Source organism: Streptomyces sp. NPDC048197, assembly GCF_043202395.1.
GTDB classification, from domain to species: Bacteria; Actinomycetota; Actinomycetes; order Streptomycetales; family Streptomycetaceae; genus Streptomyces; species Streptomyces siderophoricus.
Genome location: NZ_JBIDAJ010000049.1, coordinates 1 through 48,157, shown reverse-complemented (window position 1 = coordinate 48,157; position 48,157 = coordinate 1). Strand labels below are relative to the sequence as shown.

At 71.6% G+C, this 48,157-nt stretch carries 39 protein-coding genes; 30 read left to right on the top strand and 9 right to left on the bottom strand.

All coding sequences use genetic code 11. From position 1 onward, the window contains the following. The first annotated feature begins 245 nt into the window (after nt 1–245). The 5 genes from ACGF4C_RS36260 (at nt 246) to folE (ending at nt 6,231) form a co-directional block, all read left to right on the top strand. The gene (locus tag ACGF4C_RS36260) at nt 246–1,391 is read left to right on the top strand and encodes a zinc-dependent metalloprotease (protein ID WP_030414977.1); all 1,146 of its coding nucleotides are present in this window, start codon (nt 246–248) and stop codon (nt 1,389–1,391) included. Nucleotides 1,392–1,582: 191 nt separating this feature from the next. Further along, the gene (gene tilS / locus ACGF4C_RS36255; RefSeq protein ID WP_393572413.1) at nt 1,583–2,590 is read left to right on the top strand and encodes a tRNA lysidine(34) synthetase TilS; all 1,008 of its coding nucleotides are present in this window, start codon (nt 1,583–1,585) and stop codon (nt 2,588–2,590) included. 86 nt (nt 2,591–2,676) lie between these two features. Continuing rightward, nucleotides 2,677–3,216, top strand: coding sequence for a hypoxanthine phosphoribosyltransferase (gene hpt, locus ACGF4C_RS36250; protein ID WP_030414979.1), 540 nt, complete (start codon nt 2,677–2,679; stop codon nt 3,214–3,216). A 280-nt stretch (nt 3,217–3,496) separates the two neighbouring features. Continuing rightward, nucleotides 3,497–5,509, top strand: a complete 2,013-nt coding sequence (gene ftsH, locus ACGF4C_RS36245) for an ATP-dependent zinc metalloprotease FtsH (RefSeq protein ID WP_362146577.1) — start codon at nt 3,497–3,499, stop codon at nt 5,507–5,509. A 116-nt stretch (nt 5,510–5,625) separates the two neighbouring features. Further along, nucleotides 5,626–6,231 carry a GTP cyclohydrolase I FolE gene (gene folE, locus ACGF4C_RS36240; RefSeq protein WP_393572411.1) on the top strand — a complete coding sequence of 202 codons (606 nt, stop codon included), beginning with the start codon at nt 5,626–5,628 and terminating at the stop codon, nt 6,229–6,231. Between the two features lie 79 nt (nt 6,232–6,310). On the opposite strand, the gene ACGF4C_RS36235 is transcribed toward folE, so the two are convergent. Further along, a complete protein-coding gene (locus ACGF4C_RS36235; RefSeq protein WP_362146573.1) occupies nt 6,311–7,426 on the bottom strand; it encodes an alpha/beta hydrolase-fold protein in 1,116 nt (371 codons plus the stop codon). A 140-nt stretch (nt 7,427–7,566) separates the two neighbouring features. Here ACGF4C_RS36235 and ACGF4C_RS36230 point away from each other — a divergent pair, with 140 nt between their 5' ends. The 10 genes from ACGF4C_RS36230 to ACGF4C_RS36185 all read left to right on the top strand — a co-directional run bounded on the left by ACGF4C_RS36230 (nt 7,567) and on the right by ACGF4C_RS36185 (nt 17,212). After that, on the top strand, nt 7,567–9,414 hold the full coding sequence (locus ACGF4C_RS36230) for a phosphatidylglycerol lysyltransferase domain-containing protein (protein ID WP_393572408.1): 1,848 nt from the start codon (nt 7,567–7,569) through the stop codon (nt 9,412–9,414). A gap of 87 nt (nt 9,415–9,501) precedes the next feature. Beyond that, nucleotides 9,502–10,425, top strand: coding sequence for a dihydropteroate synthase (gene folP / locus ACGF4C_RS36225; protein ID WP_393572406.1), 924 nt, complete (start codon nt 9,502–9,504; stop codon nt 10,423–10,425). A gap of 5 nt (nt 10,426–10,430) precedes the next feature. Further along, complete coding sequence (locus ACGF4C_RS36220) at nt 10,431–10,901, top strand: nuclear transport factor 2 family protein (protein WP_037809296.1); 471 nt, start codon at nt 10,431–10,433, stop codon at nt 10,899–10,901. Between the two features lie 414 nt (nt 10,902–11,315). Continuing rightward, on the top strand, nt 11,316–11,690 hold the full coding sequence (folB, locus tag ACGF4C_RS36215) for a dihydroneopterin aldolase (protein WP_030414985.1): 375 nt from the start codon (nt 11,316–11,318) through the stop codon (nt 11,688–11,690). Then, nucleotides 11,674–12,270, top strand: a complete 597-nt coding sequence (gene folK, locus ACGF4C_RS36210) for a 2-amino-4-hydroxy-6-hydroxymethyldihydropteridine diphosphokinase (RefSeq protein ID WP_393572404.1) — start codon at nt 11,674–11,676, stop codon at nt 12,268–12,270. The genes folB and folK overlap by 17 nt, the downstream gene beginning before the upstream one ends. A 117-nt stretch (nt 12,271–12,387) precedes the next feature. Then, the gene (locus ACGF4C_RS36205; RefSeq protein WP_393572402.1) at nt 12,388–12,873 is read left to right on the top strand and encodes a DUF3180 domain-containing protein; all 486 of its coding nucleotides are present in this window, start codon (nt 12,388–12,390) and stop codon (nt 12,871–12,873) included. Nucleotides 12,874–13,164: 291 nt separating this feature from the next. Then, nucleotides 13,165–13,917 (top strand): ABC transporter permease, encoded by a 753-nt coding sequence (locus tag ACGF4C_RS36200; RefSeq protein ID WP_393572400.1) that lies wholly within the window; start codon nt 13,165–13,167, stop codon nt 13,915–13,917. 3 nt (nt 13,918–13,920) lie between these two features. Continuing rightward, the gene (locus tag ACGF4C_RS36195) at nt 13,921–14,661 is read left to right on the top strand and encodes an ABC transporter permease (RefSeq protein WP_393572398.1); all 741 of its coding nucleotides are present in this window, start codon (nt 13,921–13,923) and stop codon (nt 14,659–14,661) included. A 165-nt stretch (nt 14,662–14,826) separates the two neighbouring features. After that, nucleotides 14,827–15,747, top strand: coding sequence for an ABC transporter substrate-binding protein (locus ACGF4C_RS36190; protein ID WP_393572424.1), 921 nt, complete (start codon nt 14,827–14,829; stop codon nt 15,745–15,747). A gap of 190 nt (nt 15,748–15,937) precedes the next feature. After that, nucleotides 15,938–17,212 carry a coiled-coil domain-containing protein gene (locus ACGF4C_RS36185; protein WP_393572422.1) on the top strand — a complete coding sequence of 425 codons (1,275 nt, stop codon included), beginning with the start codon at nt 15,938–15,940 and terminating at the stop codon, nt 17,210–17,212. Between the two features lie 266 nt (nt 17,213–17,478). On the opposite strand, the gene ACGF4C_RS36180 is transcribed toward ACGF4C_RS36185, so the two are convergent. Together ACGF4C_RS36180 and ACGF4C_RS36175 are read right to left on the bottom strand one after the other, a co-directional pair. Beyond that, nucleotides 17,479–18,621 carry an NADH-quinone oxidoreductase subunit D gene (locus ACGF4C_RS36180; RefSeq protein WP_393572396.1) on the bottom strand — a complete coding sequence of 381 codons (1,143 nt, stop codon included), beginning with the start codon at nt 18,619–18,621 and terminating at the stop codon, nt 17,479–17,481. Between the two features lie 208 nt (nt 18,622–18,829). Continuing rightward, nucleotides 18,830–19,891, bottom strand: a complete 1,062-nt coding sequence (locus ACGF4C_RS36175) for an SAM-dependent methyltransferase (RefSeq protein ID WP_393572394.1) — start codon at nt 19,889–19,891, stop codon at nt 18,830–18,832. Between the two features lie 173 nt (nt 19,892–20,064). Between ACGF4C_RS36175 and ACGF4C_RS36170 the strand changes: the two genes are divergently transcribed. Then, nucleotides 20,065–21,270 carry a sensor histidine kinase gene (locus tag ACGF4C_RS36170; RefSeq protein ID WP_393572392.1) on the top strand — a complete coding sequence of 402 codons (1,206 nt, stop codon included), beginning with the start codon at nt 20,065–20,067 and terminating at the stop codon, nt 21,268–21,270. 262 nt (nt 21,271–21,532) lie between these two features. Next, on the top strand, nt 21,533–22,216 hold the full coding sequence (locus ACGF4C_RS36165; RefSeq protein ID WP_310728355.1) for a response regulator transcription factor: 684 nt from the start codon (nt 21,533–21,535) through the stop codon (nt 22,214–22,216). Nucleotides 22,217–22,439: 223 nt separating this feature from the next. Here the strand turns inward: ACGF4C_RS36165 and ACGF4C_RS36160 are convergent, their stop codons facing one another. Together ACGF4C_RS36160 and ACGF4C_RS36155 are read right to left on the bottom strand one after the other, a co-directional pair. Continuing rightward, the gene (locus ACGF4C_RS36160; RefSeq protein WP_030414996.1) at nt 22,440–23,549 is read right to left on the bottom strand and encodes a DUF5937 family protein; all 1,110 of its coding nucleotides are present in this window, start codon (nt 23,547–23,549) and stop codon (nt 22,440–22,442) included. Between the two features lie 442 nt (nt 23,550–23,991). Further along, nucleotides 23,992–25,221, bottom strand: coding sequence for a threonine aldolase family protein (locus tag ACGF4C_RS36155; RefSeq protein WP_393572389.1), 1,230 nt, complete (start codon nt 25,219–25,221; stop codon nt 23,992–23,994). Between the two features lie 478 nt (nt 25,222–25,699). On the opposite strand from ACGF4C_RS36155, the gene ACGF4C_RS36150 reads away from it, so the two are divergent. The 10 genes from ACGF4C_RS36150 (at nt 25,700) to ACGF4C_RS36105 (ending at nt 34,370) form a co-directional block, all read left to right on the top strand. Further along, nucleotides 25,700–26,722, top strand: coding sequence for a Rossmann-like and DUF2520 domain-containing protein (locus ACGF4C_RS36150; RefSeq protein ID WP_393572387.1), 1,023 nt, complete (start codon nt 25,700–25,702; stop codon nt 26,720–26,722). Continuing rightward, on the top strand, nt 26,719–27,870 hold the full coding sequence (gene panC / locus ACGF4C_RS36145) for a pantoate--beta-alanine ligase (protein ID WP_393572385.1): 1,152 nt from the start codon (nt 26,719–26,721) through the stop codon (nt 27,868–27,870). The genes ACGF4C_RS36150 and panC overlap by 4 nt, the downstream gene beginning before the upstream one ends. Next, nucleotides 27,867–29,642 (top strand): L-aspartate oxidase, encoded by a 1,776-nt coding sequence (locus ACGF4C_RS36140; RefSeq protein WP_393572383.1) that lies wholly within the window; start codon nt 27,867–27,869, stop codon nt 29,640–29,642. Before panC ends, ACGF4C_RS36140 begins: the two co-directional genes overlap by 4 nt. Nucleotides 29,643–29,712: 70 nt before the next feature. Further along, nucleotides 29,713–30,795, top strand: a complete 1,083-nt coding sequence (nadC, locus tag ACGF4C_RS36135; protein WP_393572381.1) for a carboxylating nicotinate-nucleotide diphosphorylase — start codon at nt 29,713–29,715, stop codon at nt 30,793–30,795. Between the two features lie 5 nt (nt 30,796–30,800). Beyond that, complete coding sequence (locus ACGF4C_RS36130; RefSeq protein ID WP_030416769.1) at nt 30,801–31,598, top strand: type III pantothenate kinase; 798 nt, start codon at nt 30,801–30,803, stop codon at nt 31,596–31,598. Nucleotides 31,599–31,761: 163 nt separating this feature from the next. Next, nucleotides 31,762–32,379: a hypothetical protein gene (locus ACGF4C_RS36125; RefSeq protein ID WP_393572420.1), complete on the top strand. Its 618-nt coding sequence runs from the start codon at nt 31,762–31,764 to the stop codon at nt 32,377–32,379. Nucleotides 32,380–32,440: 61 nt separating this feature from the next. After that, on the top strand, nt 32,441–32,656 hold the full coding sequence (locus tag ACGF4C_RS36120) for a hypothetical protein (RefSeq protein ID WP_393572379.1): 216 nt from the start codon (nt 32,441–32,443) through the stop codon (nt 32,654–32,656). Between the two features lie 178 nt (nt 32,657–32,834). Next, on the top strand, nt 32,835–33,350 hold the full coding sequence (locus tag ACGF4C_RS36115; RefSeq protein WP_393572418.1) for a BlaI/MecI/CopY family transcriptional regulator: 516 nt from the start codon (nt 32,835–32,837) through the stop codon (nt 33,348–33,350). A 9-nt stretch (nt 33,351–33,359) separates the two neighbouring features. Further along, a complete protein-coding gene (locus ACGF4C_RS36110) occupies nt 33,360–33,878 on the top strand; it encodes an amino-acid N-acetyltransferase (RefSeq protein WP_030801698.1) in 519 nt (172 codons plus the stop codon). 156 nt (nt 33,879–34,034) lie between these two features. Further along, entirely contained in the window at nt 34,035–34,370 is a 336-nt protein-coding gene (locus ACGF4C_RS36105; RefSeq protein WP_030416764.1) for an Lsr2 family protein, read from the top strand. Here ACGF4C_RS36105 and ACGF4C_RS36100 read toward each other — a convergent pair. Continuing rightward, nucleotides 34,301–34,915 carry an SCO3374 family protein gene (locus ACGF4C_RS36100; protein WP_393572416.1) on the bottom strand — a complete coding sequence of 205 codons (615 nt, stop codon included), beginning with the start codon at nt 34,913–34,915 and terminating at the stop codon, nt 34,301–34,303. The two genes, ACGF4C_RS36105 and ACGF4C_RS36100, sit on opposite strands and share 70 nt — an antisense overlap. Before the next feature lie 608 nt (nt 34,916–35,523). On the opposite strand from ACGF4C_RS36100, the gene ACGF4C_RS36095 reads away from it, so the two are divergent. Next, entirely contained in the window at nt 35,524–38,049 is a 2,526-nt protein-coding gene (locus ACGF4C_RS36095) for an ATP-dependent Clp protease ATP-binding subunit (RefSeq protein ID WP_030416763.1), read from the top strand. Between the two features lie 306 nt (nt 38,050–38,355). On the opposite strand, the gene ACGF4C_RS36090 is transcribed toward ACGF4C_RS36095, so the two are convergent. Beyond that, nucleotides 38,356–40,938: an NACHT domain-containing protein gene (locus ACGF4C_RS36090; RefSeq protein WP_393572377.1), complete on the bottom strand. Its 2,583-nt coding sequence runs from the start codon at nt 40,936–40,938 to the stop codon at nt 38,356–38,358. 63 nt (nt 40,939–41,001) lie between these two features. Next, entirely contained in the window at nt 41,002–44,175 is a 3,174-nt protein-coding gene (locus ACGF4C_RS36085) for an NACHT domain-containing protein (protein ID WP_393572375.1), read from the bottom strand. Nucleotides 44,176–44,877: 702 nt separating this feature from the next. Between ACGF4C_RS36085 and ACGF4C_RS36080 the strand changes: the two genes are divergently transcribed. Continuing rightward, complete coding sequence (locus tag ACGF4C_RS36080; RefSeq protein WP_393572373.1) at nt 44,878–45,576, top strand: M23 family metallopeptidase; 699 nt, start codon at nt 44,878–44,880, stop codon at nt 45,574–45,576. On the opposite strand, the gene ACGF4C_RS36075 is transcribed toward ACGF4C_RS36080, so the two are convergent. Then, the gene (locus tag ACGF4C_RS36075; protein WP_351535509.1) at nt 45,558–46,172 is read right to left on the bottom strand and encodes a helix-turn-helix domain-containing protein; all 615 of its coding nucleotides are present in this window, start codon (nt 46,170–46,172) and stop codon (nt 45,558–45,560) included. The genes ACGF4C_RS36080 and ACGF4C_RS36075 overlap by 19 nt on opposite strands. A gap of 145 nt (nt 46,173–46,317) precedes the next feature. Between ACGF4C_RS36075 and ACGF4C_RS36070 the strand changes: the two genes are divergently transcribed. Beyond that, nucleotides 46,318–47,934, top strand: coding sequence for an MDR family MFS transporter (locus ACGF4C_RS36070; protein ID WP_393572370.1), 1,617 nt, complete (start codon nt 46,318–46,320; stop codon nt 47,932–47,934). The last annotated feature ends 223 nt before the right edge of the window (nt 47,935–48,157 follow it).

Here is a 48,157-nt window from a genome sequence, read left to right as displayed (position 1 = left end):
TTGGGACGTAAAGCGACAGCAGTCCCAAACACCGGCCCCGCAGGCCCGTCACCGCACCCGACACCCACCCAGCCCGCCGCAGGCGCAACGGCGAGCGAGCCCCGCGGCGCAGCAGACAACTACGTGCGGGGGCGCCGCAAAGCGCAACGACGAGCAAGCCCCGCGGCGGGACAGCCAGGTACGTGGGAGGCGCCGCGCAGCGCAACGGCTACCCGGCGCCCTCGCGCCCACGTACCGTGAATGTCATGACGAGCATCGGTGGAACCGAGATGGTCGACTGGAACCTCGCGGTTGCGACCGCGACCCGGTTCGTGCGGCCGGGGCCAGAGGTCAGCCGGGACGAGGCGCGGGCGATCGTCGCCGAGCTGCGTAAGCACGCCAAGGCGTCCGAGGCGCACGTGCGGGCGTTCACGAGGCTGGCGCAGCCGGACGCGCAGGGCGAGGTGCCGCACGATACGCCCGTCCTGGTCGTGGACCGGCCCGGCTGGGTCAAGGCGAACGTCGCCGGCTTCCGGGCCGTGCTCAAACCGCTGCTCGCCAAGATGGAGGACCGCCGCTCGACGGTCCCCGGTGGCGCGGTGCTGGGCGCGGTCGGCGGCAAGGTGACCGGCGTGGAGCTGGGGATGCTGCTGTCGTTCCTGGCGTCGCGGGTGCTCGGCCAGTACGAGACGTTCGCGCCGCCCAGCCGGGACCTGCCGGCCGGTGAGCAGGGCGGCCGGCTGCTGCTGGTCGCGCCGAACATCGTCCACGTGGAGCGCGAGCTCGAAGTGGAACCGCACGACTTCCGGCTGTGGGTGTGCCTGCACGAGGAGACGCACCGCACCCAGTTCACGGCCGTGCCGTGGCTGCGTGACCACATCGAGGGCGAGATCCAGTCGTTCCTCGGGGAGACCGACATCGATCCGGGCACCCTCCTGGAGCGGCTGCGGGAGGCCGCCCAGTCGCTGGCCGGTGCCCGGCCGGAGGGCGAGGAGGACGAGGACGGCGGCCGCTCGATCGTCGATCTCGTCCAGACGCCGGCCCAGCGCGAGATCCTGGCGCGGCTGACCGCCGTGATGTCGCTGCTGGAGGGGCACGCGGACTACGTGATGGACGGGGTGGGGCCGGACGTGGTGCCGTCGGTCGCCGAGATCCGGGAGAAGTTCCAGAAGCGGCGGGCCAGCGGTGCCGGGCGGCTCGACCAGGCACTGCGTAAGCTGCTCGGGCTGGACGCCAAGCTGCGGCAGTACCGCGACGGGGAGCGGTTCGTCCGCGCGGTCGTCGACGAGGTCGGGATGGACGGCTTCAACCGGGTCTGGACGTCGCCGAACACCCTCCCCACCAAACAGGAGATCGCCAAACCGGCGGACTGGGTCGCGCGGGTGCACCGGAAGGCGGACGGGGCACCGTAGGCGAACGTTGTGAGCTGGGCACACCGCGTGGCAGTAGAGCGCCCCTTCAATCACCCGTCTGAGGGACCGTTGCCGATGGATAGGCGTGCAATGCTCGGGGAACCGCTCGCCTCTGTCACCATCTAGGCACTCTGTGTGACGAAAAGCCCTCACCGGCCCGAGGCACCCCAGCTGAACGATTGGAAACGGACATGGGTCCCCATCCAGCGGTCGCCGCGATACGCCTGGCGGTCCGCCGCGTACTCCACGACGTGCTCACCCACCACAGCGCACAGGACCGGCACGAGCCCCCGCTCGTGCTCGTCGCATGCTCCGGCGGCGCCGACTCCATGGCGCTCGCCTCCGCCCTCGCCTTCGAGGCGCCCAAGCTCGGCGTCCGGGCCGGGGGCGTGACCATCGACCACGGCCTCCAGGAGGGCTCCGATCTGCGCGCCGCCGAGGTCGCGCTGCGGCTGCGGGCCCTGCGCCTCGACCCGGTCGAGGTCGTCGCCGTCAGCGTCGGCCGTGAGGGCGGTCCGGAAGCCGCCGCCCGTGACGCCCGGTACGCCGCTCTGGACGCCGCCGCCGAGCGCCACGGCGCCACCGCCGTCCTGCTCGGCCACACCCGCGACGACCAGGCCGAGACCGTGCTGCTCGGCCTCGCCCGCGGCTCCGGGACCCGTTCGCTCTCCGGCATGGCCGCCACCAGCGGCACCGGCGGCCGCTACCGCCGCCCCTTCCTGGACGTCGACCGCCAGACCGCCCGTAAGGCCTGCCTGATCCAGTCGCTGCCCGTCTGGGACGACCCGCACAACTCCGACCCCGCGTACACCCGCTCCCGGCTGCGCCACGAGGGCCTGCCCGCCCTGGAGAAGGCGCTGGGCAAGGGCGTCGTCGAGGCGCTGGCCCGGACCGCCCAGCTCTCCCGTGACGACGCCGACGCCCTGGACGCCTGGGCGGCCGACGCCGAGGGCACGGTCCTCGACGACACCGGCGGCCTCGACGTCGCGGCCCTGTACGCGCTGCCCCCCGCGGTCCGCCGCCGGGTGCTGCGCCGGGCCGTGATCGGCGCCGGTTCCCCCGCCGGTTCGCTCTTCGCCCGCCACATCGAGGAAGTGGACCGGCTGATCACCGCCTGGCGGGGCCAGGGCGCCATCAACCTCCCCGGGCGGGTCGGTGTTCGGCGGCAGGGTGGCAGACTTGTCATCCGGCAGGGCTGAGCCGCACACGCTGCCTTGCATCTGAAGTCTCACGGCTGACGTGAACACCGAACCGAGCGAGAGTGGCACGGGTGGACGACAAGGACATGGGCTCCGACCTTCAGTCGGTACTCATCAGCAAGGAAGAGATCGACGCGAAGCTGGCCGAGCTGGCTGCGAAGATCGACGCGGAGTACGCGGGCAAGGACCTGCTCATCGTCGGTGTCCTCAAGGGCGCGGTGATGGTGATGGCGGATCTGGCGCGCGCGCTGTCCACCCCCGTCACGATGGACTGGATGGCCGTGTCGTCGTACGGCGCGGGCACCCAGTCCTCCGGTGTGGTCCGCATCCTCAAGGACCTCGACACCGACATCAAGGGCAAGCACGTCCTGATCGTCGAGGACATCATCGACTCCGGCCTGACGCTGTCGTGGCTGCTGTCGAACCTCGGCTCGCGCGAGCCGGCCTCGCTGGAGGTCGTCACGCTGCTGCGCAAGCCGGAGGCGGCCAAGGTCGCCATCGACGTGAAGTGGATCGGCTTCGACATCCCCAACGAATTCGTCGTCGGGTACGGCCTGGACTATGCCGAGAAGTACCGGAACCTGCCGTTCGTCGGTACCCTCGCGCCCCAGGTCTACGGCGGCTGAGGACACCCGAGTGCCCGTCCGGCCGGGGTGGCCGGACGGGTCCGGCGCAGCTGCCGCGGCCCGTCGGGAACCCTTCGCGGCCGCCCGCCGTTGGAGCAGGGAGAGCCAAATCCCCGGCTGCATGTTCTCTGTCGGCGCAGGCGCCGGGTGACAATGCTGGGGTACCGTCCGAAGGCAGTTGTTTTTCGGGCCAGTAATACACCGTACGCACGACCAGCCCTCAGAGGGCGTTGTGCCTCACTGTGGCAGGAGGGACGGGGCCGCCAACGGCTCCGTATGGATGGACGTGAAGCGATACTTCCGTGGGCCGGTCATGTGGATCGTGCTGGCCGTCCTCGCCGTGGTCGTGTTGATGCAGGTCGTCGGCTCGTCCGGCGGCTACAAAACGGTGGACACCGGTCAGGTCGTCAAGGCGATCGCTGACAACAAGGTGAAGTCCGCCGAGCTCACCACCGGCGACGAGAACAAGATCAAGGTCGAGCTGTCGGGCTCCAACAAGGTCGACGGCTCCAACAAGATCCAGGCGAGCTACATCGGCGACCAGGGCGTCGATCTGGCGAAGAACCTGCAGGCCAAGTACCAGACCGGCGAGATCAAGGACGGGTACACCGTCTCCCCGTCGAAGACGAACCCGTTCGTCAGTCTGCTGATGACGCTGCTTCCCTTCATTCTGATTCCGGTCGCCTTCCTGTTCCTGATGAACCAGATGCAGGGCGGCGGCTCCCGGGTGATGAACTTCGGGAAGTCGAAGGCGAAGCTGCTCACCAAGGACACCCCCAAGACGACCTTCGCGGACGTCGCGGGCTCGGACGAGGCAGTCGAGGAGCTCCACGAGATCAAGGAGTTCCTGCAGGAGCCGGCGAAGTTCCAGGCGGTCGGCGCCAAGATCCCCAAGGGTGTGCTGCTGTACGGCCCGCCCGGAACGGGCAAGACGCTGCTCGCGCGCGCCGTCGCCGGCGAGGCGGGCGTCCCGTTCTACTCGATCTCCGGCTCCGACTTCGTCGAGATGTTCGTCGGTGTCGGTGCCTCCCGGGTGCGTGACCTCTTCGAGCAGGCCAAGGCGAACGCCCCGGCGATCGTCTTCGTCGACGAGATCGACGCCGTCGGCCGGCACCGCGGTGCGGGTCTCGGCGGTGGCCACGACGAGCGTGAGCAGACCCTGAACCAGCTCCTCGTCGAGATGGACGGCTTCGACGTCAAGGGCGGCGTGATCCTGATCGCCGCGACGAACCGTCCGGACATCCTCGACCCGGCGCTGCTGCGCCCCGGCCGTTTCGACCGGCAGATCGCCGTCGACCGTCCGGACCTGCAGGGCCGTCTGGAGATCCTCAAGGTCCACCAGAAGGGCAAGCCGGTCGCCCCGGACGTCGACCTCTCGGCCGTCGCCAAGCGCACCCCCGGCTTCACCGGTGCCGATCTGTCGAACGTCCTCAACGAGGCCGCGCTGCTGACGGCCCGGAGCGACGAGAAGCTGATCAACAACCACTTCCTGGACGAGGCGATCGACCGCGTCGTGGCGGGCCCGCAGAAGCGGACCCGGATCATGTCCGAGAAGGAGAAGAAGATCACCGCGTACCACGAGGGCGGACACGCCCTGGTCGCGGCGGCCTCCCCGAACTCCGACCCGGTCCACAAGATCACGATCCTGTCCCGCGGCAGGGCCCTGGGCTACACCATGGTCCTGCCCGACGAGGACAAGTACTCCACCACCCGCAACGAGATGCTCGACCAGCTGGCGTACATGCTGGGCGGCCGCGCGGCGGAGGAGCTGGTCTTCCACGACCCGACCACCGGTGCCGCCAACGACATCGAGAAGGCCACCGCCACGGCCCGCGCGATGGTCACGCAGTACGGCATGACCGAGCGGCTCGGCGCGATCAAGTTCGGCACCGACAACTCCGAGCCCTTCCTGGGCCGTGAGATGGGTCACCAGCGCGACTACTCCGAAGAGGTCGCCGCGCTGGTCGACGAAGAGGTCAAGAAGCTGATCGAGACCGCGCACAACGAGGCGTGGGAGATCCTGGTCGAGAACCGCGACATCCTCGACAACCTCGTGCTGACGCTCCTGGAGAAGGAGACCCTCGGCAAGGAGGAGATCGCGGAGCTGTTCAAGCACGTGGTCAAGCGCCCGGCCCGCCCGGCGTGGACCGGATCCTCGCGGCGTACGCCGTCGACCCGCCCGCCGGTGCTCTCGCCCAAGGAGCTGGCCCCGGCCAACGGCTCCGTGACGGCGGCCACCGTCTCCACGGAGAAGAAGGCGGAGAGCTCCGAGGAGCCGCACCCGGAGAGCTGACCAGGGGCTCCACAGGCCCTGGAATACATGCCGCGCCCCCCAGGTTTAGCCTGGGGGGCGCGGCATTTCCGCGATGGGAACCGCGTTCGAGCGGGCGCAGAAGGAACGAGGCACATATGACGGACCCTGTGACGCTGGACGTCGACGGCACGATCGGTACGTTCGACGAGAAGCGGGCCGAGAACGCCGTACGTGAGCTGCTGATCGCGGTGGGCGAGGACCCGGACCGCGAGGGTCTGCTGGAGACGCCGGCTCGGGTGGCACGGGCGTACAAGGAGATCTTCGCCGGGCTGTGGCAGAAGCCGGAGGACGTGCTGACGACCACGTTCGACCTGGGCCATGACGAAATGGTGCTGGTCAAGGACATCGAGCTGGTGTCGAGCTGTGAGCACCACCTCGTGCCGTTCGTCGGGGTGGCGCACGTCGGCTACATCCCGTCCGCCGACGGCAAGATCACCGGGCTGTCGAAGCTGGCCCGCCTGGTGGACGTGTTCGCCCGGCGCCCGCAGGTGCAGGAGCGGCTGACCACGCAGATCGCGGACTCGCTGATGGAGATCCTGGAGCCGCGCGGCGTGATCGTCGTCATCGAGTGCGAGCACATGTGCATGACCATGCGCGGGGTGCGGAAGCCGGGCGCGAAGACGACGACCTCGGCGGTCCGCGGTCAGCTGCGCGACGCGGCGAGCCGGGCCGAGGCGATGAGCCTGATATTGGCGCGCTGACGCCCGCGGGAAGGCGACGGGGCGGCACACCGGCCGTCCCGCCGCTCGGAAGGCCCTTTGAAGGGCCCGGCGCAGGGCGTCACGCCTTGAGGTGGTTGCCCAGCCATTCGAGGGCCGCGGGGATCTCGCGGCGCCAGGTGTTGAAGTTGTGGCCGCCGCTGTCGAGGATGATCGACGAGACGCGGGTGGGCGACTTCGTCTGCTCGATGAAGCGGAGCGTCTGCTTGTAGTTGCCCTCGCCCTGCTTGCTGCTGGTGACCAGGAGGTTCACCGGCGGGGCGGGCAGGTGACGCTGACGCCACAGCAGGTTGTTCTCGCGCTCCAGGCGCAGGTCGCCGCCGAAGAGGTCGCCGGTGGTGGCGTCCAGCGGGGCCTTGTAGGCGCCGGAGAGGGCCACCGCGGTGGAGTACGCCTCGGGGTGGCGCATGGTCATCTTCAGTGCGCAGTAGCCGCCGGTGGAGTCGCCGATGACGCCCCAGCTCTTGGCCTCACGCCCTATTCGGTAGTGCTCGGTGATGTCCGCGCGCAGGTCCTTGGTGAAGAAGCTCTCGGTCTGCGGGCCGTTCGGTATGTCCACGCACTCGGTGTCCCGCGGCGGCGCGACGGTCGGCCGCATCATCACCAGGACCGTCGGCCGCATCCGGTGCTCCTTGAGCAGGCCGTGCTGGGTCTGCGGGAAATGCAGCTTTTTGTAGAGGGCCTCGGCGGTGCCCGGGTAGCCGGTGAGCACCAGCGCCGCCGGGAATTTCTTCTTCGCGTATTTCTTCTGGAAGTACTGCGGCGGCAGATAGACGAACGCCGGGCTGGCGATCCTGGAATGCTCGCCGCGGATGAGCACCTTGTCGATACGGCCGGCCGACGAGGGCCGGGAGCCGTTCTGGACGCTGATGCGTTCGGTGCCCAGCATCTGCAGCTTGGTGCCGTTCGGGCCGGTCTGGTAATTCGTCACCACACCCGGTTCCTGCTCCTGGCCGAAGAGGTCGGCCCAGGAGGCGTAGAAGCCGAAGGAGTTGTTGGCGAACAGGCCGACCGCGGCGAAGAGGGAGAGCTGGGTCGCCAGCAAAAGCCCGACCCGGCCCAGGACGGTGCGCCAGTTCCCCTTGGACAGGCGCGGCCAGAGCCAAACGGTGAGGATGAACAGTGCCACCGCGACGAGGACGGCAAGAAGCAGCACTTTCTTGCTGGTGAGACCCATGTGGTGCTTTCTTCCGGGCGGCCGGGTCATCCGTACCGCTGGTGGAACCCCGAGCCCTGAAACGCCGTCATACAGGGCGCAAAAGTCCAGATGCTGCGACTAGGCTCGCACGTCTTCTCGACCGGGGCGACGGGAAAGTGATGTCTGACAGGCTAGATGGCGAAAAGTCGGAGAAGGTTGCGTGGCGAACACCACGCTGGCTCCGCGGCCCACGGCCCGAAGCGGTGCCCGGGCTCATCGGCACCGCCGGCGCGGCCGTCGGACTGTTGAACCTGGTCGCCGGAGTGTTCCCGCGTTTCCGGCACAGCCGGGTGCACGCCCTGGCCGAAGTACTGCCGGGCGCGGTCAGTCCGCTGGCGGCCGCCGCCTCCATCGTCGTCGGCATCCTGCTGCTCCTTCTGGCCCACGGCCTCAAACGGCGTAAGCGGCGGGCCTGGGGAGCGGCGGTGGCGCTGCTCCCGGTGGGGATCGCCGCCCAGCTGGTGTACCGCCACTCCGTTTTCGGCGCGGTGCTCTCGACCGCGCTGCTGGGCTTCCTGGTGTGGCACCGGAAGGAGTTCGCGGCCCTGCCCGATCCGCGCAGCCGCTGGAAGGCGCTGGCCAACTTCGTGGTCCTGGGCGGTGCGAGCTTCGCCATCGGCATGGTGATCGTCAGCTCCCACCCGGGCAAGATCGTCGGGTCGCCGTCCTTCCTGCAGCGCGCCGAGCACGTGCTGTTCGGCCTCTTCGGCTTCGAGGGCCCGATCGGCTACACCCACCAGGTGGACTACACCGTCGGCTACTCCCTCGGCGCGCTGGGCCTGCTGACCGTCGCCACCACCGCCTACCTGGCCTTCCGCCCCGAGCACCCGGCGGCCCGGCTGACCGACGAGGACGAGCGGCAGCTGCGCGAGCTGCTGGCCCGGCACGGCGGCCGGGACTCGCTCGGCTACTTCGCGCTGCGCCGTGACAAGGGCGCGGTCTTCTCCCCGTCCGGCAAGGCCGCGGTCTGCTACCGGGTGATCTCCGGCGTGATGCTCGCCAGCGGCGACCCGATAGGCGACGTGGAGGCCTGGCCGGGCGCCATCGAGCGCTTCATGGAGGAGGCGCGGGCGCACTCCTGGACCCCGGCGGTGACCGGCTGCAGCGAGACCGGCGGGCAGGTGTGGACCCGGGAGACCGGGATGGACGCGCTGGAGCTCGGCGACGAGGCGATCGTGGACGTGGCCGGCTTCACCCTCAGCGGGCGCGCGATGCGCAACGTGCGCCAGATGGTCAAGCGGATCGAGCGCAACGGCTACCACACCCGGGTGCGGCGCGTCCGCGACCTGGAGCCGGAGGAGCTGGCGCGGATCCAGAAGGCGGCGGACGCCTGGCGGGACACCGACACCGAGCGCGGCTTCTCCATGGCGCTGGGCCGGATCGACGCGGTGGCGGACGGCGACGCGGTGATCGCCACCGCGCACCAGCCGGCCCCCGAGGGCGAGGAGGCCGGCCCGTACGGGGACCTGAAGGCCATGCAGCACTTCGTGCCGTGGGGCGACGACGGGATCTCGCTGGAGCTGATGCGGCGGGACCGCAGCGCCGACCCGGGGATGAACGAGCTGCTGATCGTCGCGGCGCTGCAGGCGGCGCCCGACCTGGCCGTCAAGCAGGTGTCGCTGAACTTCGCGGTGTTCCGCTCCTCCCTGGAGCGCGGCGAGAAGCTCGGCGCGGGCCCCGTCCTGCGGGGCTGGCGGGCGACGCTGATCTTCCTGTCCCGCTGGTACCAGATCGAGTCGCTCTACAAGTTCAACGACAAGTTCCAGCCCCGCTGGGAGCCCCGGTTCGTGGTGTTCCGCAACAGCCGGGACATCCCGCGGATCGGCCTGGCGATGCTCCAGGCCGAGGGCTACATGGAACTGCGGCTGCCGCGGCCGCTGCGCCGCAGCCGGCCCGCCGAGCCGCGCCCGTGCGCACACGTCACCGAGCCGGTGCGCACCGCCCAGGCCGTGGAGCCGGCCGCCTGACCGTCGCCGGAACGTGCCCGCGGCCGGGCGGAGCGGGCAGGCGGCGGTCGCAATCCGGCCGGTCGGCACACGGCCTACGCTGGTCCCATGAGTACCTTGCGTGGCCAGGTGGCCGGACTGCCGGACTGGGACCGCTGCGCGGTGATGGGCGTCGTGAACGTGACGCCCGATTCGTTCTCCGACGGCGGTGAGTGGTTCGACACCGAACTCGCCGTCAAACACGGCCTGGACCTGGTGGCGCAGGGCGCCGACCTGGTGGACGTGGGCGGCGAGTCGACCCGTCCGGGCGCGGCGCGGGTGGACGAGGCCGAGGAGCTGCGGCGGGTCGTCCCGGTCGTACGGGAGCTGTCCGCGGCCGGTGCCGTGGTGTCCGTCGACACCATGCGCGCCTCGGTCGCCGAACAGGCGGTGCAGGCGGGGGCGCGGCTGGTCAACGACGTCAGCGGCGGTGCCGCCGACCCGGCGATGGTGCCGGTGGTGGCCGCGCACCACGTGCCGTTCGTCGTGATGCACTGGCGCGGGCAGTCCATCGACATGAACAACCGCGCCGTCTACGGCGACGTGGTCGCCGAGGTCGTCGACGAGCTCGGGAAGGCCATGGAGCGCGCGGTGGCCGGCGGCATCGACCCGGAGCGGATCGTCATCGACCCCGGTCTGGGCTTCGCCAAGCAGGCGGAGCACGACCTGGCCCTGATCGCCCGTCTGGAGCGGCTGCGGGCGTTGGGCCGGCCGCTGCTGGTGGCGGCATCGAGGAAACGGTTCCTGGGCAGGGTGCTGGCGGGGGACGAGGGAGCGGCCCCGCCGCCGGCCCGGGAGCGGGACGCGGCGACGGCGGCGGTATCGGCGATGGTGGCGCGAGAGGGGGCCTGGGCGGTGCGGGTGCACGAGGTCAGGGCGAGCGCGGACGCGGTACGGGTGGCCCGTGCCGTGGAGGGCGCGGCGGCCCCGGCCGCCGGAACGGACGCGGCGGACGGTACGACGCGGACGTCGAAGACGACGGGAGCGGTGTGAGCGGCTTGGGCCCACGGACGGACATCGAGCTGGTCGAGCAGGCGAACACGACCCTGTACGAGACCATCGAGCGCGGCGATCACGAGGCGCTGTCCGAGCTGTGGCTGGACGGTCAGGTGAGCGTGGTGCACCCCGGGTGGCCGGTGCTCCGCGGGCGCGGCGAGGTGCTCCGTTCGTACGCCCTGATCATGGCGAACACCGAGTACATCCAGTTCTTCCTGACCGACGTCGAGATCGACGTGGTCGGGGACACCGCGCTGGTGACCTGCACCGAGAACATCCTCAGCGGCGGGCCGGCCGAGGACGACGGGTCGGTGGGGCCGCTGATCGGCCAGTTGGTCGTGGCGACGAACGTCTTCCGGCGCACGGACGACGGCTGGCGGGTGTGGTCGCACCACGGCTCGCCGGTGCTGGCGGACCGCGAGGACGACGAGGACGAGGACGACGAGGGGGAGCCGGACGCGGGCGCGGTGTGAACGGGACGTGCCGGTGACGTGGCCGGTGTGTGGCGGGTGCCGCGCCCGGGGCCGGCCGGTGTGTGAGCCTTGCCATGGCCGTCCGGACTTGCGCCGATGGCCCGGTTCTGTGCCGGCGTCAGCGGCGGGCGTCAGCCATATGGACGAGGGCGCACCCGTTCGAGCCAAGTGCGGGACGGGTAGGGGTGGGGCGCGTACCAGGGGGTAAGAGGCGCGCGGACGATCTCCCGGCCCGCTCGATGCGGCACGCCTAGCAGCAGGACGGGGTCTTGTCCATAGCCCCCGTGGGCGAGGACTGTCGGTGCTCGAAGGTAGATTCGATGGCGGGGCAGTGTTGCCGGATCGCTCCGGCGCCTGCCCGGAACCGACGAACAGTGGCGCCAGAGGTGCCGTGGACCAGACGGAGTGATTCGCGTGGATCGTGTCGCGCTGCGTGGGCTGAAGGCCCGAGGCCACCACGGGGTGTTCCCGCGGGAGCGCGAAGAAGGCCAGACCTTCATCGTCGACCTGGTGCTCGGTCTGGACACCCGTCAGGCGGCCGCCTCCGACGATCTCGCGAAGACCGTGCACTACGGCGTCGTGGCCGAGGAGGTGGTGGCCGTCGTGGAGGGCGAGCCCGTCGACCTCATCGAGACCCTGGCGGAGCGCATCGCCGACCAGTGCCTCAAGCACGAGGGCGTGCAGGAAGTGGAGGTGGTGGTGCACAAGCCGGACGCGCCGATCACCGTCCCCTTCGACGACGTGACCATCACCATCACTCGGAGTCGAGTACATGAACACCAGCAGTGACCCGACCGTACAGCCGGTGCCCGCCTCCGTCGTGGAGCAGGTGGACGCCGCCGATGTGACGCTCTCCAACCCCAAACACGCCGTGATCTCCCTCGGCAGCAACCTCGGCAACCGCCTGGAGACCCTGCAGGGCGCCGTCGACGCCCTGGAGGACACCCCCGGTCTGCGGGTCAAAGCGGTCTCCCCGGTGTACGAGACCGAGCCGTGGGGCGTCGCGCCGGGCAGCCAGCCGTCGTACTTCAACGCCGTGGTGCTGATCAAGACGACCCTGCCGCCGGGCTCCCTCCTGGAGCGCGGGCACGCCATCGAGGAGGCCTTCAAGCGGGTCCGCGACGAGCGCTGGGGGCCGCGCACCATCGACGTCGACATCGTGGCGTATCAGGGCATCGTCTCCGACGACCCGCGGCTGACGCTGCCGCACCCGCGCGCCCATGAGCGGGCCTTCGTCCTGGCGCCGTGGCACGACATCGACCCGGAGGCGGAGGTCCCCGGGCGCGGCGCGGTGGCCGAGCTCCTCTCGGTGGTCGGCCGCACGGGCGTGCTGCCGCGCGCGGACCTGGAACTCCGGCTGCCGGAGTAGGCGTTGGACCGGAGGAGTCGTGGACCGGAGTGACGGCCGGTGCGACGGCGGCGGTACGACGACGAGGACGACCGTGGTGGCGGTAAGGGGCAGGACGGTGCGAGGGGCGATCGCTCGGTGAAACAGCTACACATCAAGGTGCTGGTCGGGCTGTTCCTGGCAGCCGGGGTGCTGGCCTGGGGCGGCGCCCGGCTGTGGGACTCCTTCGGCACGCTCCCGAGCGTGCCGGTGGCCGCGCCGATCGTCCTGGCGTTCCTCGCCGCCGTGCTCGCGGGCACCGCCTTCGAGCTGCGCGGACGGCTGCGGGCCCAGCGGGAGCGGCGGCCCGGCGCCAAGGGCGTCGATCCGCTGCTGGCCGCCCGTGCGGTGGTCTTCGGCCAGGCGAGCGCCCTGGTGGCGTCGCTGGTGGCCGGGCTGTACGGCGGCGTCGGCGTCTTCCTGCTGACCGCCGGCCTCGATGTCGACCCCCGCCGGGACCAGGCGATCTATGCCGGTCTGTCGGTGCTCGCCGGCGCGGCCGTGGTGGTCGCCGCGATCTTCCTGGAGCGGGTCTGCAAGCTGCCGGACGACGAGGGCGACGGCGGGGCCGACGCGCGGGCCTGACCCGCACAGTGACACCGGGCGGGGCCCGGCCTGCGACAGCGAGACGCTGCGCGGGCCGGGCCCCGCGGCGTTGGGGGGCGGGGCCGCGCGCCGGCCGTGAACGGGGTGTTGCGGGTGGATGGCGATACGGGCCGGTGGACGGCGGGACCGGTGCGATTGTCAGTGGTCGGGTCTAGGGTCGATCACACGACATCGAAAAGATGAGCGAACGGGTTGCGCCACGGCACAGGTGCCGCACGGTGCGGCCGGGGTGGCGCGGTCGGGCGGGGACCGGCGGGGGAGGTGACGGAGATGAGCGGCCGGGCAGGCGGGGCGAATTGCCTGGAGGCGAACGACTGGGTGTGCGGTGAGTATCTGCGCACCCGCAGCCAGGAGTTGCTGGACGCCACGCTCCAGCACCTCGGCATCACCGCCGTGTCCGTCGCGCTCGGCCTGCTGCTCGCCTTCCCGCTGGCCCTGGTGGCGCGGAGCCGGCGGGGCGCGGCAGGGCCGGTCCTGGGACTGACGACGGTGCTCTACACGATCCCTTCGCTGGCGATGTTCGCGCTCCTCACACCGGTCTTCGGGGTCTCGGCGGCGGTGGTCGTGACGGGCCTGGTGCTGTATTCGCTGACGATCCTGGTGCGCAACATCCTCGCCGGTCTGCAGGCGGTCCCCGCCGGGGTGCGGGAGGCCGCCCGCGGGATGGGATACGGCCCGGTGCGGCTGCTGTTCGGCGTCGAACTCCCGCTGGCGATACCGGCGTTGGTGGCCGGGCTGCGGATCGCCACGGTCTCGACGGTGGCGATGACGACCGTCGGCTCCGTCGTCGGCTACGGCGGCCTGGGCAATCTCATCGCCAGCGGAATGGCCGGCTTCTTCAAGGCCGAGGTGCTGACGGCCTCGGCGCTGTGCGTGCTGCTGGCGCTGGTCGCGGACGTCCTGCTGATGGCCCTGCAGCGGCTGCTGACGCCGTGGACGCGGGCCGGGGGCCGGGCCGGGGTGCGGAGCAGGGCTGCGGCGTGGGCGCGCGGCCGGGTCCGTGCCGCGAAGGCGGTGGGCTGAGCGATGGGGGTGCTCGCGGGGGCCTGGCAGTGGCTGACGACGGCCGCCAACTGGACGGGGGAGCAGGGCGTGACGCACCGCCTCGCCGAGCACGTCCGGCTCAGCGCGGTGTGCCTGGCCCTGGCCTGCCTGATCGCGCTGCCGGTGGCGCTCTGGCTGGGGCACCTCGGCAAGGGCGGCGCGCTGGCGGTCAATCTCGCCAACATCGGGCGGGCGGTGCCGACGTACGCGGTCCTGGTGCTGCTGACGCTCAGCCCGCTGGGGCGGCACGGCGACTGGCCGACGGTCCTCGCGCTGGTGCTGTTCGCGGTGCCGCCGCTGCTGACCAACGCCTATCTCGGGATGCGGGAGGCGGACCGCGATGTGGTCGAGGCCGCGCGCGGGATGGGCATGTCCGGGCCGCAGGTGCTGTTCCGGGTCGAGATACCGCTCGCCTACCCGCTGATCATGACGGGCCTGCGGTCGGCCACGGTCCAGGTGGTGGCGACCGCGACGCTGGCGGCGCTCGCCGGCGGCGGGGGCCTGGGCCGGATCATCACCGCCGGTTTCGGCAACTACGACACCGCACAGGTCGTCGCGGGCGCGCTGCTGGTGGCCGTCCTCGCCCTGGCCGTGGAGGGCGTCCTCGTCCTCGCCGAGCGCCTCCTCGACCCGATGCGGGGCGGCCGGCGGGCCATGCGGTCCGCCGCCCCGGCCAGCGCAGAGCTGATACCGGCGCCGCGGCTCGCCCGCCGCGCGGACTGACGGGCCGATGGGCCGATGGGCCGGCGGACTTACGGACTGAACTGACGGACGGGCTGAAGGGGCATTCACATGGCATCTACGAGAAGCAACACGGCACGCACGGCACGCACGGGAGGCGGGGCACGCACGGTGCGCACCGTGGTGGTCGCGGGCGCGGTGCTGGCGATGGCGGCCGGGCTGGCCGCGTGCGGCGGCCCGACCCTGGAGGAGAAGGGCGGCGGCGAGGGCAAGGGTGGCAAGGGCGGAAAGCGCGGCGAACTCGTCATCGGCTCGGCGGGATTCACCGAGTCCAAGGTGCTCGCCGAGATCTATTCCCGGCTCCTTCAGGACGCCGGCTACCGTACCCGAGTTCAGACCCTGGCCAATCGTGAGCTGTATGAACCGGCCCTGGAGAAGGGCCAGATCGACGTCGTTCCCGAATATGCCTCCACGCTCGCCGAATTTCTCAACGCGAAGAAGAACGGCAGCAAGGCGAAGCCGGTCGCGTCCGCCGACATCGGCAAGACGGTCGCGGCACTGAAGAAGCTCGCCGGACCGCGCGGACTGAAGGTGTTGCCGGCAGGCCGTGCGACGGACCAGAACGCCTTCGCGGTGAGCAGGGAATTCGCCGCGCAGCACAAGCTCTCCACCCTCTCCGACCTCGGAGAATCGAAGCAGAAGATCAAACTCGCCTCGGGTGAGGAGTGCGAGACCAGGGTGTTCTGCAAGCCGGGCCTGGAGAAGACGTACGGCATCGACATCACGGGCCTGGACCCCAAGGGAGTCGGGACGCCGCAGGCCAAGCAGGCCGTCAAGGACGGCACCGATCAACTGGTGCTCACCACGACCACGGACGCCACGCTCGACAGCTTCGGACTGGTGCTCCTCAAGGACGACAAGCGGCTGCAGAACGCCGACAATGTGCTGCCGGTGGTGAATGCCGAGAGCGCAGGGGACCAGCGGATCGAGAGCGCCCTCGCGAAGCTCACCCGCACTCTGACCACCGAAGACTTGATCAACTTGAACCGCAAGGTGGATGCCGAGCGGCTCAAGCCCGTGGATGTCGCCCGGTCATATGTGGAGTCGAAGGGACTGGTCAGGAAGTAACCAGCCGGAAACGGATTTGTGGGCCGGGCCCCATAGATCCCGCACGCACGGTAAGTTTCTGGCCATGCCACGAGGACGCCACCGCCATTCCCCACCCCTCCACCGGCTGCTTCCTCCCACGACGGTCGCCGGTGTGTCCCTTGTCTGCGCCGCGGGCCCGTGGTTTGTCGGCGATGATCTGGTCCAACGCGTGCTCGCCGCGGGCGCGGCGGCCGCGGCCGTGACCGGTGCCGTCCTGCTGAGGAGCTGGGACCGCAAGGCCGGTCGACGGGTCGCCGAACTCACCCGCGCCCGGGTGCGCGACGAGTGGCGCACCGAGGAACGGATAGCCGAGCTCGAAACCGACATCGAGGAGTCCCGCGAGCTCCGCGCCGCCCTCGACACCAAGCTGCGCGCCAAGCGCGCCGAACTGGCCCGGCTGCGCAGCGAACACGCCGAGCTGCTCCGCCGTTACGCCACCGCCGAGACCGAGCGGGCCAGCGCCCTGGAGGGCCGCCGGCTGCTCGCCATCGAGGCGTCCGCCCCGGCCCGGGCACTCCCGGCCGCCACCGGCGCCTCCCGGGCGCCCGAGTCCGCAGGACCGGCGGTGCCCACCGCCCCTGACGCTCCGGCAGCGGACCACCGGGGACGGGCGGACCGCCAGGCGTCGGGCCGCCAGGCGCCGGGCCGTCAGGCGCCGGGCCGTCAGGCAACGGCGGACCGTGAGACCTCGGGTCGGCCGTCGACGGGCCGGCCGGTGCCGGCCCCGACCGCCGCGGCGTACGCGCAGGCCGCCCAGGCGCTCCGTCAGCTGGCGCGCAACGCCGCCCGGCAGCGCGCCGCCGCCGAGCGGCCCACGCAGTCCGCACCGGGCGGCCACACCGCACCGGGCAGCCACACCGGCCAGGACGGGGACAACGGCCGGGGGAACGGCCAGGCGGCCGCCGCACAGCGCACGGGCGGCGCCCTCACCGCCCGTACGGCCACCGCCGCCGGACCCGCGCTCCGCCCGGTCCCGTCCGCCGCCGCGGTCGCCCCGTCCCGTCCCACCGCCTCGCGCACCGTGGGCGGCTTCGACTTCTTCGGCAACGCGACCGCTCCCGGCCCCCGTCAGCTGCCCGCGCCGCTGGAGGACGACCTGGCGGACGTCGTCGGCGACGAGGCCCTCGCCGAGCACTCGGCCCGTACGGCGGCCCAGACGGCGGCCCGTACGGCCCTCCCTGGAGCCCGTACGGAGGCGGGGGGCGCGCCGGCGGCCGGTGCTGCGCCGACCGCCGGTGAGCGGACTGTGGGCGACGAGCAGGACGAGCAGGTCGAGAAGGATGCGGCGGAGTCGCAGTCCGGGGCGCCCGCCGAGGGCGCGCAGGACGGCGTTTTGACCGCGGACGGCGAGACGACCAGCGGTGCCGGTGAGGTCATCGACCTGACCGCCCACGACGAGACCGAACAGCTCGACGTCGGCGTCCTCCGGACCGCCATCTCCTGACCGCCGATTTCCTGGCCCCATTTTCCGACTCGGCGGGGCTCCCGACCGCCCGACCGACCGCCCTCGCTCTGCATTCGGCCCCGAAGCCCACCCGGCTCCGGGGCCGAGTGGTTTTCGGGGCAAGCGGTTTCGAGGGCAAGCGGTTTCGGGGCGCGGGAGTGAAGTCGACGTGACGTTGTCCACAGGTTGTGGACAACATCGGTGCTCTGCTTGCCGTGGCTTTACTGGCCGTTGCTCTACTTGCCGTGGCTCTACTGGCCGTGGCTCTACTTGTCGATGTCGCCGACGACGAAGAACATCGAGCCGAGGATCGCGACCATGTCGGCGACCAGCGTCCCCGGCAGCAGCTCCACCAGCGCCTGGATGTTGTTGTACGACGCGGAGCGCAGCTTCAGGCGGTACGGCGTCTTGTCGCCCTTGGAGACGAGGTAGTAGCCGTTGATGCCGAGGGGGTTCTCGGTCCAGGCGTACGTCGCGCCCTCGGGCGCCTTCAGCACCTTCGGCAGACGCTGGTTGATCGGCCCCGGCGGCAGTTCCGCGATCCGGTCCAGGCAGACGTCGGCGAGATCCAGGGCGTTGTGGCTCTGGTCCAGCAGGCACTCGAAGCGGGCCAGGCAGTCGCCCTCCTCGCGGGTGACCACCTTGAGCGTGGACGCCAGCTCTCCGTACGCCAGGTACGGCTCGTCGCGCCGCAGGTCGAAGTCGACGCCCGAGGCGCGGGCGATCGGCCCGGAAACGCCGTACGCGTGCACCGTCTCCGGGGCGAGCACCCCGACGCCCCGCGTCCGGCCGCGGAAGATCTCGTTGCCCAGGACCAGGTTGTCGAAGACGTCCATCCGGGAGCGGACATCCGCGACGGCCTGCCGGGCCCGGCCCAGCCAGCCGGCCGGCAGGTCCTCCTTGAGGCCGCCGACGCGGTTGAACATGTAGTGCATCCGGCCGCCGGAGATCTCCTCCATGACGGTCTGGAGCTCCTCGCGCTCACGGAACGCGTGGAAGACGGGGGTGATACCGCCCAGTTCGAGGGGGTACGAGCCGAGGAACATCAGATGGTTCAGCACCCGGTTCAGCTCGGCCAGCAGCGTCCGCGTCCACACCGCGCGCTCGGGCACCTCCATGCCCAGCATCCGCTCGACGGCCAGCACCACACCCAGCTCGTTGGAGAACGCCGACAGCCAGTCGTGCCGGTTGGCGAGCATGATGATCTGGCGGTAGTCGCGTGCCTCGAAGAGCTTCTCGGCACCCCGGTGCATGTATCCGATCACCGGCTCGGCGTGCTGGATCCGCTCGCCGTCCAGGACGAGGCGCAACCGCAGCACACCGTGCGTGGAGGGATGCTGCGGGCCGATGTTCAGCACCATGTCGGTGCTTTCCGCCGCGCCGCCGATGCCGACCGTCGTCTCCGTCATGGGAACAGTTTCGCAGCCCGCCACCCCGGTGGACGCCCTGGGCCTGCGCCGTCCCACCCCTTGGAACGCCGGCGAGGAACCTCGGCGGTATGCCTCAGCCCGTCAGCAGCCTCGCGGCTTGAGCCGGCCTGTCCCACGGTTCGACCAGCCCCCGGCCTCACGGCCTGAGTACCCCCCCGCCCTCACGCCCGAGCAGGGCCGCCCGCCCTCACGGCTTGAGCAGCCCCGCGCACTCCCCGCCCACCGGCTCCACGAGCCAGCCGAAGCCCCCGAGACCCGCCGGATCGGTCAGTTCCGCCGCCGCACCGGCCGTACCGAGGGCCCGGATGTACGCGGCCGGGTCGGTGGACGCCAGGGAGAGCGGTGGACGGCGGCCGTCCACCCCCAGGGCGTGCAGCGCCTCGCGCTGGGTCAGCAGCTCGGCCGACGGCCCGGCGCAGGCGTCCAGCGCCACATGCGCCGTGATGTCACAGCTGCCGTCCGGTACGGGGCGCACCTCGCGGCCGTCGCGGAAGCCGGTGAGGGTGCCGAAGAGCGGGCGGTCCTGGCGCGCATGCGCGTAGTCGGCGGCGACCGCGAGCCCGGCGCGCAGCGTACGGACGGCCCGCGCCCACGCCTCGTCCCGGGGGCGGCCGATCTCGGCTCGGAGTCCCGGGGAGAGCGGGGAGAGCGCGGTACGGGCAGTGGGGGTGGGGGCAGTGGAGGCGGCGGACGGGGCCGGCTGCGACGACCACCAGCGCCGCAGCCACTCCGCGTCCGCGCCGTCGACCGGCTCGCCCAGCCGCTCCGTGCCGTCCGCACGGACCAGCACCCGGCGGGCCACCCCGTCCCCGTCCGTCTCGACGACGTCGACCGGCACGTTGTCCAGCCACTCGTTCGCGAACAGCAGCCCGGTGACCGAGCCCGGCGCCGGCAGCTCACCCAGCCAGTCGATCCGCGGATCCAGCCCCCCGGGGCGCGCGGCCCGCTCGACGGCGTACGGGCGAAGCCGGTCGGCCACCTCGTCCGGCAGCGCGGCCAGCACCCCCGTCAGCAGCTCACCGCGGCCCGCGCCCACATCGACCAGCGCCAGCTCCTCGGGATGGCCCAGCGCACCGTCCACCCGGCGCAGAAGGGCCGCGACGGCCCCGGCGTACAGCGGGGAAACATGCACCGACGTGCGGAAATGGCCGGCCGGACCGGGGCCACCGGGCCGCGTGTAGAAGCCGTCGTCCGCCCCGTACAGCGCCCGCTCGGTCGCGTCCCGCCAGCCGCACCACTCATTCGTCACCACCCCACGGTACGGGCGGGGCGGCCAGGTCGACCCACGGGTTGATGTGCAGACCGTCCCCTGGTCCGACACATTTGGCGCATGGAGTCTCCACCTTGGGGAGTAGAGCTGACGTAGAGGATCGCCCCTCCGGTTGACTCGTACACCTATCCGCTCTGCCTACGCTGGGTGACGTGCAGCGCCTCTATGACTTCCTCCGCAGACACCCGACGGGAGTGGACACCTTCTGGGCCGTCCTTCTCCTCGGGTTCACCAGCCTGTGGGTCGCCGGCGAGGTCAGTGGCGCGCACCAGCTCGCCGCCGCGATCTTCACGGTCGGCCTCTGCCTCGTCGTGGCGCTGCGCCGCAAGGCCCCGGTGAAGATGCTGCTGCTGACGGCCGCCATCGGCGTCGGCCAGCTGATCTTCGACATCCCGCCCAATCCCGGTAACTTCGCGATGTTCGTGATCACGTACACCGTCGCGTCCGGCACCTCCACCGCCCGCTGGGCCGCCCGCTGCGCCCTCCTCGGCGCCCTCGTCGGCCCGGCCCTGTCCCTGGTGCGCTTCGGGGAGGGGCCCGGGAACCGGCAGCTGTGGGAAAGCCTGTTCTTCACGGTGCTGCTCACCGTCCCCTTCGTGCTGGCCTGGGTCCTCGGCGACTCCGTGCGCACCCGCCGCGCCTACTGGGCCCAGCTGGAGGAGAAGGCCACCCGGCTGGAGAAGGAGCGCGAGGCCCAGGCCCGTATCGCGGTCGCCGCCGAGCGCGCCCGGATCGCCCGCGAACTGCACGACGTCGTCGCCCACAACGTCTCCGTCATGGTCGTCCAGGCCGACGGCGCCGCCTACGTCCTCGACGCCGCGCCCGAACAGACCCGGCAGGCCCTGGAAACGATCTCCGGCACGGGCCGCCAGGCACTGGCCGAGATGCGACGCCTGCTGGGCGTGCTGCGCACCGGCGAACAGGCCGAAGGCGGCGAATACGTCCCCCAGCCCGGCGTCGAACAGCTCACCGACCTCATCGACCAGGTCCGCGGCGCCGGACTGCCCGTCGACTTCCGGGTGGAGGGCGAGCCGCGCCCGCTGCCCAGCAGCGTCGAACTGACCGCGTACCGCATCGTCCAGGAAGCGCTCACCAACAGCCGCAAACACGGCGGCCCCGACGTCGCCGCCACCGTCCGCCTCAGCTACCAGGACGACGACCTCGAACTGCTCGTCGAGGACGACGGCCGCGGCGCGCAGCACGAGCTCTACGAATCGGGCGGGGCGGACGGCCTCGGCCATGGCCTGATCGGCATGCGGGAACGGGTCGGTATGGTCGGCGGCACCCTGATAGCCGGCCCGCGCCCGGGCGGCGGTTTCCGCGTCAGCGCCGTACTCCCCCTGAAACCGGGCCGGTAAGGCATGTGATGCGCTGAGCCGAGCAGGGTGCCGTGCGGCAGCCCGCCCAACCCACGGCCCCACTCGACCCCACCGCGCGCCCCACGCGACCCACCCGACCCACCGCGCCCTGCTCGACCCGCTCGACCTGCTCCGCTCGCTTGACCTGCTCCATCCGATCGACCTGCCCACTCGGTCGACCCGCTCCACCCGGTCGACTCGCTCGACCCGCTCGACCCGCTCCACCCGCTCCGCCATCGGCCCACGAAGGGACCCCTGACCCATGACCATCCGCGTGATGCTCGTCGACGACCAGGTGCTGCTGCGCACCGGGTTCCGGATGGTGCTGGCCGCCCAGCCGGATATGGAGGTCGTCGCGGAGGCGGGGAACGGCGCCGAGGCACTGGAGGTGCTGCGCTCCACCAAGGTCGATGTGATCCTCATGGACGTCCGGATGCCGCATCTGGACGGGGTCGAGGCCACCCGCCGCATCTGCGAGGGCGGTCAGAAGGAGGACGCCCCCAAGGTGCTCATCCTGACCACCTTCGACCTGGACGAGTACGCCTTCTCCGCGCTGAAGGCCGGGGCCAGCGGATTCATGCTCAAGGACGTGCCGCCCGGCGAACTGCTCGCGGCGATCCGCGCGGTGCAGAGCGGCGACGCCGTCGTCGCACCGTCCACCACCCGCCGGCTCCTCGACCGTTTCACGCCCATGCTGCCCGCCACCTCCGGTGAGCCCGGCCGCCCCGAGCTGGAGCGGCTCACGGACCGCGAGCGCGAGGTGCTGCTGCTCGTCGCCCAGGGGCTGTCCAACGGCGAGATCGCGGCCCGGCTGGTGCTGTCCGAGGCGACGGTCAAGACACACGTGGGCCGCATCCTGACGAAGCTGAGCCTCCGCGACCGGGTCCAGGCGGTGGTGCTGGCGTACGAGACGGGGCTGGTGCGGGCCGGCGGAGCGGGGGCGTAGGGGCCGGCGGGAACGTAGGGCAGGGGGAGGCGCCGGCGCGCAAGAGCCGGGTGCCGAGGAAGGCGCCGGGGGAGGCGCCGGGGCGTGCCGTGGGAAGACCACGGCGCAGTACGCCCTCCAGCGCAGTACGCCCTCCAGCAAAGTACTACCTGCAGCGCAGTACGCCCGTCAGCGCTGTAGAGCCCCTGGCGCAGGGCGTACTGCGCTGCAACAAGCAAGCCCGTCAGCGCAGTACGCCCTCCAGGAAGTCGCTGCCCAGCCGGGCGACCACTTGGAGGTCCAACTGGTGCAGCACATAGCGCCCCCGGCGCCGCGTCTGGATCAGCCCGGCCTTCTTCAACGTCGTGACGTGCCGCGACACCTCCGGTGAGGTGATGCCGTACGCGTTCGCCAGCTCGCCCGTCGTATGCGGCCCCCGCGCCAGCGTGCGGCACAGCCGCATCCGCATCGGATGCCCCAGCGCCTCCAGCCGCTGCTGGATGAGTTCGAGCGTGGCCGGCGCCGGCAACTCCGGGCTGGCGACCGGGTACTGAAGCACCGGACGCCAGCCCGGGGCGTGACTGACCAGCAGATGCGGCCAGCCGAACGACGTCGGCAGGAACGTGACACCGGGATCCCCGGGGCTCGCGAACGCCGTCGTACGGCCCCTGGCCAACTTGTCCACCACGATGCGGACGCCGCCGCTCCCGTCCTGCGCCTCGTCCAGCGACAGCGCGATCGAGGTCGCGGGCAGCGTCTCGGCCAGGCCCTTGCGCCGCAGCAGTTCGGTCTTGTGCCGGGCATCGGCCGCCAACTGGATGCCCACCCGGCGCCAGATGTCCCCGAAGAACGCGTCCTCGCAGTCCTCCAGCAGTCGGCGCAGCCAGACCCGCAGGCCGTCGGGGTCGGTGAGCATCCGGTCGGTGAAGGCCGCCTGCCGCGGACCGCGCGCGGCGGCCATCTCCCGTACCCGTGCCCGTTCTTCCGCATCGACCAGCGGGGACGGCGTGGCCCGGGTGTAGGTCGCCGAGCAGGAGATCTCGAACGCGGCGGCCACGAACCGCTCGTCGTCGATCTTGTCCAGCTCGTCCAGCTCCTCGGCCAGCGTCGATCCGGGGTGGGCCGGCAGCAGGATGTCGGAACGGGAGGACCGCCACAGGAAGTCCGCCTCGCACAGCCGGTCGGCGAGGTCGGTCTTCAGGGCCGCATTGGTGGCGGTGACCCAGCCGTGCAGCCCGGGGTGGTGTCCCGGCTCCGACAGCGCGTGCAGCGCGGCGCCCAGCTCCGCGAGGGGAGAGGGGGCGAAGACGATGCGCTCCGGGGGCAGCCCGGTGATGTCGATGACGTTGGCCATGGGCCCATCATGCGCGAGCCCGCGACCTGCACGGTCGTCGATTGACGGCTCCCGTCAATCGATGCGCCGCGGGCGGGCCGTCCGTTCCACAGTGGCGGCATGAACGCGAACCAGCAGCACCTTCTCGACGCCTACCGAGCTGCCCGACGAGGCGAGACCGCCCCGCCGCTCCCCGGTACCCACACCGTGCGCAGCGTGCGCGAAATCCGTTGGTGGCGACGCCTCCGGAGGGCGACGCGGGGAGTTTCGGGTGCGGAGCGGGGAGTTTCGGGTGCGGAGCGGGGAGCTTTGGGTGCGGCACGGGGAGCTTTGGGTGCGGCGCGGCCTTTGGGGGGCTCGCCCGGGGTTTCCCCCGCCTTCCCCCCTGGGCCCCGCCCCGCCCCCACCCCCACCCCAGCCCTCACCCCCACCTTCACCCCATGAGACGAAAGTCCGTAGTCCGTCAAGACCCCGCCCCGGCCCGCACCTCCTCCACGCACCGCATGAAGTCCGCAACTGCCGTATGGACGTCCTGCGGTGTCCAGTCCAGGGCGGGCGCGGCGATCGTGACCTCGGTCAGGGCCACTCCCGGCGGTTCGGTCAGGCCTCGTTCGAACCAGCCGCGGAACAGCGCCGTCCTGCTCTCCTCCGCCTGCCGTATGACGGCCTCGTCCAGCACCTCGGAGGGGTACGGCAGCCACACCTGGAACTGATGGGTGTGCGGCACCTCCGGGTGGACCCTGAACCACGGCACGCCGGCCGCCGTCAGGCCCTCGCGCAGCGCCTGCGCGACCACCTTGGCGTGGGCGACGTATTCCGGCAGCCGGGGGAGTTCGCGGTCCAGGCCTGCCAGGGCGGCCAGTGCGGCGGGCCACTGCTGGAACAGCTGGCCGCCGTAGCGGTGGCGCCAGGCGCGTGCCTCGGCGACGAAGTCCTCGGAACCGGCGAGCGCGGCGCCCGATATGCCGTCGAGTGACTTGTAGTAGGAGACGTAGACGCTGTCCGCGAGTGCGGTGATCTCGGGGAGCGTGCGGCCGAAGTGCGGGCCGCATTCCCACAGCCGGGCGCCGTCGAAGTGCACCACCGCGTCCCGGTCCCGGGCGGCCGCCACCACCGCGGTCAGCTCGTCCCACTCCGGCAGTACGAAACCGGCGTCGCGCAGGGGGAGTTCGAGGGCCAGGGTTCCGAACGGCTCCTGGAGACCGTAGATCTCCTCGGCGGTCGGCAGCCGGGGCGCGCGGGTCGGATGGACCATTCGCAGTCCGCTGACCACTGCGTACGCGTCCCGTTCGTGCATCTCCAGGTGGGAGAGCGGATGGCCGGCGACCGTCGCGTTGCCCGTACGCCCCGCCCAGCAGCGCAGTGCCACCTGCTGGGCCATCGTGCCGGTCGGGAAGAAGGCGGCGGCCTCCGTGCCGAGCGCTTCGGCGGTGCGGCGTTCCAGCTCGCCGACTATCCCGTCGTCGTTGGCGTAGACGTCGGTCATCCTGTCCAGGTCGTATGCGGTGGGGGCGTCGGCCACCAGGCGGTCCAGCCGTTCGCGGACCGTTTCGGGCCGTGGGGCCGGTGCGAGCGACCGCACCACCCGGCGCAGTGCGGCGATCCGCCGCGCGTCCTGGGAACTGTCGCTCCCGGCTCCGTCCGCGCCGTGGCCGCGCTGCTCCCCCTCGCTGTCCTTGTCGCTGTCCTGCATGGGCCCTGTCACCCCCGTCGATCCCGCCGTTCCCGCCGTTCCCGTCATCCCTGTCATCCCCGTCGTCCCCCTCATCCCTTGGCCCTTCGTGAGCCTGTCCCCGGCCGCGAGCCTGTCTTGCGGCCGTGACCCTGTCGTCGGCCGTGAGCCTGCTCTCGGCCTGCCCGCGGTCCGCCCGCCTGTTGTTTTCGCGACGATTCCGCTTTCGCCCGTGCGATGGGTTGCCGTGCGATGGGAAGCCAGCTCTGCGGTGGGTTGCCGCCGGGACTGATTCGCCGGTGCGTGGGTCGCCGTCGGGACCGATCATGACGCAGCTGCGCACAGCCCGCGAGCCCTGTGGAAAAACCTGTGGATAATTCTGGTGAGAGATCCGTGTCTCACCCTCCGTAAAGCTCTGAAGCCCCCCGGAAACACTCGCGTAGCATGGCGAGGAATCGTCCGGTACCCCCTGAGGACTGGAACGGAAGGCCATCGCCACGTGAACGCACATCCGCCCACCGAGGCCCAGGACCGCCCCGCCCGGCTGACCGTCGGGGTTGTCGGCGCCGGCCGGGTCGGCCCCGCCCTGGCCGCGTCCCTGCAGCTCGCCGGGCATCGCCCGGTCGCCGTGTCGGGGGTCTCCGACGCCTCCGTACGGCGGGCGGCCGAGTTGCTGCCGGACGTCCCGCTGGTCACCCCGGCCGAGGTGCTCGCCCGCGCCGAGCTGGTCCTGCTGACCGTCCCCGACGACGCCCTCGCGGGCCTGGTGAGCGGACTCGCGGAGACCGGCGCCGTACGGCCGGGACAGCTGCTGGTGCACACCTCAGGGCGCTTCGGGACGGCGGTGCTGGACCCGGCTACCCGGGTCGGGGCACTGCCGCTGGCGCTGCACCCCGCGATGACGTTCACCGGCACCTCCGTGGACGTCCAGCGGCTGGCCGGCTGCTCGTTCGGGGTGACCGCGCCCGAGGAGCTGCGGATGGCGGCGGAGGCGCTGGTCATCGAGATGGGCGGGGAGCCCGAATGGATCGCGGAAGCGGATCGTCCGCTCTACCACGCGGCGCTGGCCATCGGCGCGAACCACCTGGTCACCCTGGTTGCCCAGTCGCTGGAGCTGCTGCGTGACGTGGGCGTGCAGGCCCCGGACCGGATGCTGGGCCCGCTGCTCGGCGCCGCCCTCGACAACGCGCTACGGTCCGGCGACGCCGCACTGACCGGCCCGGTGGCGCGCGGGGACGCGGGCACCGTCGCCGCCCACGTCGCCGAACTGCGCCGGCACGCCCCCCAGAACGTCGCCGGGTACCTCGCCATGGCCCGGGCGACCGCGGACCGGGCGCTGGCCCACGGTCTGCTGAAGCCGGAGCTGGCCGAGGACCTCCTCGGCGTGCTCGCCGGTGCCGCCCCCGACTCCTCGCCCGCCACCGGCCCGAAGGGCCCGGGCCCGAGCAGCCCCGGCCAGGACGGCCCCGGCCCGAACGATCCGGGCCAGGACGGTCACGGCCCCGAGGGAGACGAGCGATGACCCTCCTCCACACCGCCGCCGCGCTCCGTGACCTGCCGCGCCGTAGTGGCGCGCGGGCCGTCGTCATGACCATGGGAGCGCTGCACGAGGGCCATGCGACCCTCGTCCGCGCCGCCCGCCGGCGGGCCGGCGCGCAGGGCCAGGTCGTCGTCACCGTCTTCGTCAACCCGCTGCAGTTCGGGGCCGGCGAGGATCTCGACCGCTATCCGCGCACCCTGGACGCGGACGTCGAGCTGGCCCTGGCGGCCGGTGCGGACGCCGTCTTCGCGCCGTCCGTCGACGAGGTCTATCCGGGCGGCGAACCGCAGGTCCGGATCACCGCCGGGCCCATGGGCACGCGCCTGGAGGGGGCCAGCCGGCCCGGCCACTTCGACGGCGTGCTGACCGTCGTCGCCAAGCTGCTCCACCTGACCGCGCCCGACCTCGCGTTCTTCGGGCAGAAGGACGCCCAGCAGCTCGCCGTCATCACCCGGATGGCCGCCGACCTCAACTTCCCCGTCGAGATCATCGGCGTCCCCACGGTGCGTGAGGACGACGGCCTCGCCCTCTCCAGCCGCAACCGCTATCTGTCCGCCCCGGAGCGGCGCACCGCGCTGGCGCTGTCCGCGGCCCTGTTCGCGGCCCGCGACCGGCTCACCGCCGAGGAGGCGCTGCGCGCCCGGGCCGCCTGCACGGCCCACGCGGCCCAGGACCGTTCGGCGGCGCTGGCCGCCCTCGGGGAGGACCGGGCGGCCGCCGATGCGCACGCCGTCGCGTACGCCGCCGCGGTCCCCCGGCACGCGCCGTCCGTCGCCCGCGCCGCCGCCCGCGCCGTCCTGGAGGACGCCGCCCGGCTCGACCCGCCCCTGGTGCTCGACTACCTGGCGCTGGTCGACCCGTCCGACTTCACGGAGATCTCCGACGCATACGTGGGAGAGGCGATCCTGGCAGTGGCCGCCAAGGTCGGCACCACGCGCCTCATCGACAACCTCCGCCTCACCTTCGGCGCGGAGTCGCCGGCCGCCGGCGCCGCTTCCGGTGACCGCGACGACGTGACGCCCGTCCACCAGGAAGCCCCGGCACCCGCCTCCGCCGCCCGCGAGCGATCCGCCCCCGCGACCGCCGTACCGCCCATCCCACCCACCGGCCCCCTCGGAGCGACCCGATGACCGTGCCCGCCACCGGAACAGCCACCGGCCCCGGCCCCGTACCCGGCACCGGCATACGCCTGAAGGCCCCCGCCCCCGGCTGGGCCATCGAGGCCGACGTCGTCGTCGTGGGATCCGGCGTGGCCGGGCTGACCGCCGCCCTGCGCTGCGCCGCGGCCGGCCGGCGGACCGTCGTGGTCACCAAGGCCCGCCTCGACGACGGCTCCACCCGTTGGGCGCAGGGCGGTATCGCCGCGGCCCTGGACGACGGCGACACCCCCGAGCAGCACCTGGACGACACCCTCGTCGCGGGCGCCGGACTCTGCGACGAGGCGGCGGTACGCACCCTGGTGACCGAGGGCCCGGACGCCGTCCACCGGCTGATCGCGGCCGGCGCCCGCTTCGACACCACCCCGGACGGCGACGAGATAGCGCTCACCCGGGAGGGCGGCCACCACCGGCGCCGGATAGCGCACGCCGGCGGCGACGCCACCGGCGCCGAGATCTCCCGCGCCCTGGTCGAGGCGGTCCGCGCCGCCGGACTGCGCACCGTCGAGAACGCCCTGGTCCTGGACCTCCTCACGGACGAGGCGGGCCGCACCTGTGGCGTCACCCTGCACGTCATGGGGGAGGGCCAGCACGACGGCGTGGGAGCCGTGCACGCCCCGGCCGTGGTCCTCGCCACCGGGGGCATGGGGCAGGTCTTCTCCGCCACCACCAACCCGCCGGTGTCCACCGGCGACGGCGTCGCCCTCGCGCTGCGCGCCGGCGCCGAGGTGTCCGACCTCGAATTCGTGCAGTTCCATCCCACCGTCCTGTATCTGGGGCCGGATGCGGAGGGCCAGCAGCCGCTGATCTCCGAGGCCGTACGGGGCGAGGGCGCGCATCTCGTCGACGCCGGCGGCACCCGTTTCATGGTCGGGCAGCACGAGCTCGCCGAACTGGCGCCGCGGGACATCGTCGCCAAGGCGATCCTGCGCCGGTCGCTCGAACAGGGCGTCGAGCACATGTATTTGGACGGCCGGCATTTCGGCGCCCCGATGTGGGAGAGCCGTTTCCCGACCATCCTCGCCGCCTGCCGCAGCCACGGCATCGACCCGGTCACCGAACCGATTCCGGTCGCCCCGGCGGCGCACTACGCCTCCGGCGGCGTCCGCACCGACCTGCACGGCCGCACCACCGTGCCCGGCCTCTACGCCTGCGGTGAGGTCGCCTGCACGGGCGTCCACGGAGCCAACCGGCTCGCCTCCAACTCCCTTCTGGAGGGCCTGGTCTTCGCCGAGCGGATCGCCGCCGACATCGCCGGGGGCGGCTCCGCGCCGCGCCCCGCGGACGGCCCCGCCCCGGTGGCCGACGGTGCGTCGGCCGCGCCCCGGACCACCCTCCCGCTGCTGGCTCCCGAGACGCGCACGGCCGTCCAGCGGATCATGAGCGCCGGCGCCGGCGTGCTGCGCAGCGCCGAGAGCCTCGCCCGCGCCGCCGCCGAGCTCGACCGCATCCACCAGGAGGCCACCGAGGCGGCCGCAGCGGAGGCCGGCGCCCCCGAGGCCGCGCAGAAGGCCCCCGAGCCCGGTGTGGAGGCCTGGGAGGCCACCAACCTGCTGTGTGTCGCCCGGGTGCTGGTCGCCGCCGCCCGGCGCCGCGAGGAGACCCGCGGCTGCCATTGGCGCGAGGACCACCCCGACCGCGACGATGCCTCCTGGCGCCGGCACTTCCGCATCACCCTGGACGCGGACCGCGCGCTGACCATCCGTACCACCGAGGACGCCGGTTTCCCGCCGGCCCTCCCGTAGCCCGCCGGGCCCGCCCGCCCGCCACGTAGACCCCCACCGACCACCCCATCCCGAAGACGGAGCCCATCCCGTGAGCAGCACCCCCGACGACCTCCCCCTCCTCCAGATCGGCGGGCCCCGCGGCGGCGCCCCCACCGGTGGCTGCGGCGACGCCTGCGGCTGTGGTGGCGGTGACGACGCCTCGTACGAGCTCGACCCGCTGACCTGCGGGCTCGACCCCGATCTGGCCGCGCTCCTGGTGGCCGCCGGTCTCGACCCCGTACAGGTCGAGGACATCGCGCACCTCGCCGTCGAGGAGGACCTCGACCAGGGCGTGGACGTCACCACCGTCGCCACCGTCCCCGAGGACGCCGTCGCCACCGGCGACTTCACCGCCCGCGAGGCCGGCACGGTCGCCGGTCTGCGGATTGCCGAGGCGGTGCTGTCCATCGTGTGCACCGACGAGTTCGCGGTCGAACGGCACGTCGAGGACGGCGACCGGGTCGAGGCCGGCACCAAGCTGCTGAGCGTCACCACCCGCACCCGCGACCTGCTCACCGCCGAGCGCAGCGCCCTCAACATCCTGTGCCGGCTCTCCGGCATCGCGACCACCACCCGGGCCTGGGCGGACGTCCTCGAAGGGACGAAGGCCAAGGTCCGCGACACCCGTAAGACGACGCCGGGACTGCGCGCCCTGGAGAAGTTCGCGGTGCGCTGCGGCGGCGGCGTCAACCACCGGATGTCGCTGTCGGACGCCGCGCTGATCAAGGACAACCACGTCGTCGCGGCGGGCGGGGTGGCCGCGGCGTTCACCGCCGTACGGACCGAGTTCCCCGGTGTGCCGATCGAGGTGGAGGTCGACCGGATCGACCAGATCCCGCCGATCCTCGCCGAGGGCGCCGACCTGATCCTGCTGGACAACTTCACCCCGGAGCAGACCAAGGAGGCCGTCGAGCTGGTCGCGGGCCGCGCGATGCTGGAGTCCTCCGGCCGGCTCACCCTCGCCAACGCCCGCTCCTACGCCGAGACCGGCGTCGACTACCTGGCGGTGGGCGCGCTCACGCACTCCTCGCCGATCCTCGACATCGGCCTGGACCTGCGCGAGGAGGACGGCGGGCACGAGGACGGCGAGGAGGCCGGCTCCGGGGACGCCGAGCCGCGTGAGGACCGCTGACCGCCATGCTGCTGACCATTGACGTGGGCAACACCCACACCGTCCTCGGGCTCTTCGACGGTGAGGAGATCGTCGAGCACTGGCGGATCTCCACCGACGCCCGCCGCACCGCCGACGAACTCGCCGTCCTGCTCCAGGGCCTGATGGGCATGCACCCGCTGCTCGGCGACGACCTGGGCGACGGCATCGAGGGCATCGCCATCTGCTCCACGGTGCCCTCCGTCCTCCACGAGCTGCGCGAGGTCACCCGCCGCTACTACGGCGACGTGCCCGCCGTCCTGGTCGAGCCGGGCGTCAAGACGGGCGTGCCGATCCTCATGGACAACCCCAAGGAGGTCGGCGCCGACCGGATCATCAACGCCCTGGCCGCGGTGGAGCTCTACGGCGGCCCCGCGGTGGTCGTCGACTTCGGCACGGCCACCACGTTCGACGCGGTCAGCGCGCGCGGCGAATACGTCGGCGGGGTCATCGCGCCGGGCATCGAGATCTCCGTGGACGCGCTGGGCGTCAAGGGCGCCCAGCTCCGCAAGATCGAACTGGCCCGGCCGCGCAGCGTGATCGGCAAGAACACCGTCGAGGCGATGCAGTCCGGCATCCTCTACGGCTTCGCCGGCCAGGTAGACGGCGTGGTCCACCGGATGGCGCGGGAGCTGGCCGACGACCCCGACGAGGTGACCGTGATCGCCACCGGCGGCCTCGCGCCGATGGTCCTCGGCGAATCCTCGGTGATCGACGCGCACGAGCCCTGGCTCACCCTCATCGGGCTGCGCCTGGTCTACGAGCGCAACGTCGCCCGGTCCTAGGAGGGGACGGCGGAGGGGACGGCCCGGCGCGGGGGCGCCCGCCCGCGTCCGCCGTACCGGTTCTGTCGGGTTCTGCCGCGCCACCATTCACGAATTAAGCCGGTTTTGTCGGAATCGGTCGTAAAGTCGCCACATGCCAATGCCAAACGGAACCCGCGGCGGCATGGCGTTCAGCGCCGATGAGTTGCGTGTGCTCCGTCGCGCCCTCGCCCATGCCCTGACCACGACGTCCTCCGCCGCCCCGCCCGGCACCCCCGGGCCGGAGCGCGACCGGGACATCCAGGAATACCTCCGGCTGGCCGAGGCGGTCGACGAGGCGGTCCGCGAAGGCGGCCGGCTGCGCACCTTCCTGCTGGCCGACCTCGCCCGCTACCGCGACGCCCTGCCCGGCTCCGCCGCCGGCTACCTCGCGCAGCTGAAGGAGGCACTGGCCGCCGGGCACGTGCCCGGCCCCGACGACCTCGCCGCACTGCGCTCGCTGCGCACCCGCTGCGCCGGCGGGGCCGAACTCGCACGCCGCAGCGCCCTGCTGCGCCACTGCGAGCAACTGGCCGAACAATCCGTACGGGTGCGGCTCCGCGCGCTGCCAGGCGGCCGCTCAGGGGCCCGCAACGGCCGGGAACAGGAACCCGCGCGGGAGCCCGAACCCAAGCGGCCCCCGCAGCCGCAGCGCGAGCCGCGGCCCAAGGGCCCCCGCCCGGACCGGCTCATCCCCACGCCCGGCGAGGTCTTCCCGCCCCGCCGCAAGCCCGCCCCGCCCCCGGAGAGCCGCACCGCCTGAGCGCTGCGTACCCTGGCTGCGTACCCTCGGCGGCTTACGCCCTATAAGGAGGCCATACGCCATGGATTACGTCGCAGCCCTGCTCCCGCCCGTCGTGATGGCGGTGGCTTTCACCTGCCTGATCGTGACGATGATCAAGAGCCAGGGCGGTGCGAACAAGTCCAAGGAGGATGCCGCCGTGGACGCGGCGCTGGCCCGGACCGAGTCGTCGGGGGCCTCGGGGGCCCCGGGATCGTTGGGTTCCCCGGCGCAGAAGTCCACCGCGCACGGCGCCTGATCCGCCGGCCGCCGCACCGGCGGCCCGCACGCACCCACGGCCCGGGACCGAGTGTCCCGGGCCGCCTCCATTTCCGGCTTTCCCTCCTCCAAACGCAACGAGATCAACGGGCATTCTGGACATCTCCCACTATTGTTCTTGTGTGCCGAGACGCTTGGGTGATCTGGAAGACGCGGTGATGACGCGGGTCTGGGAGTGGAACCGCCCGGTCACCGTTCGAGAAGTCCTGGAAGATCTCCAGAAGGAACGGTCGATCGCCTACACCACGGTCATGACCGTATTGGACAACCTCCATCAGAAGGGCTGGGTGCGCCGCGAAGCAGAAGGCCGCGCCTATCGATATGAGGCGGTCTCCACCCGCGCCGCCTACGCCGCCGCACTGATGAACGAAGCGTGGTCCGCCAGCGACAACCCCGCCGCCGCACTTGTGGCCTTCTTCGGCATGATGTCGCCGGAACAACGGCAGGCTCTGCGCGATGCCGTACGGATGGTGCAGGTCGACGAGCCGGCGGAAGACCCGGAAGACACCGAAGGCGGCGAAGTCCGCGAAGAAGCCGCCGGACAAGGCGAACGGGCGGAACAGGCCGGCCCGGTGGAAGAAGACCGCACGCCCGCACCACCGGAAGCGGCCGGCGAACCCGGAGCCGGCGAAGGGCGAGAACCCGGGACGAACGCCGGCGGCAAGGGGCGATAGCGTCCCGGCATGCCCGCGCATTCAAAAGGCCTCACCGTCCGCCGCGCCAGGACCGGCGATGTCCCCGCCGTACGCCGTCTCATCGACGCCTACTCCCGCGACGGGATCCTGCTCGACAAAGCCACCGTCACGCTTTACGAGGACATCCAGGAGTTCTGGGTCGCCGAGCGCGACGAAGACGCCGAGGTCGTCGGCTGCGGCGCACTCCACGTGATGTGGGAAGACCTGGCCGAAGTGCGCACCCTGGCGGTGGATCCGCAGCTCAAGGGGGCCGGCGTGGGTCATCAGGTGCTGGAGAAGCTGCTGGCCACCGCGCGCTGGCTCGGAGTGCGGCGCATTTTCTGTCTCACCTTCGAAGTCGACTTCTTCGGCAAGCACGGCTTCGTCGAGATCGGCGAGGCCCCGGTAGACGGTGATGTCTACAGCGAGCTGCTGCGTTCCTATGACGAGGGCGTTGCCGAGTTCCTCGGCCTCGAACGAGTGAAGCCCAACACCCTGGGTAACAGCCGGATGCTTCTGCACCTGTGATGAGTGTTCTATGTCCGAATCGCTCCCCTATCTCATGGCTACGGAAGCATGCGTTCCCCGGTCTGCGGGCAAGTGAACCCTACCCAAGGGTTTGTGTTTTTCCCGGAAAAGCGGTTTGCTTTCCGTCGTAATCCGCATTCGATGAAAGGGAAACCGGTGGCACAGAAGGTTCAGGTTCTTCTTGTCGACGACCTCGACGGCGGCGAGGCCCACGAGACCGTGACGTTCGCGCTCGACGGTAAGGCCTACGAGATCGACCTCTCCGACAGCAACGCCGAGAAGCTGCGTGAGTCGCTCGCGGACTTCGTGAAGGCCGGCCGTCGTACCGGTGGACGTTCCGGCGGTCGCGGCAAGGCCCGTGCGGCGGCTTCCGCCGGCAGCCAGGACACCGCGAAGATCCGCGCTTGGGCGAAGGAGAACGGCTACAACGTCAATGACCGCGGCCGTGTCCCCGCCGACATTCGCGAGGCATTCGAGAAGGCCAACGCCTGATCGCCGCACACGCGGTCCGATTGGGCATTACGAGCACGCAACAACCGGGCACGGTGGCACTCCGTCGCCGCCGCGCTCACAAGCCGTACGAGGTCGGGGACGCCTCCACCGTCCCCGATTCCTGTCCCGAACCCCGTGGCGGGCAGGGAATTCTCCGCCTCGTGCCCGGTCCGGGGAGGTCGCACCCATACCGCGGCCTCCCACGAACCGAATGCAGCAGGTGATGAGGGGCCGAAGGGGAACGCCGGTGCGGGCATCCTGCCGCCGGCCCCCCGCGCCGTGAGATCCCCGGCGAGTGCGCCCCACTCCAGCCATTCCAGGATTCCCGGAAGTTCCTCGGCGCCGCCCGGCGCGACGAGAACGAGCAATTTCGGCCGGTTACCCGGACGGTTCGCGTCGCCTCCCGGCCGCAGCAGTGCCACCGGGCCCAGCAGCGGCCACCGCCGCAGCACCGCGCTCCCGGCGCCGGCCGGCATCTCCAGCACGTCGAAAAGCACCCCGGTCAGCAGCTCCAGCGGCTCCGTGGGTGCCGTCGGCCATCCCATGACGTCCTCGTACCGGTGACGGGCGGCGCGGAGCGGGCCCAGGAGGTCCGGCGGACCGGAGTCCTCGTGGGGGCCGTAGGGGGTGCGGGGGCGTGGGAGCACGCGGGGCATGACCGGAGCAACTGCCCGCGACCACGGAAGTTACGGTGAGTACGGGTGTGCATACGTGCCGTGCTCGCGTAAGGGTTCGGTGAGGCTTCCGGCGGCGTGCGGATGTTCGCCCGTAGCGGATGGAAGCGGCCCGCGCCGCATGGAGTGTCAGAGGCAGCGGGTAAGACAGTCTCAGTGGGAAGAGACGGTGTGACCGGCGCACGAAGCGCCTCGGCCCGGCTTTCGGCGGGATGCGGGCGGCGTGTCGGGGAAGGGTGCGTTCGCCACGGGCGTAGTGGCGGAGGGCGTATATGCCTGGCCTGCGGGAACATCGTCTCGCACCATCGAGTTGGAGCAGATGTCAGCTGTTCGGCAGTAAATTTCCCCGCCGGAGCGGGGGTGATCCGGACGGGTGTCGGCAGTTGGAATGAGCTGTCCCGCCCCGCGGGACTAGCATGCGGAAGGACAGGGAGGGGACCGACCCCTAACTGCCTGACCGCTCTGAGGAGCGATTAACGATGTTCGAGAGGTTCACCGACCGCGCGCGGCGGGTTGTCGTCCTGGCTCAGGAAGAAGCCCGGATGCTCAACCACAACTACATCGGCACCGAGCACATCCTCCTGGGCCTGATCCACGAGGGTGAAGGTGTCGCCGCAAAGGCCCTGGAGAGCCTCGGCATTTCGCTTGAGGCGGTCCGTCAGCAGGTGGAGGAGATCATCGGTCAGGGCCAGCAGGCCCCGTCCGGGCACATTCCCTTCACCCCCCGTGCCAAGAAGGTCCTGGAGCTGTCGCTCCGCGAGGCCCTCCAGCTCGGCCACAACTACATCGGCACCGAGCACATCCTGCTCGGCCTGATCCGCGAGGGTGAGGGCGTCGCCGCCCAGGTCCTCGTGAAGCTGGGCGCCGATCTCAACCGGGTGCGGCAGCAGGTCATCCAGCTGCTCTCCGGCTACCAGGGCAAGGAAGCCGCCACGGCCGGCGGCCCCGCCGAGGGCACGCCCTCGACCTCCCTCGTCCTGGACCAGTTCGGCCGCAACCTCACGCAGGCCGCTCGCGAGACCAAGCTCGACCCGGTCATCGGGCGCGAGAAGGAAATCGAGCGCGTCATGCAGGTGCTGTCGCGCCGTACCAAGAACAACCCGGTCCTCATCGGCGAGCCCGGCGTCGGCAAGACGGCGGTCGTCGAGGGCCTGGCGCAGGCCATCGTCAAGGGCGAGGTGCCCGAGACCCTCAAGGACAAGCACCTCTACACCCTCGACCTCGGCGCCCTGGTCGCCGGCTCCCGCTACCGCGGTGACTTCGAGGAGCGCCTGAAGAAGGTCCTCAAGGAGATCCGCACCCGCGGCGACATCATCCTGTTCATCGACGAGCTCCACACCCTCGTGGGTGCGGGCGCCGCCGAGGGCGCGATCGACGCCGCCAGCATCCTCAAGCCCATGCTGGCCCGGGGCGAGCTGCAGACCATCGGTGCCACCACGCTCGACGAGTACCGCAAGCACCTGGAGAAGGACGCGGCCCTGGAGCGCCGCTTCCAGCCCATCCAGGTCGCGGAGCCGTCGCTGCCGCACACGATCGAGATCCTCAAGGGCCTGCGGGACCGCTACGAGGCGCACCACCGCGTGTCCATCACGGACTCCGCGCTGGTCGCCGCGGCCACCCTGGCCGACCGCTACATCTCCGACCGCTTCCTGCCGGACAAGGCGATCGACCTGATCGACGAGGCCGGCTCCCGGATGCGGATCCGCCGGATGACCGCGCCGCCGGACCTGCGCGAGTTCGACGAGAAGATCGCCGACGTGCGCCGGGAGAAGGAGTCCGCGATCGACTCGCAGGACTTCGAGATGGCCGCGGGCCTGCGCGACAAGGAGAAGCAGCTCCTGTCCGCGAAGGCGAAGCGGGAGAAGGAGTGGAAGGCCGGCGACATGGACGTCGTCGCCGAGGTGGACGAGGAGCTGATCGCCGAGGTCCTGGCCACGGCCACCGGCATCCCGGTCTTCAAGCTCACCGAGGAGGAGTCCTCGCGTCTGCTCCGCATGGAGGACGAGCTCCACAAGCGCGTCATCGGCCAGAAGGACGCCATCAAGGCGCTCTCCCAGGCCATCCGGCGCACCCGTGCCGGCCTGAAGGACCCCAAGCGTCCCGGTGGCTCGTTCATCTTCGCCGGCCCGTCCGGTGTCGGTAAGACCGAGCTGTCCAAGACGCTGGCGGAGTTCCTGTTCGGCGACGAGGACGCGCTGATCTCCCTCGACATGTCGGAGTTCAGCGAGAAGCACACCGTCTCCCGGCTGTTCGGTTCGCCCCCCGGCTACGTCGGCTACGAAGAGGGCGGGCAGCTCACCGAGAAGGTGCGCCGCAAGCCGTTCTCCGTGGTGCTCTTCGACGAGGTCGAGAAGGCCCACCCGGACATCTTCAACTCGCTGCTGCAGATCCTGGAGGACGGTCGCCTGACCGACTCCCAGGGCCGGGTCGTGGACTTCAAGAACACCGTCATCATCATGACGACGAACCTCGGCACGCGGGACATCTCCAAGGGCTTCAACCTCGGCTTCGCGGCCCAGGGCGACACCAAGTCCAGCTACGAGCGGATGAAGAACAAGGTCAACGAAGAGCTCAAGCAGCACTTCCGCCCCGAGTTCCTCAACCGTGTCGACGACACCGTCGTCTTCCACCAGCTGACCGAGGACGACATCATCCAGATCGTCGACCTCATGATCGCCAAGGTGGACGAGCGGCTGAAGGACCGCGACATGGGCATCGAGCTCAGCGGCACCGCCAAGTCGCTGCTGGCCAAGCGCGGGTACGACCCGGTGCTCGGCGCCCGTCCGCTGCGCCGCACGATCCAGCGCGAGATCGAGGACGCCCTCTCGGAGAAGATCCTCTTCAGCGAGCTGCGTCCCGGTCACATCGTGGTCGTCGACACCGAGGGCGAGGGTGACAGCGCCAAGTTCACCTTCCGCGGCGAGGAGAAGTCCGCCCTGCCGGACGCCCCGCCGATCGAGTCCGCGACCGGCGGTTCGGGTCCCAACCTGAGCAAGGACGCCTGAGCGGAAACGCCTCACCGCGCAAAGCGGCCATAGCGCCCCAACCGAATAAATCGGAGCAGGTGTCACGGAACTGCCCGGAATCGTACGAAACGATTCCGGGCAGTTCCGTTTCCGTTTGTGTATCCGCCGCATACGGGTGCGCGGTATACCGCGGATACGCACGATGCAGTAGATACGGATGAGACACCCGACGCGGCGGAGCCATTGTTCCGGCACTTCCCATAGCACTTCCGCAGCACTTCCGCGCCACTTCCCCAGCACTTCCGTGACGCTTCCGCGGGCTTCCGGAACGATTAGCTCCGGTGATTACCGCCGCACCACACGAATTCCGTCCGGAACCCCCTGCACCGGCGGAATACGGCGGCCGATCCACAGCGTGTCCAGATTCGGAAAGGCGGACAGCCACTCCATCGAAACGCCGAGGTCGTACGCGAGCCACAGCCGGGTCAGGCCCTCGGCCGGCGCGATGCCCTCGACCAGCTGGTCCGGCGTGAAGGGCCCGGCGATCCGCAGATGCGGACGGCCGCCCAGCCGGCGCAGCGCCTGCAGTTCCTCCGGGCCGGACACCGGGAAATACAGCTCGGCCGGATCGAGGTGGGCGATGATCTCGCGGGCATAGCGGGCCGTGTCGTAACGCCGCCACGCCCCGGCGAGCTGCGCCCGGATGTCGTGGTGCGCCCGGTCCCGCAGCCCCGTCAGATAGTCGATCGCCATGTCGTCCGCGATCGAGGTGGCGGTGATCGCCAGCAGCACCGCCTCCCGGTCCGGGACGTCCGTGGGATCCGGCAGCATCTCCAGCACGATCGGCCCGATCCAGCCCAGCGCCCGGGCCGCCGACGGCGTACCCGGGCGCACCATGTCCCGCGTGAAGCGCTGCACCCGCGCCCGGACCGCCGGATCCAGCTCCGCGGCGTGCTCCAGACACGCCGCCGCCAGCAGCTTGCGGTGCCGGGCCTCCGCGGCCCGCACACCCGGGTGCGGGGCCAGCAGCCCGTCCAGCAGTGCCGCGCACTCGTCCGGCCGGGCCAGCGCCACCGCCATCCGGATCACGTCCTCCCACGCGTCGTGGTGCGCGTGCTCCAGCAACAGCGTGAAATCGTGCCGCTGCACCACCGCCCGCGCGGACAGATAGTCCTGGAACGTACGGTGCACGAAGTCCACGGTGCCGGGCGTCGGCTCCCGCAGCAGCCCGGTCCGGTTGAGCAGATGCCGGAAGACCTCCTCCGGCCCGCCCTGCCGCGCGGCGTCCGGAACGGCCGGCAGATGCTCCGCCAGCGTCGCCACCGCCGTCGCCCGGTCCATCTCCGAACGGCCGTGGATCAGCATCCAATGGGCCAGCTTCTGCAGCAGCTGGATCTTCGGCTGCCGGGTCAGCTCCACCCCGTCGGGCGCCCCCATCGCCCGCTCCCGGTCCCGCCGCTCCAGCAGCATCGACAGCGCCGCGTCGTAGAGCTCCTTGCGGCCGTGCGGCAGATAACCGCGCCGGTCGCGGTGGAGGGCGCACAGCAGCCCGCACATCAGCGGATTGGTCGCCAGCCGCCCCAGATCGCGGGTGATCCGCACCGCGTTGAGCAGCGTCCGCTCGTAGTCGGCGAGCCGGTCGAGGTCGGCCGGGCGCTGCTGGGCCGCCGCCCGGTGCCAGCGCTGGATGAACGCGGCGACGTCCTCCCGGCTCATCGGCGCCAGCGCAACCTCCGCGAAGCCCTCGCCGGCCAGCCAGTTGCCGGGCACCGCGGACGGACGGGAGGTGACGATCCAGACGTTGCCCGGGTAGCGGCCGGCCCACTCGCCGAGCTTGCGGCGCAGCTGCTCCCGCTCCTCCTCCGGCGCCTCGTCGACCCCGTCGACCAGCAGCAGCGCCCGCCCCTCGGCCAGCACCCGCTCCGCCCAGCCGGCCGGCGCCCGCTCCGCGTCCTGATGGCCGACGGCGTCCAGGAACGTCTCAGGATCGGGCAGCCCCGCCCGCGCGAAACGGCGCACCGGCAGCAGGAACGGCACCCGGCCGCGCAGCTCCGCCAGCGCCTCCGGCAGCTCGTCGCGGGCCGTGGCGACGGTCAGCCACTGCAGCAGCGTCGTCTTGCCGGACCCGGCCACCCCGCGCACCAGCACCCGACCGTGCCCGGCCAGCGCCCGCTCGGCGGGCAGCGGCGGATCGTCCTCCGGGGACCCCGGCTCGCACTGCAGCCCCAGATAGGCGGCGTCCAGCGGCCAGCTGTCCGGGGAGTGCGCGAGGTCGATGCCGTAGATGGTGAGGTGGTTGTGGAGGGCAGCGGTGCGCCGCGCGTACTCCTCCTCGAAGGCGGCCTCGTCGACGGCGGCGCCGCCGGGGCCGGCACCGATGGCGTCGCTCGCGCGGTCCGGCGGTGCGGCGGCGGGCGCGGCGCCCGGCCCGTGGATCAGCTCGGCGAGCGTACGGGTCTGCTCCGGGAGGGTGTGGGCCACGTACGGCGAGCGCCGGGTCAGGAAGTAGAGGACGTGCCGGGCCACCACGTCCACCAGCAGCCCGTACAGCCGCGCACGGTCCCCCGCGAGCCGGCGGGCGGCGCCGGGCACCTGCGCGCACAGCCGGCGGGCGAACTCCGCGGGCAGCAGCCGCGCCGCGTCGACGTCGTCCATCCCGGTCCCGGCCAGCGCCCGCAGCGTACGGGCCAGCGCGGCGGCCAGGTCCGGGTCCGCGCCGCCGGTCGCCTGCTCGACGAGGGACCCGGCGAGGTCGTCCAGCCCGGACCCGCTCAACTCCGGCTTCTCACCGGCGAACGACACCAGCAGCGCGATCGGAACGGGCCGGCCGACCAGCTCGGTGACCGGCCCGTCGGTGCGGAACAGCTTGCGGACGAGGGGATCGACGGTGTGCGGGGCGAGACGTGCGGCGAGGCTCGTGGGATCCATGGACTTCCCGTAACTGCGGTACCGGGCAGGGAGGTTGGGCGCCTGTGGTGCGGTCCGGCCAGCCTAGGCGCGGGGGCGGGGAAAGAGCGTGAGTTCGGTGTTCGGCGGGAGCGCCGGGATGGGGTCGGGGCGGAGGTAGGAGAGGAAGAGCTGCCGGAGGTCCCGGAGGCCGGTCAGTGGGGGAAGGGTGAGGGGGGCGTCGATCATGCCGTAGAGCTGGAGGGTGTGCAGAGCGGGGAAGGCCGGGAGGACGGTGCGGACCAGGCGGCTCAGTGTGGACGCGGGGAGGCGGGCCATGTTGAGAAGGCTGAGCGAGCCGACCTGGGGCAGCCGCAGGCCCTCAGGAATGCCCGGGGAAACCGCGTCGTGGGCCAGACCGAACGAGAAGAACTCCAGGTCGGACAGGCGGGTGAGGGCGAGCCAGTCGCCCTCGGTGAGGCCGTCCGCCAGCCGTTGCAGCTGGACGCTCCGCAGGCGCGGCCAGGAGGCGAGGCCGGTGAGGCCGGCGGGGACGGGATGGCCGAGGGTCAACCCTGTCAGCGGGGCGTCCGCGGGGAGCGCCGTCAGGCCCTCGGGCGGCAGCGGGACCATCAGCATCAGGCTCTCCAGCCGGTCCAGCAGCCCGAGGTCCCGGGGGCAGCGCTCCGTGCTGTCGTCCGTGCCGGAGACGGAGAGGCTGCGGAACAGCGGCAGGTCGGCGAGCGGGGCGACGCTGTCGAGCTCTTCGTGGTCGGTCAGGGTCAGATGGGTGATCTGCTCGGTCGGCAGCCCGTCGAGGAGTTCACGGAGCGGGAGGGTGCCGACGGCGTTGATGCGCGGCCGGCCGCCGAGCCTGGCGAGGGCCCGGACGTCCTCGGGCGTGCCGAGGGTGACGGCGCACGTGCCGGGGAGGTGCCGGAGGACCGCGTCGGCGTAACGGTCGGTCTCGAAAGCGTGCCATTCCAGGGCGAGTTGGCTCTGGACGAGCGACGCGGGGTGCCCCCGGAAGCGCTTGACGACCCCCAGCCCCGCATCGGTGCCGACCAGCGCCGCCGTCGCCACCACCTCCTGCGCCTCGTCCTCCTCCAGCCCCTCCGGGCCCGGCAGCAGCTCCACGACCAGCGGACCCACCGAGGCCAGCAGCCGCGACTCCTCCCGGCTCCGCGGCGGCAGGATCGCCCGCGCCCGCGCGTTCACCTCCTCCCGTACGGCCGGGTCGAGTTCCGTCGCGTGCTCCAGGCAGGCCAGGGCGAGCAGATGGACCCGCAGCCGGGTCGGCGCGTCGGCGGTGGCGTCTCCGTGGGCGAGCAACTCCCTTAGGAGTTCGGCCCGTTCGCGCGGCCGGGCGTGTGCCACCGCCATCCGGATCACGTCCTCCCACTGGACGTCCTCCGCATGCGCCACCAGCAGCCCGATGTCACCGTCCTCGACAGCCGCCTTGGCGCCCAGGTAGTCCTGGAACGTGCGGTGGACGAACTGCACCGAACCGGCCACCGGCTCGCGCAACAGCCCGCTGCGCAGCAGCAGATGACGCAGCACCGCCGCCGCGTCCCCCTGCCGGGCGGCCGCCGGCACCGCCGGCAGCGCCTCGGCGACGATCCGCTCGGCCCGGTCCCGGTCCAGCTCCGTCCGGCCGTTGCGGATCAGCCAGTACGCCAGCCGCTGCAGCAGCTGGATCTGCGGCTCGTCGTTGAGCTCGATGCCCGTGGGGGCGGCCATGTCGCGTTCGCGGTCGCGGCGGGAGAGCAGCATGACCAGCGCCGCGTCGTACAGCTCCTTGCGGCCGGTGGGCAGGTAGCCGCGCCGGTCGCGGTGCAGGGCGCAGATCAGCCCGCACATGAGGGGGTTGGTGGCGAGCCGGGCGAGGTCCTGCTTGGTGTGGACGGCGGCCAGCAGCGACTGCTCGTACGCGTCGAGGCGGGCGGGGTCCTCGGTGCCGCGGCGGGCCGCGTCGTGCCAGCGGCCGATGAACGCGGTGACCTCGGCGCGGCGCAGCGGCGCCAGCGTCAGCTCGTCGAAGCCGTCGGCGGCGAGCCAGTCGTCGCGCACCGCGGAGGGCCGGGTGGTGACCAGCCACAGGTTGTCCGGGAACGCGTCGAGCAGATCGCGCAGCCAGCGCCGGGCCCGGTCGCGCTCGCGGTCGGGGATCTCGTCCAGCCCGTCGACGAGGAGCAGGCCCCGCCCGGAGGCCAGGATCCGGTCGGTCCAGCCGTCGGGCCGGGCGCCGGACAGCGGGCAGCCGACGGCCGCGAGGAAGCGGTCCGGGGTGGGCAGTGGCGCACCGTCGCGGGTGAGGGTGCGCAGCGGCAGCACGAACGGGATCCGGCCGTAGAGATGGGGGAGGGGCGTCTCGCCGGGGGCCTTGGTGCAGGAGACGGCCAGCCACTGCACGAGGGTGCTCTTGCCGGAGCCGGCCACACCGCGCAGCAGCACCCGGTCGCGGCCGGCCAGGGCCTGGTCGGCGGGGAGGGGCGCCGGGGCGCCGGCCGGGTGGGCGGCGTCCTCCTCCCACGGGGCGGTGGTCTCCGGCCCGCGCCCGGCGGCCGGCGTCGCCGCGAGGCTCATGTACGCGGCGTCGAGCGGCCACCGGTCCGGGGAGTGGGTCAGGTCGATGCCGTAGATGGTGAGCCGGCTGTGTTTGCGCGCCACGTAGGTGAGATAGCTGCGCTCGAAGGCGAGGTCCGCCGCCCGCGGGGACGGATGCCGTTCGAGGAACGCGTCCATGGTGGTGATCAGGCCGTCCAGGCTGCGGCTCTGCTGGACGAGGGTGCGCGCGACGAAGGCCGAGCGCCGGCTGAAGAAGTGCACGATGTGCAGGCAGGCGGTGTCGAGCAGGGCGCGGTGCAGCAGCTCGGCGTCCCGGGACAGGCCGCGGGCGGCGGACGGAGCCGCGGCGAGCAGGCGGCCGGCGAGGGCGGAGGCGCCGAGGCGGACGGCCTGTACGTCGTCCATGTCGAGGTCGCCGAGGGCGTGCAGGGTGGCGGCGAGCGCGTCGGCCACGGCCCGCTCCTCGTCCTCCGGGACCGGCCGTTCACCGGGCCCGCAGCTGCGTAACGCCCGCTGCACCAGCTCCGCGGCGAGTTTGTGCAGGTCCTTGCGGGTGAGGGTGCGCTGCTCGCCGGTGAAGGAGACCAGGGCGGAGATCCGTACGGGGGCCGGGACGAGGCCGGCGCCCGGGCCCTCCTTGACGAAGAGCTTCCGGACGAGCGGGGCCACCGCGCCGGACGCGAGCCGGATACCCACTGCTGACGGGTCCATCGTGTGCGCCGCCTCCCCCATGGCCGGTGATCCGCGGCCGGTGGTCCGTGACCGGTGACCCGCGGCCGGTGGTCCGTGACCGTGATGTGGCCGGTGATGTCGTGGGGCCAGGCTAGCCGGGACGGTGTGGCGGCGGTCACGGAATTCGCCACCCCGGGGCCCCGGACAATCCCCCCGCAATAACCGGATCAGCGCCCGCGAGTAATGCCGGTCACAGCCTTCCGGTAATCCAGGTCACATCGTCCGGGTAACCCAGGTCACAGAAAAGCCGGACCGGTGGTGACATGGCGCACAGCCGGTTTCGGGCCTACTAGCGGAATTAGAAGAAGGCGCGGGCGGGGATGCGGGGGTTTTCCGGGGCCGGAGCGGGGTGTGGCGGGGGGGGCGGCCCGAGCGGGACCACCACTTGGGCAAGGTGCGGGTAAAAGCCCTGATCGGCAGCCATTTTGCCGGCGGCCCCGCTGTCCGGAATGCGGTGATTCGTACGGGTCATGCAAAGGCCCGGGCGGAATGCAAGAGGCTTTTTCCCGACGGCTTTCGTACGGGCCTGCCTAGTAGCAGGGGCTCTTGGCGGGGCGGCCCGGACCGGTTACCAAGGAATGGCGCTTCCGGGCCGCAGCCGGACTCGCGAAATTCCTGATCTCCCTGATCCACCCGATCTCGCAGATCTTCCTGATCGAATTCCGGAAGGAAAAAACCCGCATGTCGAAGTTCGCCGCCATTCGCCATTCCAAGAACTCCGCCGGTACTCCGAAGACCGCGAAGTCCCTGCTGCGCCGCCGGGCCGCCGTGGTGGCCGCCGGTGTCGGTGTGACCGTCGCGCTCGGCGCCGGTGCCGCCTCCGCCGCCGATGGTGGTCTGCTGGGCCTCACCTCGCACGTCGGCTCGACCGTCAGCGCGCAGGCCGACGCCCAGGCCAAGGCCGCCACCAGCGCCAAGGCCGCCGCGGCCAAGGCCAAGAAGGACGCGGCCAAGAAGGCCGACGCCTGGGTCAAGCCGGTCGACAAGTACACGCTGGGCGAGCCCTTCGGCATCCCCGGCAGCCACTGGGCGCACAAGCACAGCGGCCAGGACTTCGTCGTGCCGAGCGGCACCGCGGTCAAGGCCGTCCACCAGGGCACCGTCATCAAGGCCGGCCCCTGGGGCGGCGGCGACGGCCCGGCCTACGGCAACGCCATCGTGATCCAGCACGCCAACGGGGTGTACACCCAGTACGCGCACCTGTCAGCGATCCAGGTCCACGTCGGCCAGCAGGTCGGCGCCGGGCAGCAGATCGGCCTGTCCGGCAGCACCGGCAACTCGACCGGCCCCCACCTGCACTTCGAAGTCCGCACCGGCCCCAACTACGGGTCGGGCATCGAGCCGACCGGATTCCTGCGGGCTCACGGCGACGCCGTCTGAGCTGAATCCGGCCGGGCTGGCCGGCGGTTCGGCGGGTTTGCCGCCGTGACCAGTTCTGTGGCGACCTCGAGGATGGCCCTGCGCTTCTCCTCGGGGTCGCCTTCGACGTGCTGCATCGCGAACATGCCCGCGTGCATGGAGAAGAGTGCCGTGATGCAGCGCACCTGATCCGTCAGCTCCGCATCGTCCTCCTTCAGGAGGCCGAAAAGAGTCAGCATGCGCGCCTTGAAGGTCTCGCCGATGCTCAGATCGCGCACCGCGGCCTGGTTCTCCTGCATGAAGCGGAACAGCGGCTCGGCCGAACGCAGCGCCTCGTTGTAGCGGCGGATCACCTCGAGCTTCGTCTCCAGCGTCCGCGGCTGCCCCTCGGCCCAGGCGATCAGCTCGTCGCAGGGCCTGGCCAGGTCCTGGAACAGGCTGATGACGATGTCTTCCTTGGTCTTGAAGTGGTAGTACAGCGCCGCCTTGGTGACCTCCAGCTTCTCCGCGATCTCCCGGAGCGAGGTCTTCTCGTAGCCGTGCTCGGAGAACAGTTCCAGAGCGACGTCCTGAATGCGCTGGCGGGTGTTCCCACGGCGCGTCTGCCCGGTGCTCATGGTGCTCTCCTGCGTCGTCGGTGCTGGTGGGAGGCGTGCCCAGGACCGGGCCAAAGAAACTTACTTGACGCCCGGCTAGTTAGCGGCCTACCTTCCTCACTGTACTGAACTAGCCGGGCGGCAAGTAAGTAGGAGAGAGTGAGTGATGGGGAAGTCGCAGCCTGCGACCCCGACGGGGGACGGACGAATAACCGCGACCGGGGCGAATCCCCCGGACGCACCGCAGGGCAAAAAGCCTTCGAGCGTGCGGATGGTGGTCTTCGCGCTGATGATCGCGATGCTCCTCGCGATGCTGGACAACATGATCGTCGGCACCGCGATGCCGACCATCGTCGGTGAACTGGGCGGGCTGGAGCACCTGTCCTGGGTCGTCACCGCCTACACGCTCGCGACCGCCGCCTCGACCCCGATCTGGGGCAAGCTCGGCGACATGTACGGCCGCAAGGGCGTCTTCCTGACGTCCATCGTGATCTTCCTGGCCGGCTCCGCACTGTCCGGCATGGCCCAGGACATGGGCCAGCTCATCGGCTTCCGCGCGGTCCAGGGACTCGGCGCGGGCGGCCTGATGGTCGGCGTCATGGCGATCCTCGGCGACCTGGTCCCGCCGCGCGAACGCGGCAAGTACCAGGGCATGATGGCCGGCGTCATGGCCGTCGCCATGATCGGCGGCCCGCTGGTCGGCGGCACCCTCACCGACCACCTCGGCTGGCGCTGGAGCTTCTACATCAACCTCCCGCTCGGCGCGATCGCCCTGGCCATGATCACCGCGGTGCTGCACCTGCCGAAGAAGCGCTCCAAGGCCCGCATCGACTACGTCGGTTCCGCACTGCTCACCCTCGGCATCACCGCCCTCGTCCTGATCACCACCTGGGGCGGCACCGAGTACGACTGGCTGTCGACGCAGATCGTCGGCCTCGGCGTCTTCGGTGTCCTCGCCCTGATCGCGTTCGTCCTGGTCGAGCGCAAGGTCGCCGAGCCGGTGCTGCCGCTGCACATCTTCCGCAACGGCAACTTCTCGCTCGTCACCGTGATCGGCTTCCTCGTCGGCTTCGTGATGTTCGGGTCGATGACCTTCCTGCCGCTGTTCCAGCAGACCGTGCAGGGCGCCTCGGCCACCAACTCCGGCCTGCTGCTGCTGCCGATGCTGCTGGCGATGATGGTCGTCTCACTGTTCGCCGGCCGGGTCACCACCCAGACCGGCAAGTACAAGGTCTTCGTCGTGGTCGGCGGCGGCCTGATCACCGCCGGCCTGGCCGTGCTGTCCCTCATGGACACCGGCACCAGCCGCTTCACCTCGGGCCTCTACATGGCCGTGCTCGGCGCCGGCATGGGCTTCCTGATGCAGACCACGATGCTGATCGCCCAGAACAGCGTCGAGCTGAAGGACATGGGCGTCGGCTCCTCGTCCGCCACCCTCTTCCGCACCATCGGCGGCTCCTTCGGCGTCGCGATCCTCGGCGCGATCTTCACCAACCAGGTGCAGTCCACGATGGTCGAACGGCTCGGCAAGGCCGCCGGCGCCAAGATGACCGGCGGCGGCGCCCAGATGGACCCCAAGCGCATGGCCCAGCTCCCGCCGATGATCAAGGACGCGTACGCACACGCGGTGGCGAACGGCACGCACCAGGTCTTCCTGTGGGGCGCCCTGGTCAGCATCATCGGCTTCGCCGCCGCATGGTTCCTCAAGGAGGTCCCCCTGCGGGGCGGGGCCGCCCCCAAGGCGGCGCCTAGCCCGGAGGAGCGGGTGCCGGCGGCTGTCTGAGCCCCACGTACCTGGCTTTCCCGCCGCGGGTGTTGCTCGCCGTTGCGCTTTGCGGCGCCCCCGCACGTAGCCGTCTGTCCCGCCGCGGGTCGTCTCGCCGTTGCGCTTTGCGGCGCCCCGCACGTAGCTGGCCGTCCCGCCGCGGTTGTTGGTCGCCGTTGCGCCTGCGGCGGGCTGGGTTGTTGTTGGGTGCGGTGACGGGCCTCCGGGGCCTTGTTCGTGG

What these genes read in the sequence shown, in the direction of transcription:
- ACGF4C_RS36260 (WP_030414977.1), top strand. Translation starts at nt 246, where the DNA reads ATGACGAGCATCGGTGGAACCGAGATGGTCGACTGGAACCTCGCGGTT.
- tilS (WP_393572413.1), top strand. Translation starts at nt 1,583, where the DNA reads ATGGGTCCCCATCCAGCGGTCGCCGCGATACGCCTGGCGGTCCGCCGC.
- hpt (WP_030414979.1), top strand. Translation starts at nt 2,677, where the DNA reads ATGGGCTCCGACCTTCAGTCGGTACTCATCAGCAAGGAAGAGATCGAC.
- ftsH (WP_362146577.1), top strand. Translation starts at nt 3,497, where the DNA reads ATGGACGTGAAGCGATACTTCCGTGGGCCGGTCATGTGGATCGTGCTG.
- folE (WP_393572411.1), top strand. Translation starts at nt 5,626, where the DNA reads ATGACGGACCCTGTGACGCTGGACGTCGACGGCACGATCGGTACGTTC.
- ACGF4C_RS36235 (WP_362146573.1), bottom strand. Translation starts at nt 7,426, where the DNA reads ATGGGTCTCACCAGCAAGAAAGTGCTGCTTCTTGCCGTCCTCGTCGCG.
- ACGF4C_RS36230 (WP_393572408.1), top strand. Translation starts at nt 7,567, where the DNA reads ATGTCTGACAGGCTAGATGGCGAAAAGTCGGAGAAGGTTGCGTGGCGA.
- folP (WP_393572406.1), top strand. Translation starts at nt 9,502, where the DNA reads ATGAGTACCTTGCGTGGCCAGGTGGCCGGACTGCCGGACTGGGACCGC.
- folK (WP_393572404.1), top strand. Translation starts at nt 11,674, where the DNA reads ATGAACACCAGCAGTGACCCGACCGTACAGCCGGTGCCCGCCTCCGTC.
- ACGF4C_RS36200 (WP_393572400.1), top strand. Translation starts at nt 13,165, where the DNA reads ATGAGCGGCCGGGCAGGCGGGGCGAATTGCCTGGAGGCGAACGACTGG.
- ACGF4C_RS36195 (WP_393572398.1), top strand. Translation starts at nt 13,921, where the DNA reads ATGGGGGTGCTCGCGGGGGCCTGGCAGTGGCTGACGACGGCCGCCAAC.
- ACGF4C_RS36190 (WP_393572424.1), top strand. Translation starts at nt 14,827, where the DNA reads ATGGCGGCCGGGCTGGCCGCGTGCGGCGGCCCGACCCTGGAGGAGAAG.
- ACGF4C_RS36180 (WP_393572396.1), bottom strand. Translation starts at nt 18,621, where the DNA reads ATGACGGAGACGACGGTCGGCATCGGCGGCGCGGCGGAAAGCACCGAC.
- ACGF4C_RS36165 (WP_310728355.1), top strand. Translation starts at nt 21,533, where the DNA reads ATGACCATCCGCGTGATGCTCGTCGACGACCAGGTGCTGCTGCGCACC.
- ACGF4C_RS36160 (WP_030414996.1), bottom strand. Translation starts at nt 23,549, where the DNA reads ATGGCCAACGTCATCGACATCACCGGGCTGCCCCCGGAGCGCATCGTC.
- ACGF4C_RS36155 (WP_393572389.1), bottom strand. Translation starts at nt 25,221, where the DNA reads ATGCAGGACAGCGACAAGGACAGCGAGGGGGAGCAGCGCGGCCACGGC.
- panC (WP_393572385.1), top strand. Translation starts at nt 26,719, where the DNA reads ATGACCCTCCTCCACACCGCCGCCGCGCTCCGTGACCTGCCGCGCCGT.
- ACGF4C_RS36140 (WP_393572383.1), top strand. Translation starts at nt 27,867, where the DNA reads ATGACCGTGCCCGCCACCGGAACAGCCACCGGCCCCGGCCCCGTACCC.
- ACGF4C_RS36130 (WP_030416769.1), top strand. Translation starts at nt 30,801, where the DNA reads ATGCTGCTGACCATTGACGTGGGCAACACCCACACCGTCCTCGGGCTC.
- ACGF4C_RS36125 (WP_393572420.1), top strand. Translation starts at nt 31,762, where the DNA reads ATGGCGTTCAGCGCCGATGAGTTGCGTGTGCTCCGTCGCGCCCTCGCC.
- ACGF4C_RS36120 (WP_393572379.1), top strand. Translation starts at nt 32,441, where the DNA reads ATGGATTACGTCGCAGCCCTGCTCCCGCCCGTCGTGATGGCGGTGGCT.
- ACGF4C_RS36115 (WP_393572418.1), top strand. Translation starts at nt 32,835, where the DNA reads ATGACGCGGGTCTGGGAGTGGAACCGCCCGGTCACCGTTCGAGAAGTC.
- ACGF4C_RS36110 (WP_030801698.1), top strand. Translation starts at nt 33,360, where the DNA reads ATGCCCGCGCATTCAAAAGGCCTCACCGTCCGCCGCGCCAGGACCGGC.
- ACGF4C_RS36100 (WP_393572416.1), bottom strand. Translation starts at nt 34,915, where the DNA reads ATGGGATGGCCGACGGCACCCACGGAGCCGCTGGAGCTGCTGACCGGG.
- ACGF4C_RS36095 (WP_030416763.1), top strand. Translation starts at nt 35,524, where the DNA reads ATGTTCGAGAGGTTCACCGACCGCGCGCGGCGGGTTGTCGTCCTGGCT.
- ACGF4C_RS36090 (WP_393572377.1), bottom strand. Translation starts at nt 40,938, where the DNA reads ATGGATCCCACGAGCCTCGCCGCACGTCTCGCCCCGCACACCGTCGAT.
- ACGF4C_RS36085 (WP_393572375.1), bottom strand. Translation starts at nt 44,175, where the DNA reads ATGGACCCGTCAGCAGTGGGTATCCGGCTCGCGTCCGGCGCGGTGGCC.
- ACGF4C_RS36080 (WP_393572373.1), top strand. Translation starts at nt 44,878, where the DNA reads ATGTCGAAGTTCGCCGCCATTCGCCATTCCAAGAACTCCGCCGGTACT.
- ACGF4C_RS36075 (WP_351535509.1), bottom strand. Translation starts at nt 46,172, where the DNA reads ATGAGCACCGGGCAGACGCGCCGTGGGAACACCCGCCAGCGCATTCAG.
- ACGF4C_RS36070 (WP_393572370.1), top strand. Translation starts at nt 46,318, where the DNA reads ATGGGGAAGTCGCAGCCTGCGACCCCGACGGGGGACGGACGAATAACC.